This window comes from Pseudomonas sp. MT3 (assembly GCF_054720805.1).
Genome location: NZ_JBTVPY010000023.1, coordinates 1 through 57,671 on the forward strand (window position 1 = coordinate 1; position 57,671 = coordinate 57,671).

Sequence of the window (57,671 nt, forward strand, 5' to 3'; positions counted from 1 at the left end):
TGAAAATAAGGGCGAAGGTGTAAACCTTATTCAGGACGGGACACAAAAAACAAAAAAGGCCCCGGTTCAGGGGCCTTCTTCTCAAGCAACGTGAAGGATCACTCCTTCGGCGCCTCCATCTGCGCCCACAGCGACGGGCCGCCAGCGGACTTCTCGATCACCGCCAGACGCGCGACATGCGCCTCGATCTCCGCATCGGTCGCCCGGATTACACGGGTCAGGTTACGCTCGGCGGCCAGGCGGCGGATCCCCGTGGCGGCGATACGGCCGCTGCCGTCGCCCTCCGCGCCATTGCCAGCCAGCGACAGGCTGGTCTGGCCACCGGTCATCGCCAGGTAGACGTCGGCCAGGATCTCGGCGTCGAGCAGTGCGCCGTGCAAGTCACGGCCGGAGTTGTCGACGCCGTAGCGCTTGCACAGAGCATCGAGGTTGTTGCGCTGGCCCGGATGACGTTCGCGGGCCATCAGCAGGGTATCGAGGATCGAGCAGTAGTCGCTGACTTCGGCGCGCTCGGTCTGCCCGATCAGGGCGAATTCGTTGTTGATGAAGCCAACATCGAACGCCGCGTTGTGGATGATCAGCTGTGCGCCGTTGATGAACTCGAAGAAGTCGTTGGCCACCTCGCGGAAGCGCGGCATGTCCTTGACGTATTCGTTGGTGATGCCGTGGACCGCGATGGCACCTTCGTCGATCTCGCGATCAGGTTGCAGGTAGACATGGAAGTGCCGGCCGGTGAGGCGGCGGCCTTCGAGTTCGACGCAACCGATCTCGATGATCCGGTGGCCGTCGGTGACCGGCATACCGGTCGTTTCGGTGTCGAGTACGACGCTACGCATTCTGTGTGAAACCTTCTTGTGGTCGATCGGCCCGGTTCATACCGGGCTGCAGTGATTCCTGGAACCGGGCTCTCAGCGCGGCAGTTCGCTCACGCCACGGTTGGCGAGCATGTCGGCGCGCTCGTTGCCGGGATGGCCGGTGTGGCCGCGCACCCAGCGCCACTCGACATTATGCCGGTTCACCTGCTCGTCCAGCGCCTGCCACAGGTCGGCGTTCTTCACCGGCTGCTTGGCGGCAGTCTTCCAGCCACGCTTCTTCCAGTTGGTCATCCACTCGGTGATGCCCTGCATGACGTACTGCGAGTCGGTGACGATGCGCACGTCGCAATGCCGCTTGAGCGCGGCCAGGGCCATGATGGCGGCCATCAGCTCCATGCGGTTGTTGGTGGTTTCCGCCTCGCCGCCCCACAGTTCGCGCTCGGCGCCCTTGTAGAACAGCACGGCCCCCCAGCCACCCGGACCCGGATTGCCCTTGCAGGCGCCGTCGGTGTAGATCTCGACTTTCTCTTCGCTCATATCGCTCGTGTTCAGGACTCGGAATCGCGGCGGCTGACCTTGGCCACCGGTAGCGGCACCAGTTGCCCGCGAGGCTCGCGGCGAGGTTGGCGCAGGGGTCTCAAGCCGACCACCAGCTTGCGCGCCACCAATAGATAGAAGCCGGCGCCGGAGCCCTGCAGGACGGGCCCCCAGGTCTCCATACGAGCCAGGCGGCCCTGCCATTTCGCCGATGCAAGCGGCGGACGATAACACCCGAAGCGGCGTTTCTCCAGCGCGAATCCCAGCAGGTTGAGCCAGTCGCAGACCCGCGTCGGCGAGATGCAGCGGGCGCGGCGCAAGGCATCGCGGGCGAAGTAATGACGGATGCCCCAGGCGCTCCAGGGATTGACCCCGACCACCAGCAGGTGCCCGCCCGGGCGCACGCTGCGCGCGGCTTCGCGCAGCAAGCGGTGCGGCGACAGGCAGAAATCCAGGCCGTGCTGCAGCAGCACCACGTCGGCGGCATGCTCGCCCAGTGGCCAGGCTGCCTCATCGCAGGCGATCTCCACGCCCGGCAACGGCGGCCCCAGGCGCACCCCGCGCTGGATGTTGCCGGTGCTGGCCGGCAATTCGGCGTGCGGGCCGTAATGCACCAGGTAGCCGCCGAAGTAGCGTTCCAATTCGTCGATCAGCAGTTGCTGCTCTTCGGCGAGCATCATTCCACCGATCGGGCCGGCCAGCCAGTCGCGCGCCTGGGCCATCAGTTCCAGCCAGTCGGCGTCGGCCTGGGCGAAGGGTTCGGGTTCGATCATCACTACCCCCTGTGGGAGCGCGCGACACAAAAGTGCGTATCCGCACTACTATGCGCCAATGCCCATTACTTAGCGACTTTCCAGCCATGATACAGATAGATGCCCTGCCCGCCTTTTCCGATAACTACCTCTGGCTGTTGCAGGATGTGACCCGCCGCCAGTGCGCAGTGGTCGATCCGGGCGACGCCGGCCCGGTGCTGGCCTGGCTGGCCGCCCACCCCGGCTGGACGCTCACCGACATCCTGGTTACCCACCATCATGCCGACCATGTCGGCGGCGTTGCCCAGCTCAAGGCCCAGACCGGCGCACGCGTGCTCGGCCCGGCCGGCGAGAGGATCCCGGCGCGCGACGAGGCGCTGGAGGACGGTGACCGCGTCGAGGTGCTCGGCCTCGGCTTCGACGTCATCCACGTACCCGGCCACACCCTCGGGCACATCGCTTACTTCAACCAGGACCACGAGCCGCCCCTGCTGTTCTGCGGCGACACCCTGTTCGCCGCCGGCTGCGGCCGCCTGTTCGAAGGCACCCCGGCGCAGATGCACGCCTCGCTGAGCCGCCTGGCGGCGCTGCCAGACCAGACCCTGGTCTATTGCACCCACGAATACACCCTGAGCAATTTGCGCTTTGCCTGTGCAGTGGAGCCGGAGAATCCCGAGGTCCGGGCGCGCTGCGAAGAAGTCAGCCGCTGGCGCGACCTGGGGAAGATCAGTCTGCCCTCCTCCATCGCCTTGGAACGGGCGACGAATCCTTTCCTTCGCGTGTCGGAAACATCCGTTAAGAAAATCGCCGACGAGCGGGAAGGCCAGGAAATCCGCACACCGGAAGAGGTCTTTGCGACCATTCGCCGCTGGAAGGATCAGTTCTGAGGGGTGGCGAAATCTTGACCAGGGCAACCGCGATTCCTAGAATCCCCGAAATTTTTGCCCCGGACACAGTCATCAGCCAATGCCGCCAAAGACCAGCAAGACCCTCGATCTAGACGCATTGGCTCGTGCCATCCGAGTCTCCGTGCTGCTGCTCGCCGCCGGTCTGGCCGGCTGTCAGTCGACCCAGCAGGTCGATACTGACAGCCAGGCGCGCAATGCCGCCCGCGCCGTCGACGTGAAGTTCAACCCGGCCTGGTCGGACGCCCAGAACGATATCTGGGAGCGCATGCGCGTCGGTTTCCAGTTGCAGGACCAGATCGACACCAACCCGCGTATCGAACGCCAGCGCCTGTGGTTCATGAGCAATCCGTCGTTCCTGGAAAACGCCAGCGAGCGCGGCAGCCCCTACATGCACTATGTCGTCGAGCGTCTGGAAGAGCGCGACATGCCGCTGGAACTGGCCCTGCTGCCGGTCATCGAGAGCTCCTACAACCCGATGGCGGTGTCGCGCGCCCAGGCCGTGGGCCTGTGGCAGTTCATTCCCAGCACCGGCACCCATTTCAACCTGCGCCAGACCAACTTCTATGACGGCCGCCGCGACATCACCGCGTCGACCAATGCCGCGCTGACCTACCTGACCCGCCTGCACGACATGTTCAACGGCGACTGGCTGCTCGCGCTGGCCGCCTACAACGCAGGCGAAGGCACCGTCAGCCGCGCCATCGAGCGCAACCAGCGGCTCGGCCTGCCGACGGACTACTGGAACCTGCCGCTGCCGAAGGAAACCCAGGACTACGTTCCCAAGCTGCTGGCCCTGTCGCAGTTGGTGATGGCCCCGAACATTTACGGCATCAGCCTCAACCCGATCGCCAACGAGCCCTACTTCACCTCGATTCGCGTCAAGCCGGGCCTCGACCTGTCGCGCGTCGCCGCCCTCGCCGATCTCGACGAGGACGAGCTGTATCAGTTGAACCCCGCCTTCAAGCGCCGCATCACCCGGGACGGCCCGCAGCACCTGCTGGTACCGCTGGACAAGGCCGACACCCTGAAGGCCGGCATCGACACGCTCAAGCCGCAGCCACTCGTGGCCTCCGCAACGAGCAAGAGCCTGCAGCAGTACCGCGTGCGCAAGGGCGACAGCCTGCACAGCATCGCCCAGCGCTATCGCCTGAGCGTCGCCGAGCTGAAGTCCGCCAACCGCCTGAGCGCCAACCGCCTGCGCAGCGGCCAGGTCCTGGTCATTCCCGGCCAGCCGGGGCGCCCGGTCGTCGAGCCGGAGAGCCCACGGCAACTGGCGCAGGTCGAGCGCGCGAGCACTCGCGCCACGGCCCGCAGCTACACCGTGAAGAGCGGCGACACCCTCTGGCAGATCGCCAAGAAGAACGACGTCGACGTCGCCGACATCAAGCGCTGGAACGGCCTGGACAGCCACGGCGTCAAGCCGGGCCAGGTGCTCAAGCTGCAGGGCGGCTCGGCCCAGCAAGTGGCCGCGCGTGGCAAGGGCAAGCAGGACAGCGCGACCTACTACAAGGTCAAGCGGGGCGACTCGATGTACCTGATCGCCAAGCGCTTCAACGTCGAAATGCAGCACATCAAGCGCTGGAACCCGCGCAGCGGCAAGGCCCTGAAGCCCGGCCAGACCCTCACGCTCTACCTCGACACCGCCAGCCGCTGATCCTCGCCGCGTGCCGCGCCGTAAATGTCCCGGCGCGCGGCTTCTGGCGGCACGGACAAGCTGCTACTGTACGGAGCTCGCCTGCCAAGGATCGGACCCTACGCCCGATGCGTCACCTGCCTCTCCTGCTCCTCGGCCTCCTGCTCGGCCTGCCCGCCTCGGCCCAGATCACTGAACGCCACGGCTACGCACAGTTCGGCGACCTGAAATACCCCGCCAGCTTCGACCATTTCGACTGGGTCAACCCCAGGGCGCCCAAAGGCGGCACTCTGCGCCTGATGGGCCTGGGCAGCTTCGACACCCTCAACCCCTACACCCTCAAGGGCAGCCCGCCGATCAGCACCGCCGACTTCCTGCAGTACGGCGTCAGCGAGCTGAACGAGCCGCTGATGGTCGGCACCGGCCTCTATGACCCGTCGGGGGACGAGCCCGCCTCCAGCTACGGCCTGATCGCCGGCAGCGTCGAATACGCCGAAGACCGCAGTTGGGTGGTGTTCAACCTGCGGCCGCAGGCACGCTTCCACGACGGCAAACCGATCACCGCCTACGACGTGGCGTTCTCCTACCGCACCCTGCTCACGCACGGGCACCCGATGTACCGCACCGCACTGCAGGAAGTGCAGCGAGTCGACATCCTCTCGGCCCAGCGCATCCGTTTCGTCTTCAAGCGCCACGACAACCCGCTGCTGATCCTGCGCCTGGGCGAGATGCCGGTGCTGCCGCAACACTACTGGAAAGGCCGTAACTTCCAGGCCACCACCCTCGAGCCGCCGCTGGGCAGCGGCCCCTACCGGATCACCGAAGTGACGCCCGGCCGGCGCCTGGTATTCGAGCGGGTGAAAGACTGGTGGGGCGCGAACCTGCCGGTGAATCGCGGCAAGTACAACTTCGACCGGGTCGAAGTGGAGTTCTACCGCGACGCCGGCATCGCCTTCGAAGCCTTCAAGGCCGGCGAGTTCGATTTCTACATCGAGCACCAGGCGAAGAACTGGCGCAGCGGCTACCACTTCCCGGCGCTACGCCGGGGCGACGTGATCCGGGCGGAGATTCCACACCAGATCCCGACCCAGACCCAGGCGCTGTTCATGAACACCCGCCGCTCGACCTTCGCCGACCGCCGCCTGCGCGAAGCGCTGGGGATGATGTTCGACTTCGAATGGACCAACCGCGCACTGTTCAACGATGCCTACGCGCGCGCCAGCAGCTACTACCCCAACAGCAGCTTCACCGCCACCGGCGTGCCCCAGGGCAAGGAATGGCTGCTGCTCTCCCCCTACCGCAAGCAACTGCCGGACGAGCTGTTCAGCCGCCCCTTCACGGTGCCGGTCACCAAAGGCCACGGCATTCCGCGGGAAACCCTGCGCCACGCATTGGGTCTATTGGCCGACGCCGGCTGGAAACTCTCCGGCGACCGTCTGCTGGACGCCGGCGGCAAGCCGCTGCGCTTCGAAATCCTGCTGGTCAACCCCAGCCTGGAACGCATCCTCCAGCCGTATCGCGAGAATCTCGCCAGCATTGGTATCGATGCGAGCTTGCGCACCGTGGACCGCGCCCAGTACAAACAGCGTCTGGACCAGTTCGACTACGACATGATTCTGATGACCCTGCCCCAGACCCTGAGCCCCGGCCTCGAACAATGGCAGTACTTTCACTCCAGCCAGGTATCGGTGAAGGGCAGCAAGAACTATGCGGGCATCGCCAACCCCGTGGCGGACGCGATGCTCGAGAAACTCCTCGGCGCCACCGACCGCGACCAGCAGCAAGCCGCGGCCCGCGCCCTGGACCGGGTGCTGCTGTGGCAGCACTACAGCATTCCCAACTGGTACCTGAACAAGCATCGACTGGCGTACCGCAACCGCTTCGCTTTCGTCACCACGCCGCCCTACACCCTGGGCCTGCGCGCCTGGTGGCAGAAAAATCAGGAGAACACCCTATGAAGAGCCCCCGCCGCGCCGCGCTGTTCGCCGGCCTGTTGCTGGGACTGCTGGGCAGTGCGCAGGCCGCGCCGCAGCACGCCATCACTCTCTATGACGAAGCGCCGAAGTACCCGGCCGACTTCAAGCACTTCGACTTCGTCAATGCCGACGCGCCCAAGGGCGGCACCCTGCGCCTCTCCGACTTCGGCGGCTTCGACAGCCTCAACCCCTTCATCGCCAAGGGCAACTCCGCGCCGCAGATCAACCTGATCTACGACACCCTGACCTTCCACTCCCTCGACGAGCCCTTCACCGAATACGGCCTGCTCGCCGAGAAGATCGAGAAGGACCCGGAGCATCGCTTCGTGCGTTTCTACCTGCGCCCCGAGGCGAGATTCCAGGATGGCACGCCGGTCACCGCCGAGGATGTGGTGTTCACCTTCGAGACCCTGATGAAGGATGGCGACCCGATGTACCGCAACTACTACGCGGACGTCGACAAGGTGGTGGCCGAGGACAAGCTGCGCGTGCGCTTCGACTTCAAGCACGGCAACAACCGCGAACTGCCGCTGATTCTCGGTCAGCTGTCGATCCTGCCCAAGCACTGGTGGGCCAGCCGCGACTTCAACAAGACCGGCATGGAGCCGCCGCTGGGCAGCGGCCCGTACCGCATCGCCAAGGTCGACGCCGGCCGCTCGATCCGCTACGAGCGGGTGAAGGACTGGTGGGGTGAGAAGCTGGCGGTGAACCGCGGCTTCAACAATTTCGACGCCGTGGTGGTGGACTCCTACCGCGACCTCACCGTCGCCCTGGAGGCGTTCAAGGCCGGGCAGTTCGACTTCAACGACGAGCGCATCGCCAAGAACTGGGCCACCGCCTACGATTCCCCTGCGGTGCGCGACGGCCGCATCGTTCGCGAGGAGCCGGTCAACGGCAACCCCTGGGGCATGCAGGGCTACGCCTTCAACCTGCGCCGCCCGGTGTTCCAGGACGCCCGCGTGCGCGAAGCGATCACCCAGCTGTTCGACTTCGAGTGGACCAACAAGCAACTGTTCTTCGGTTCCTATCTGCGCGACGGCAGCTACTTCGAGAACTCCGAGATGGCCGCGCACCAACTGCCCGACGCCGAGGAGCTGAAGATTCTCGAACCGCTGCGCGACAAGCTGCCGCCGCAAGTCTTCACCCAGGTCTACGTACCGCCCACCAGCGACGGCAGCGGCATCATCCGCGAGCAGAAGCGCAAGGCCTACCAGTTGCTGCTGGACGCCGGCTACAAGATCGAGAACGACAAGATGGTCGGCCCCGACGGCAAGCAGCTCAGTTTCGAGTTCATGCTCGCCCAGGCCGACTTCGAGCGCGTGCTGCTGCCCTTCAAGCGTAACCTCGCCGAACTGGGCATCGACATGCAGCTGCGCCGGGTCGACGTCTCGCAGTACGTCAACCGCCTGCGCTCGCGGGACTACGACATGATCGTCAGCAGTTGGCCGCAGTCCAACTCACCGGGCAACGAGCAGCGCGAGTTCTGGCACTCCAGCAGCGCCGACAAGCCCGGCAGCCGCAACTTCATCGGCCTGCGCGATCCGGGCATCGACGCCCTGGTGGAGGGCCTGATCAACGCCGGCTCCCGCGAGAGCCTGGTGCGCCACGCCCGCGCCCTCGACCGCGCGCTACTGTGGGGACACTACGTGGTGCCCAACTGGTACCTGGGCACCTGGCGCATCGCCTACTGGAACCGTATCGCCCACCCGAAAAAACTGCCGCCCTACAGCTATGCCCTGATGACCTGGTGGCAGGCACGCGACCAGGCGGTGCCAACCAAGACGGACGCCAGGACCGCGAGCGAAACGCCGGTTGACGGTGCCCTCGCCCAAGGGGCCAACTGATGCTGGCCTACATCCTGCGGCGCCTGCTGCTGATCATCCCGACCCTGTTCGGCATCCTGCTGATCAACTTCATCATCATCCAGGCCGCCCCCGGCGGCCCGGTGGAGCAGATGATCGCCAAGCTGGAGGGCTTCGACGCCGCCAGCGGCGGCGCCACCGGGCGCATCTCCGGCGGTGGCGGTGAAGTGGCCGCGGCCGGCACGCACTACCGCGGCGCCCAGGGCCTGGACCCTGAACTGGTGAAGGAAATCGAGCGCATGTACGGCTTCGACAAGCCGGCGCCCGAGCGCTTCTGGATCATGCTCAAGAACTACGTGCACCTGGACTTCGGCCAGAGCTTCTTCCGCGACGCCAAGGTCACCGACCTGATCGTCGAGAAGCTGCCCGTCTCCATCTCCCTGGGGCTGTGGAGCACGCTGATCATGTACCTGGTGTCGATCCCGCTGGGCATCGCCAAGGCCGTGCGCCACGGCAGCCACTTCGACGTCTGGACCAGCTCGGCGATCATCATCGGCTACGCCATCCCGGCCTTCCTCTTCGCCATCCTGCTGGTGATGCTGTTCGCCGGCGGCAGCTACTGGGACTGGTTCCCCTTGCGCGGGCTGACCTCCAACAACTTCGACGAGCTGACCTGGGGCGGCAAGATCCGCGACTACTTCTGGCACCTGGCCTTACCCATCACCGCGCTGGTGATCGGCAACTTCGCCACCATCACCCTGCTGACCAAGAACAGCTTCCTCGACGAGATCGGCAAGCAGTACGTGGTCACCGCCCGCGCCAAGGGCCTCACCGAGCGCCGCGTGCTCTACGGTCACGTGTTCCGCAACGCCATGCTGCTGGTCATCGCCGGCCTGCCCTCGGCGCTGCTGGGCATCTTCTTCACCGGTGCGCTGCTGATCGAAGTGATCTTCTCCCTCGACGGCCTCGGCCTGCTCAGCTTCGAGGCGGCGCTGAACCGCGACTACCCGGTGGTGTTCGGCACGCTGTTCATTTTCACCCTGTTCGGCCTGATCATGAAGCTGATCAGCGACGTCCTCTACACGCTGGTCGATCCGCGCATCGACTTCGAGAACCGGGAGTAAACCGATGCGCCTGTCTCCCATCAATCAGCGCCGCTGGGCGCGCTTCAAGGCCAACAAACGCGGCTGGTGGTCGCTCTGGCTGTTCCTCGTGCTGTTCATCGCAAGCCTGGGCGCCGAACTGATCGCCAACGACAAGCCACTGGCCATCCGCTATGACGGCAGTTGGTACTTCCCGGTGGTCAAGCGCTACCCGGAAACCACCTTCGGCGGCGAATTCCCTATGGAGGCGAACTACAAGAGCCCCTACATGCGCGAGCAGATCGCGCAGAAGGACGGCTGGATTCTCTGGCCGCCGATCGCCTACAGCTACGACACCATCAACTACGACCTGCGCGTCCCGGCTCCCTCCCCGCCCACCGGCGAGAACTGGCTGGGCACCGACGACCAGGCGCGCGACGTGCTCGCGCGGGTGATCTACGGCTTCCGCATCTCGGTACTCTTCGCCCTCACTCTCACCGTGCTCAGCTCCATCATCGGCGTCACCGTGGGCGCCTTGCAGGGCTTCTACGGCGGCTGGACCGACCTGCTCGGCCAGCGCTTCCTGGAAATCTGGTCGGGCCTGCCGGTGCTCTACCTGCTGATCATCCTCGCCAGCTTCGTGCAGCCGGGCTTCTGGTGGCTGCTGGGGACCATGCTGCTGTTCTCCTGGATGAGCCTGGTGGATGTGGTGCGCGCCGAATTCCTCCGTGGCCGCAACCTGGAATACGTGCGCGCGGCGCGAGCGCTGGGCATGCGCAACGGAGCGATCATGTTCCGCCACATCCTGCCCAACGCGATGATCTCCACCCTGACCTTCATGCCGTTCATTCTCACCGGCGCCATCGGCACCCTGACCTCCCTGGACTTCCTCGGCTTCGGCCTGCCCGCCGGCGCACCGTCGCTGGGCGAGCTGGTGGCCCAGGGCAAATCCAACCTGCAGGCGCCCTGGCTCGGCATCAGCGCCTTCGTGGTGCTGGCGGTGATGCTCAGCCTGCTGGTGTTCATCGGCGAAGCCGCCCGTGATGCCTTCGACCCGAGGAAGTGAGATGACCCACAGCGAAAACCTCATCGAAGTCCGCGACCTCTCGGTGGACTTCCTCTGCGGCAACGAGACGGTCCATGCGGTGGAGAAGATCAGCTTCGACATCCGCAAAGGCGAGACCCTGGCACTGGTGGGCGAAAGCGGCTCCGGCAAGTCGGTGAGCGCCCACTCCATCCTGCGCCTGCTGCCCTACCCCACGGCCAGCCACCCTTCCGGCAGCATCCACTACGCCGGCAAGGATCTGCTGAAGCTGCCCGAAAGGAAGCTGCGCGGCATTCGCGGCAACCGCATCGCGATGGTGTTCCAGGAGCCGATGACCTCGCTGAACCCGCTGCACACCATCGAGAAGCAGATCGGCGAAGTCCTGGCCCTGCACAAGGGCATGAACTCCGCCCAGGCGCGGGCGCGCACCCTGGAGCTGCTGGACCTGGTCGGCATTCCCAACCCGGCCAGTCGCCTGAAGGCCTATCCCCACGAACTCTCCGGCGGCCAGCGGCAACGGGTGATGATCGCAATGGCGCTGGCCTGCGAGCCGGAACTATTGATCGCCGACGAGCCGACCACCGCGCTGGACGTCACCGTGCAGCTGAAGATCCTCGACCTGCTGCGCGACCTGCAGCAGCGCCTGGGCATGGCCATGCTGCTGATCACCCACGATCTCAACCTGGTGCGACGTATCGCCCACCGCGTGTGCGTCATGCAGCATGGCTGCATCGTCGAACAGGCACCGTGCGAGAGTCTGTTCGAGTCGCCCCAGCATCCCTACACCCGTGAACTGCTGGGCGCGGAGCCCAGCGGCAATCCGGCCGACAACCCGCCCGGCCCGGCGCTGCTGGACGTGAACGACCTGCGGGTCTGGTTCCCGATCAAGAAAGGCGTGTTCCGCCGCACAGTGGATCACGTCAAGGCGGTGGACGGCATCGACTTCAGCCTGCCCCGCGGGCAGACCCTGGGCATCGTCGGCGAAAGCGGCTCGGGCAAGTCCACCCTCGGCCTGGCCATCCTGCGCCTGATCAACAGCCAGGGCGGTATCCGCTTCGAAGGCAACAACCTGGAAGGCATGAACCAGAGCGAAGTGCGCCCCTTGCGGCGCGAAATGCAGGTGGTCTTCCAGGATCCCTTCGGCAGCCTGAGTCCGCGCATGTCGGTGGGGCAGATCGTCGGTGAAGGCCTGGAGATCCACGGAATCGGCACTCCCGAGGAACGCGAGCAGGCCATCATCGATGCGCTGAAGGAAGTCGGCCTCGACCCGGACACCCGCCACCGCTATCCCCACGAATTCTCCGGCGGGCAGCGGCAGCGCATCGCCATTGCCAGGGCCCTGGTGCTCAAGCCGGCGCTGATCCTGCTCGACGAACCGACCTCGGCGCTCGACCGCACCGTGCAGCGCCAGGTCGTGGAACTGCTGCGCCGCCTGCAGGCCAAGTACAACCTGACCTACCTGTTCATCAGCCATGACCTGGCGGTGGTCAAGGCGCTGAGCCACCAACTGATGGTGATCCGCCACGGCAAGGTAGTCGAACAGGGCTCGGCGGAGCAGGTGTTCTCCGCGCCGCAGCACGCCTATACGCAACAACTGCTGGAAGCCGCCTTCATGGTTCCGGCGCACACGCACTGAAGCAGGGAGAAGAAACACCCGTGGGATTTCTGAGCGGCAAGCGCGCGCTGATCGTCGGCGTCGCCAGCAAACTCTCCATCGCCTCCGGTATCGCCGCCGCGATGCACCGCGAAGGCGCGGAACTGGCCTTCACCTACCAGAACGCCAAGCTCAAGGAACGCGTCGAGGCGTTCGCCGCCGGCTGGGGCTCTCGTGCCGAGCTGTGCTTCCCCTGCGATGTCGCCAGCGACGCCGATATCGCGGCGGTGTTCAGCGAGCTGGGCAAACACTGGGGCAGCCTGGACATCATCGTCCATTCCGTGGGCTTCGCACCCAGCGACCAGCTCGATGGCGACTTCACGGAAGTCACCACCCGCGACGGCTTCAGGATCGCCCACGACATCAGCGCCTACAGCTTCATCGCCCTGGCCAAGGCCGGCCGCAAAATGATGAAAGGCCGCAACGGCAGCCTGCTCACCCTCTCCTATCTCGGTGCCGAACGCACCCTGCCCAACTACAACGTGATGGGCATGGCCAAGGCCAGCCTGGAAGCCGGCGTCCGCTACCTGGCTGGCAGCCTCGGCCCGGAGGGCATCCGGGTCAACGCCGTTTCCGCAGGTCCGATCCGCACCTTGGCGGCATCGGGCGTCAAGAGCTTCCGCAAGATGCTCGCCGCCAACGAACGGCAGACGCCCCTGCGCCGCAACGTGACCATCGAGGAAGTCGGCAACGCCGGCGCCTTCCTTTGCTCCGACCTGGCCAGCGGCATCAGCGGCGAGATTCTCTACGTCGACGGCGGGCTCAACACCACCATCATGGGGCCGCTGGACGACGACAACACGCAAAACGGCCTGCTGTAGGAGCGAGAATCCTTCTCGGGCACTCCGATGCAGCCCGGTTTGCGAGCAGGCTCGCTCCTGCAGTCCATAAAAAAAAGGCCGCATAGGCGGCCTTTTTTTCTTTTCCGACTCTGGGCTGCCAGAGACAGCCCGAATCGACACTTACTTGGCGGTATCGAACTTCTCGATCTTCGCCTGCTCCTGCAGTTGACGACGGAAGGCAGCGAAGTCTTCCTGGCCACTGCGCGAAGCTAGGAAGCGCTGGTACATGGCCTTCTCCTCGTCGGTCATCTTGGCTTCCGGCTCGCTGACACCGGAGAGACGCACCAGCACGAAGTCACCATTGGGCAGCGCCACGCCAGACAGGCTCGGCTTGTCGGCCGAGACCGGGTGCGCCATGCGGAACACGCCCTGCAGCACGACCGGCTCGACGCCTTCCTGGCTGCGGGAAGCGGCTTCCACTACCTTCCAGCTCTGGCCTTCCTGATCCTGGTTCAGCGGAGTCTTACCATCGCGCAGACTGGCAAGCAGCGCTTCGCCGCGAGACTTGGCATCGGCGGCCGCATGCTCCTGCTGCAGACGGGTGCGAATGGTCGCGCTCACCTGCTCCAGGGTTTCCTGCTCAGGCTTGAGGTGTTCCTTGACCCGCAGTACGACCACGGTGTCCGGGTCCAGCTCGATGGCGCCGCTGTTGGCACCGTCTTCGAGCACCTCGGGGCTGAACGCCGCCTGGATGACCTGACGGTTCGCGGTCACGCCCTCGCCGCCTTCACGGCCGAACGGCTTGCTGGTCTGCACCTTCAGCCCCATGTCCTGGGCCGGCTGGGACAGGTCGGACGCCTCGTAAGCGGCGCTTTCCAGCTGCTTGGTGGCATCGACGAAGCGCTGCTCGACCAGTTGGGTCTTCACTTCCTGCTCCAGCTTCGGCTTCAGGCTGTCGAAGGTCGGAACCTCCGGCGCCTCGACGCCCAGCAGCTTGATCAGGTGCCAGCCATAGGGGGTTTTCACCGGAGCGGAAACCTCGTCCTTCTTCAGCGCATACAGGGCGTCTTCGAAGGCCGGGTCATACACGCCACGACCGGCATAGCCCAGGTCGCCGCCATTGGCGGCCGAACCCACGTCGTTGGACAGCTCCTTGGCCAGCGTGGCGAAGTCTTCGCCCTTGTCCAGACGCGCCTTGATCTCGTCGATCTTGGCCTTGGCCTGCTGGTCGTTCTGCTTGTCATTCACCTCGATCAGGATGTGCGCGGCGTCGCGCTGCTCGGCGAGACCGGCAATTTCCTTCTGGTACAGGGCATCGAGGTCTTCCTTCTTCACCTCGACCTGATCGAAGAAGCCGGATTTCTTCAGCTCGATATAGTCGAGGGTGACCTGCTCGGGGGTCATGAACTCGGTACTGTGGGCGTCGTAGTACGCCTTGATCTCGCTGTCCTCGACCTTGCTCTTGGACGGGTCGGCCTTGAGGGTCAGGGTGGCGAAGTCGCGGGTCTGCTTTTCCAGGCGGGCAAAGGCCTTCAGCTCGTCGTCGGTGACGAAGCCGGTACCGGCGATGCCGGCGCGCAGCTGACCGATCAGCATTTCCTCGCCGAACATGCGACGGAACTGCATGCGATCGTAGCCCATCTGGCGGATGACCTGGTCGAAGCGGTCGGCGTTGAACTTGCCGTCCACCTGGAACTCGGGGGTCTGCACGATCAGTTGGTCCAGCGCCTGCTGGGAGAAGGCGAACTTGTCGTTCTGGGCGGCCTGCAGAACCAGCTTGCGCTCGATGAGCGACTTCAGCGCGGAATCCTTGAGCAGCTTGTCGTCGAGCATGGAGGCATCGAAGTCCTTGCCCAGACGCTGCATCAGTTGGCGACGCTGCATGTCCACGGCCTGCTGTACTTCAGGCAGTCCGATGTCGTCACCATTGACCTGTGCGGCGACGTTCTCGTGTTGGGTTGCGCGAATGATCTGATCGAACCCGGTCAAAGCCATGAGGACAACGATGACCCCCAGGATGGCCTTACTGATCCAGCCTTGAGAATTGTCCCTGATGTTTTGCAGCATGCGGCCCCCGAGCGCGGCCACGGCCTGCCGTCAATGGCGGCGCGGCGTGGAAAAAGGCGGATATAAGAAAGGCGCATCCGAGGATGCGCCTTCTCGTAACTGTTGGAGCGTGCGGGCATCTGCCCGTGACCCCTGACGATTCCTGCCGGCCTTGGGTCTGCAGGATCGCCGCTCCGTGATCGGCCCAGCCGAAGCCGAGCCGATCCAGGTCTAGTCCAAAAAGACGCTTAGTTTACAGCATCCTTGAGGGCTTTACCGGCCTTGAAGCCCGGGATCTTAGCGGCAGCGATCTTGATCGGCTTGCCGGTTTGCGGGTTACGACCGGTGCGAGCAGCACGCTCTTTCACGGCGAAGGTGCCAAAGCCTACCAGTACGACGGAGTCACCAGCCTTCAGGGCGCCAGTTACAGACTCGATTACCGCGTCCAGAGCGCGACCGGCAACAGCTTTCGGGATATCAGCAGATGCGGCGATAGCATCGATCAGTTCCGACTTGTTCACTCTAAGTCCCCTTATTTCTGTTGAGTATGTTTCTATGTGTTAGGTGTAAGCAAAAGCAGGTGCTGGTTTGCCAACTGACAAAGCAAGTGCCGCTTTATAACAAGGGCTCAAAAACAGTGTCAAGAAAGCCCCCCAACTAATGCGTGCTGATTCGCTCCTTGGAATCAGACTCGCGCTTCTCATCCTTTGCAACCATCTCGGGAGCCGCATCGGGCAAGGGCTCCGGCGCGTATTGCAGCGCAATTTGCAGGACCTCGTCAATCCATTTAACCGGTTTAATAACGAGATCGGCCTTAATATTATCCGGAATTTCCCTAAGATCTCGTGCATTTTCCTCAGGGATGATCACGGTCTTGATTCCGCCTCGATGCGCGGCCAGAAGTTTTTCCTTCAGACCACCAATGGCCAGTACCTGACCCCGCAGGGTGATTTCACCCGTCATGGCAACATCGGCGCGCACCGGGATCTGCGTGATGGCGGAAACCAGCGCGGTACACATGCCGATACCGGCACTCGGACCGTCCTTGGGCGTGGCGCCTTCCGGCACGTGGATATGGATGTCGTGCTTCTCGTGGAAGTCCGCCGGAATCCCCAGACTCTTCGCCCGGCTGCGCACCACGGTCAGCGCGGCGGTGATGGATTCGGCCATGACGTCGCCCAGCGAACCGGTCTTGGTCAGCGCGCCCTTGCCGGGAACGATGGCCGATTCGATGGTCAGCAACTCGCCACCCACCTGGGTCCAGGCCAGTCCAGTCACCTGGCCGATCTGGTCCTGCTGCTCAGCCAAGCCGTAACGGAACTTACGCACGCCCAGGTAGTTTTCCAGTGTTTCCGGGGTCACCTTGGCATCGATGCGCTTGGCCTTGGTGCCCTCCTTCACCGCCTTGCGGCAGACCTTGGCGATCTGGCGCTCAAGGCTGCGCACGCCGGCTTCGCGGGTGTAGTAACGAATGATGTCACGGGTCGCGGCTTCCTCGAAGGTCAACTCACCCTTCTTGAGACCATTGGCCGCAGTCTGTTTCGGTACAAGATATTTCGACGCGATGTTGACCTTCTCGTCTTCGGTGTATCCCGGCAGGCGGATCACTTCCATGCGGTCCAGCAGCGGCGCCGGAATATTCATGGAGTTCGCGGTGCAGAGGAACATCACGTCGGACAGGTCGTAGTCGACTTCAAGATAGTGATCGTTGAAGTTGTGATTCTGTTCCGGATCCAGCACTTCCAGCAGCGCCGAGGCCGGATCGCCACGCATATCGCTGCCCATCTTGTCGATCTCGTCCAGCAGGAACAGCGGGTTGCGCACACCGACCTTGGTCATTTTCTGGATCAGGCGACCCGGCATGGAGCCGATATAGGTGCGGCGGTGACCACGAATCTCGGCCTCGTCACGCACGCCACCCAGGGCCATCCGCACGAATTTGCGGTTGGTGGCACGGGCGATGGACTCCGCCAGCGAGGTCTTGCCCACGCCGGGCGGGCCAACCAGGCAGAGTACCGGGCCCTTGAGCTTCTTCACGCGCTTCTGCACGGCGAGGTACTCGAGGATGCGCTCCTTGACCTCTTCCAGGCCATAGTGGTCCGCATCGAGGATATCCTCGGCCTTGTCCAGGTCGTGGCGCACCTTGCTCTCGGCCTTCCACGGCACATTCACCAGCCAGTCGATGTAGGAACGCACGACAGTGGCTTCGGCAGACATCGGCGACATCTGCTTGAGCTTGTTCAGTTCGGCATTGGCCTTGGCCAGCGCTTCCTTGGTCAGGCCGGCGGCATCGATACGCTTCTTCAGTTCCTCGACTTCGTTGTGGCCTTCGTCGATGTCACCCAGCTCTTTCTGGATGGCCTTCATCTGCTCGTTCAGGTAGTACTCGCGCTGGCTGCGCTCCATCTGCTTCTTCACGCGGCCACGGATGCGCTTCTCGACCTGCAGCAGGTCGATCTCGGCATCCAGCATGGCGAGTACGTGCTCGACGCGGGCGGACAGCTCGGTGATCTCGAGGATTTCCTGCTTCTGCTCGATCTTCAGCGCCATGTGCGCAGCCATGGTGTCCACCAGGCGACCGGGCTCGTCGATGCTGTTGAGCGAGGACAGGACTTCCGCCGGAACCTTCTTGCCCAGTTGCACATACTGCTCGAACTGGCTAAGCAGGCTACGCGTGAAGACTTCGGATTCGCGCTCGCCGACAGAGGCCTCGTCAATGATCGAAACTTCGGCGCGGCAGTAGGCTTCCTCGTCGATGAAGCGCTCTACCTGGCCGCGCTGCTCGCCTTCGACCAGCACCTTGACGGTGCCGTCGGGCAGCTTCAGCAACTGCAGGACAGTGGCCACGGTACCCATGCGGTACAGACCGTCCGCACCCGGATCATCGTCGGCCGGGTTCTTCTGCGCCAGCAACAGGATCTGCTTGTCACTGGTCATGGCGGCCTCGAGGGCCTCGATGGATTTCTCACGCCCGACGAACAGCGGGATGACCATGTGCGGATACACCACTACGTCACGCAGGGGCAGCAGGGGCAACTCGACGAGTGTTTTCATGATATTCGGCTCTACAGCGGCACTTGGCCAAAACGATGGGATTGGACCCTTCGGCCTAAGATGGGGTTAGGGCTGGGAAAAAACAAGCGCGGTAGATGGGAAGAAAAAAGGGGCCCTAGGGCCCCTTCTGGTTTCAGGCGTCAGGCGCGGCCTTGGCCGGCTGCTCGGTGTTCTCGTAGATCAGCAGCGGCTGGGAGGAGCCATCGATGACGCTTTCATCGATCACCACCTTGCTGACGTCGTCCTGCGAGGGGATTTCGTACATGGTGTCGAGCAGGATGCCTTCGAGGATGGAGCGCAGGCCACGGGCACCGGTCTTCCGATCCAGCGCTTTACGGGCCACGGCCTTGAGGGCGTCGGGGCGGAACTCAAGGTCCACACCTTCCATTTCGAAGAGCTTGGCGTACTGCTTGGTCAGCGCGTTCTTCGGCTCGGTGAGAATCTGCATCAACGCAGCTTCGTCCAGCTCGTCGAGGGTCGCGATGATCGGCAGGCGGCCGACGAACTCGGGTATCAGGCCGAATTTGACCAGATCTTCCGGCTCGACCTCACGCAGCGCTTCGCCGACCTTCTTGCCCGCCTCCTGGCTGCGAACCTCGGCGTTGAAGCCGATGCCGCCCTTGGTGGAACGGTTCTGGATGACCTTTTCCAGGCCAGCGAACGCACCACCGCAGATGAACAGGATGTTGCGGGTATCGACCTGCAGGAACTCCTGCTGCGGGTGCTTGCGGCCACCCTGGGGCGGTACGGAAGCCACGGTGCCTTCGACCAGCTTCAGCAGGGCCTGCTGAACGCCTTCGCCGGAAACGTCGCGGGTGATCGACGGATTGTCCGATTTGCGCGAGATCTTGTCGATTTCGTCGATGTAGACGATGCCCATCTGGGCTTTCTCGACGTCATAGTCGCACTTCTGCAGCAACTTCTGGATGATGTTCTCGACATCCTCGCCCACGTAGCCCGCCTCGGTGAGGGTGGTCGCATCGGCGATGGTGAACGGAACATTGAGCAGGCGCGCGAGAGTCTCGGCCAGCAGCGTCTTGCCCGAGCCGGTCGGCCCGATCAGCAGGATGTTGCTCTTGCCCAGCTCGACGTCATCCTTGCGCTCACGCTGATTCAGGCGTTTGTAGTGGTTGTACACCGCTACTGCCAGGGTTTTCTTGGCACGTTCCTGGCCGATCACGTACTGATCGAGGATGGTGCGGATCTCTTTCGGCGCCGGAAGCTTGTGCGCACTGCTCTCGGCCTGTGCCTCCTGCACCTCCTCGCGGATGATGTCATTGCACAGGTCGACGCACTCGTCGCAGATAAAGACCGAGGGGCCGGCAATCAACTTGCGCACTTCGTGCTGGCTCTTGCCGCAGAAGGAGCAATACAGCAGCTTGCCGTTGTCCTCGCCGTTGCGGGTGTCAGTCATTCGATCGTTCCAATCGGGGATATACGTGAAGGACAAGATGAAGGCATTCGCAGGCATTTTCAAGCCCGCGAAGCGGCCGGATTACCGGCCGCGGTATTGCGGAGAAACTCAGCTGGCGGAAGGACGCTGAGTGAATACCTGATCGATCAGACCATAGCTGACGGCTTCTTCGCCGCTCATGAAGCGGTCACGATCGGTATCGCGGGCGATGACGTCCAGCGGCTGGCCGGTGTGATGCGCCAGCACCTGGTTCAGGCGTTCCTTGATGAAGAGGATTTCCTTGGCGTGGATCTCGATGTCCGAGGCCTGGCCCTGGAAGCCGCCCAGCGGCTGGTGGATCATCATGCGCGAATGCGGCAGGCAGTAGCGCTTGCCGGCGGCACCGCCGGCCAGCAGCAGGGCGCCCATGCTGCACGCCTGGCCTACGCAGATGGTGGACACGTCGGGCTTGATGAATTGCATGGTGTCGTAGATCGACATGCCGGCAGTCACCGAGCCACCCGGGGAGTTGATGTAGAGGTGGATGTCCTTGTCCGGGTTCTCGGCTTCGAGGAAGAGCAACTGGGCCACCACGAGGTTGGCCATGTAGTCCTCGACCTGGCCGACCAGGAAGATGATCCGCTCCTTCAGCAGGCGCGAATAGATGTCGTAGGAACGCTCACCGCGGGCGGACTGCTCCACCACCATCGGCACCAGACCACCCGCGGCCTGAATGTTCGGAACTTGCGGCATATAAGGATTATGCATGTCCGACGATCACTCCCTAATAAAAAGTCATGGCTCTATAGACGCACAAGCCAGCCCGAAGGCTGGCTTGTGACAATCGAACGAAGCGTTGGATCAGGCCGCTTGCGGAGCTTCTGCAGGCTTGACCGCGTCTTCGTAGGATACCTGCTTGTCGGTCACATTGGCCTTCTGCAGGACAGTATCTACAACTTGTTCTTCCAGTACAACCGAACGGACTTCGTTCAACTGCTGGTCGTTCTTGTAGTACCAGGAAACAACCTGTTCCGGCTCCTGGTAAGCGGAAGCCATCTCTTCGATCATTTCGCGAACGCGGGCTTCGTCGGCCTTCAGTTCGTGCTGCTTGACCAGCTCGGCGACGATCAGACCCAGCACCACACGGCGCTTGGCCTGCTCTTCGAACAGCTCGGCCGGCAGTTGGTCAGGCTTGATGTTGCCGCCGAACTGCTGGACAGCCTGCACGCGCAGACGGTTGACTTCGTTGCCGATCAGGGCCTTCGGAACTTCGATCGGGTTGGTCTCGACCAGACCTTCCATCACTTGGTTCTTCACCTTGGACTTGATGGCCTGGCGCAGTTCACGCTCCATGTTCTTGCGAACTTCGGTACGGAAACCTTCCAGGGTGCTTTCCTTCACGCCGAACAGAGCGAAGAACTCTTCGTTCAGCTCCGGCAGCTTCGGTTCGGCGACACTGTTGACGGTAACGGCGAACTCGGCGGCTTTGCCGGCCAGGTCCAGGTTCTGGTAGTCCTCGGGGAAGGTCACGTTCAGTACGCGCTCTTCACCGGCCTTGGCGCCGACCAGGCCTTCTTCGAAGCCCGGAATCATGCGGCCGGAGCCCAGCACCAGCAGGGTGCCCTTGGCGGAACCGCCAGCGAAGGCTTCGCCGTCGATCTTGCCGACGAAGTCGATGTTCACCTGGTCGTCGTTCTGAGCGGCGCGGTCAACGGCTTCGAACCGGGTGTTCTGCTTGCGCAGGATGTCCAGCATGTTGTCGAGATCGGCGTCGGCCACGTCGGCCTGCAGGCGCTCGACCTTGATGCCGTCGAAGCCGGCAACCTGGAACTCGGGGAAGACTTCGAAGGTAGCGACGTACTCGAGGCCCTTCTCCTTTTCGAACACTTTCGGCTCGACGGAGGGAGCACCAGCCGGGTTCAGCTTCTGCTCGACAACGGCTTCGTAGAAGGTTTCCTGGATCAGGTCACCAAGGGCTTCCTGACGAGCGGCGGCTTCGTAGCGCTGACGGATCACGCTCATCGGCACCTTGCCGGGACGGAAGCCAGGAACCTTGGCGCGACGAGCGGTCTGCTGCAGACGCTTGTTGACTTCGGTCTCGATGCGCTCGGCCGGCACGCCAACGGTCATGCGGCGCTCAAGAGCGGAGGTGCTTTCAACGGAAACTTGCATGGATATTCCTCGTGGCACAGACGTAAGCCGGTCCTTCCGGCTCCCAGAATCAAGGGCAAGCATTCTAGTAGCTAGAAATGCAGAAGTCACCCTGGCTGGAAGCTGCGGAAATTCACGGATGCGAGAGCTTATGGAAAGAAGATGGTGCGGACGGAGAGACTCGAACTCTCACAGCTTGCGCCACTGGAACCTAAATCCAGCGTGTCTACCAATTTCACCACGTCCGCAGGGTACCGCAGAAACGAAAACGCCAGGCTCTGGGCCTGGCGCTTCGGAATATGGGGTGGACGATGGGAATCGAACCCACGACACCAGGAGCCACAATCCTGTGCTCTACCAACTGAGCTACGCCCACCATATTACACTTGCTTGTACCGAACGCCACTTGGCGCACCCGGCAGGACTCGAACCTGCGACCATCCGCTTAGAAGGCGGATGCTCTATCCAGCTGAGCTACGGGCGCTTTAGTGGCGGCAACCCTTGCTTAGCAGATCAGTGGAAACCACTGAACCGGTTTGCACCGCCTTCGTCTTTCGTTTCAGGCAGTGCTCGGCAAGCGGGGCGCATGTTATCGATGAGCCCCTACCCCGTCAACAACTTTTTCAAAAAAAATTCAAAGAGATAAAGGAGTTACGGCAAATCGGGGCGCCCGACTTTGCCTTATGAAGGCAGCGTGCGAAAATGCGCGTCCTTTTTTCACCCGCCCCGATGGTTCCCTCCTGACATGACTGCAAAACTGATCGACGGCAAAGCGATCGCCGCCAGCCTCCGCCAGCAGATTGCCCAACGCGTCAATGAACGCCGCCAGCAAGGACTGCGCATCCCCGGCCTGGCAGTGATCCTGGTCGGCAGCGACCCCGCCTCTCAGGTCTATGTCGCGCACAAGCGCAAGGACTGTGAAGAGGTCGGCTTCCTCTCCCAGGCGTACGACCTCCCCGCCAGCACCACTCAGGAAGAGTTGCTGGCGCTGATCGACCGCCTGAACGCCGATCCGGCCATCGACGGCATCCTGGTCCAGCTCCCCCTCCCCGCCCACCTCGATGCCTCGCAACTGCTGGAACGCATCAGTCCGGACAAGGACGTGGACGGTTTTCATCCCTTCAACATCGGCCGCCTGGCCCAGCGCATCCCGCTGCTGCGCCCCTGCACCCCGAAAGGCATCATGACCCTGCTGCAGAGCACCGGCGTCGACCTGTACGGCATGGACGCAGTGGTAGTGGGCGCCTCGAACATCGTCGGCCGCCCCATGGCGCTGGAGTTGCTGCTGGGCGGCTGCACCGTCACCGTGACCCACCGCTTCACCCGCGACCTGGCCGAGCACGTACGCCGCGCCGACCTGGTGGTCGTGGCCGCCGGCAAGCCGGGCCTGGTCAAGGGCGAGTGGATCAAGGAGGGCGCCATCGTCATCGACGTGGGCATCAACCGCCAGGCCGACGGCAAGCTGGTGGGCGACGTGGAATACGACGTCGCCGCCGAGCGCGCCAGCTGGATCACCCCGGTTCCGGGCGGCGTCGGCCCGATGACCCGCGCGTGCCTGCTGGAAAATACCTTGTACGCCGCCGAACACCTGCACACCTGATACGTTCGCCGCGCAAATGAAGAAGGCCGCTGATCAGCGGCCTTCTTCATTTCCAGGGGACCATTACTCGGCGAGACGCCAGGTAGTGCCGCCCTTGCCGTCTTCCAGCACCACGCCCAGAGCGGTCAGCTCATCGCGGATGCGGTCGGACTCGGCCCAGTTCTTCGCCGCACGGGCATCCAGGCGCGCCTGGATCAGCGCCTCGACCTGCGCCGCATCGACCTTGCCAGCTGCGCCGGCCTGAAGGAACTCGTCGGCATCCAGTTGCAGAACACCCAGCAGAGCCCCCAGCTCACGCACGCGCGCCGCCAGTGCAGCCGCAGCCGCCGGCTCGCTATCCCGCAGACGGTTGATTTCACGCGCCATCTCGAACAGCACGGCAACCGCTTCCGGCGTACCGAAGTCATCGTCCATCGCCGCGGCGAAACGCTCGACGAAGGCCTCGCCTCCCACGGCAGCCACCTGCGGCAGGCCGCGCAGCGCGGTGTAGAAACGCTCCAGCGCGCCCTTGGCTTCCTTCAGGTTGTCTTCGGAGTAGTTGATCGGGCTGCGGTAGTGGCTGGAAACCAGCAGGAAGCGCACGACTTCCGGGTGGTATTTCTCCAGCACCTCGCGAATGGTGAAGAAGTTGCCCAGGGACTTGGACATCTTCTCGCCGTCCACACGCACCGCGCCAGCGTGCATCCAGCTGGCCGCGTAGAGCTTGCCGGTGGCCGCCTCGCTCTGGGCGATCTCGTTCTCGTGGTGCGGGAACACCAGGTCCGGGCCGCCGCCGTGGATATCGAAAGTCTCGCCCAGGCAGCAGGTGGACATCACCGAGCATTCGATGTGCCAACCCGGACGCCCGGCGCCCCAGGGCGATTCCCAGCTCGGCTCGCCGGGCTTGGCGCCCTTCCAGAGCACGAAGTCCAGCGGGTCTTCCTTGGATTCGTCGACCTCGATCCGCGCACCGATGCGCAGGTCCTCGATCTTCTTGCGCGACAGCTTGCCGTAGCCGGCGAACTTGCCGACCCGGTAGTAGACGTCGCCATTGCCCGGCGCGTAGGCGTAGCCCTTGTCGATCAGGGTCTGGATCATCTCGTGCATGCCAGCGATATGGCCGGTGGCGCGCGGCTCGATGTCCGGACGCAGGACCGACAGGCGCGCCTCGTCCTCGTGCATCGCGGCAATCATGCGAGCGGTCAGGTCTTCGAACGACTCGCCATTCTCCTGGGCGCGACGAATGATCTTGTCGTCGATGTCGGTGATGTTGCGCACATAGGTCAGGTCGTAGCCGCGATGACGCAGCCAGCGGGCGATGACGTCGAACGCCACCATCACGCGGGCATGGCCGATGTGGCAGAAGTCGTACACGGTCATCCCGCACACATACATGCGCACCTGGTTACCCACCAGCGGCTTGAAGCTGTCCTTGGTCTTGGACAGCGTGCTGTAGATCTGCAAGTCGGCCATCCGTTACTGCCCCCAGGAATCGCGCAGGGTCACGGTGCGGTTGAAGACCAGGGCGTCGGCCCTGGAGTCCTTGGCATCCGCGCAGAAGTAGCCCTCGCGCTCGAACTGGAAGCGATCCTCAGCCGTGGCGCTGGCCAGCGACGGCTCGGCGCGGCAGCCCTTGAGCACCACCAGGGAGTCCGGGTTGATGTTGTCGAGGAAGCTGCCGCCCTCTTCGGATTTCTCCGGGTTGGCGGAGCGGAACAGGCGGTCGTACAGGCGCACTTCGCACTCCACGCTCTCGGCAGCCGGCACCCAGTGGATCACGCCCTTGACCTTGCGGCCTTCGGGGTTCTTGCCCAGGGTGTTCTCGTCGTAGCTGCAGCGCAGTTCGACGATGTTGCCGGCGGCATCCTTGATGGCTTCGTCGGCGCGGATCACATAGCTGCCGCGCAGGCGCACTTCGCCACCGGGGATCAGGCGCTTGTAGCCGGCCGGCGGGACTTCCTCGAAGTCACTGGCATCGATGTAGATCTCGCGGCTGAACGGCAGCACGCGCAGGCCCATGTCCTGCTTCGGATGGCGCGGCAGCTCGAGGTTCTCGACCTGGCCTTCCGGGTAGTTGGTGATGACCACCTTCAGCGGCTTGAGCACGCACATGGCGCGGCCGGCGTTGGCGTCGAGGTCGTCACGGATGGCGAACTCCAGCATGCCGATGTCCACCACACCACCGGCGCGGTTCACGCCGATCATGTCGCAGAAGGTACGGATCGATGCCGGGGTGTAGCCGCGGCGGCGGTAGCCCGAGAGGGTCGACATGCGCGGGTCGTCCCAGCCATGCACGTGGTTTTCATCGACCAGTTGCTTGAGCTTGCGCTTGCTGGTGATGGTGTAGTTCAGGTTCAGGCGCGCGAATTCGTACTGGCGCGGCTGGGCCGGAACCGGCAGGTTGGCCAGGAACCACTCGTACAGCGGGCGGTGATCCTCGAACTCCAGGGTGCAGATGGAGTGGGTGATACCCTCGATGGCGTCCGACTGACCGTGGGTGAAGTCATAGCTGGGGTAGATGCACCACTTGTCGCCCGTCTGGTGGTGGTGGGCGTGGCGGATGCGGTAGAGGATCGGGTCGCGCAGGTTGATGTTCGGCGAGGCCATGTCGATCTTCGCGCGCAGCGAGCGGGCGCCGTCGGCGAACTCGCCGGCCTTCATGCGGGCGAACAGGTCCAGGTTCTCTTCCACCGAACGCTCGCGGAACGGGCTGTTCTTGCCCGGCTCGGTCAGGGAACCGCGGTAGGCGCGCATTTCCTCGGCGTTCAGGTCGCAGACGAAGGCCTTGCCGGCCTTGATCAGATCGACGGCCCAGGCATGCAACTGGTCGAAATAGTCGGACGCGTAGCGCACCTGGCCGGCCCACTCGAAGCCCAGCCATTTCACGTCGGCCTCGATGGCGTCGATGTATTCCTGGTCTTCCTTCGCCGGGTTGGTGTCGTCGAAGCGCAGGTGGCAGTCACCGCCGAACTCCTTGGCCAGGCCGAAGTTCAGACAGATGGACTTGGCGTGACCGATATGCAGGTAGCCGTTGGGCTCCGGCGGGAAGCGGGTGACGATCTTCTGGTGCTTGCCACTTTCCAGGTCGGCCGCAACGATCGGACGCAGGAAGTTGGCGGCAACAGTGGCTTCTTTCGTATCGGCGGTAGGCTTGCTCATGGTGTCCTTGATCATGCTGGTGTTCGGCCAGGGTAGGCCAGCCAAACCAAAGCGCTTATCATAGCCGAAGCTGTCAACCCCCTGACAGGCCTTCGATTTTTACCAAGAGCGGAATTCCCTGATGACTACCACCGTCAAACTGCAGACCAACTTCGGCGATATCACCCTTGAACTGTTCGACGACAAGGCGCCGGAAACCGTGGCCAACTTCAAGGAGTACGTGAAGGCCGGCCATTACGACAACACCGTGTTCCACCGTGTGATCAACAACTTCATGATCCAGGGCGGCGGTTTCGAGCCGGGCATGAAGCAGAAGTCCACCCGCAAGTCGATCAAGAACGAAGCCAACAACGGCGTCGGCAACAAGATCGGCACCGTTGCCATGGCCCGCACCATGGAACCGCATTCGGCCAGCGCGCAGTTCTTCATCAACGTCGCCGACAACGATTTCCTCAACCACAGCGCGCCGACCGTGCAGGGCTGGGGCTACTGCGTGTTCGGTGAAGTGAAGGACGGCATGGACGTGGTCAACAAGATCAAGGGCGTGGCCACCACCATGCGCTCCGGCCACCAGGACGTACCGGCCGACGACGTGATCATCGAGAAAGCAGAAGTCATCGGCGAGTGAGTCGATGAGCGTCCTGTTCATCTCGGACCTGCATCTCGAAGCGGAACGCCCGGACATTACCCGGGCGTTCTTGCATTTCCTCTCCACTCGCGCCCGCACGGCCGAGGCGCTGTATATCCTCGGCGATTTCTTCGAAGCCTGGATCGGCGACGATGGCATGGACGAGTTCCAGCACTCCATCGCCCGCGCCCTGCGCGAGCTGTCCGACAGCGGCACGCGCATCTTCCTGATGCACGGCAACCGCGACTTCCTGATTGGCCAGGCCTTCTGCCGCGAAGCCGGCTGCACGCTGCTGCGCGACCCGAGCCTGATCGATCTGGACGGCGAGAAGATCCTGCTGATGCACGGCGACAGCCTGTGCACCCTCGACGCGGCCTATATGAAGCTGCGCCGCTGGCTGCGCAATCCGCTGACCCTGTTCATCCTGCGTAACTTGCCGCTGGCCACCCGGCACAAGCTGGCGCGCAAGCTGCGCAAGGAAAGCCGCGCGCAGACCCGCATGAAGGCCAGCGAGATCGTCGACGTCACCCCGGCGGAAGTGGAGCGCATCATGCGCGACAAGGGCGTGCGCATCCTGATCCACGGCCACACACACCGCCCCGCCGTCCATGAACTGACTATCGACGGTCGACCGGCGCGGCGCATCGTACTGGGCGACTGGGATCGCCAGGGCTGGGCCCTGGAAGCTGACGACCAGGGCATGCAGCAGGCGCCCTTCCCGCTCTGAACCACCCCGGCCACCGCAACGGTGGCCTTATGGCGTTAACCTACTCGCACTGTCAGACCTTTCCTATTGACCGGCACCTGCCACCTTGAGCAGCATTCGCGGTTTGCTCACTCAAGGAAGAAACATGTTCAGCAAGGGAAACCTCATCAAGTTCGGCGCCCTGCCCCTGGCACTGGTCGCCGCCGCCTTCATCCTGTTCAACGGCGTCTTCTTCTATAACGAAGCCGGCTTCATGACCCATGTACGGACCATCTTCGGCGACGAGAAGATCGTCGACGACGTGGGCTATGCCACCAAGTGGTTCGGCCGCGCCACCACCTGGAAGAAAGCCATCAGCGTGCAGTCCGTGCTGATCATGGACGAGAACGACAACAACCCGGACAACGACGGCCTGGGCGCCACCATCGAAGCCTTCCCCATCGTGTTCCTCGGCAACGTCGACGCCAAGGTCGAATCCTCCGCGCGCTTCCGCCTGCCTGGCGGCGACCAGTTCCTGAAGATGGCCCAGGAATACCGCAACCCGGACAACTTCATCCGCACCGCGCTGGTCCCGGCGATCAAGGAAACCCTGCAGGCCACCGCCTCGCTGATGACCGCCGACGACTACTACGCCGGCGCCCGCAGCGAATTCGCCGCGGAGTTCGAAAACCAGCTGAACGACGGCCTGTACCTGATCAAGCGCAAGGAAGTCCGCGGCCCGCGCGGCGCCGTACCACACCAGACCGCCATCCTGCAGGCCGGCACCGAACAGGGCAGCTTCGGCGACAACAATGCCAGCCAGTTCGTCACCGAGAAAGTCACCGACGCCAAAGGCATCCCGGTGCGCAAGCAGCAGCAGTTCCGCAAGTTCGGCGTGGAAGTGGTGGAGGCACGCATCACCAATGTCGACCCGAACCCGCAGTACAAGCAGCGCATGGTCAAGGTACAGCAGGCGCTGGCCGAACTGGCCGTGGCTCGGCAGAACCGCCTGAAGGAAGAGGAAGAGAAGCTGCTGGTCACCGCTCGCGGCGAGAAGGAAGTGGAAGCCAAGCGCCAGGAGACTTTGCGTGACCAGATCGAGCGCACCACCCAGGCGGAAACCGAGAAGCAACTGGCAGTGATCAACGCCGAGCGCGAGAAACAGCGCGCCGAGATCGAGAAACAGACCGCCGAACTGCTGCGCGACAAGGCCACCGTCACCGCGCAGGCCACCAAGATCACCGCCGACGCCGATGCCTACGCCCGCGAAGCGGTGATCAAGGCGGACGGCGCACTGCAGCCCAAGCTCGACGCGCTGATCGCCATCAACAAGGTCTGGGCCGAGGCCGCCGCCCAGGCGCCGGTGCCCAGCGTGATGATGGCGGGCAGCCAGACTGGCACCAGCAGCCGGCAGGACGAGATCGGCCAACTGATGGGCGTACTGGCCACCAAGGCCGCGCGCGACCTGGCGCTGGACCTGAAGGTGAAGGACTAAGCCTGAATCTGAACCTGTAGGAGCGAGCTTGCTCGCGAACGGATTTCCGGCAGCTCTGTAGCTGGGTTGGTTCGCGAGCAAGCTCGCTCCTACGAAGAACCAAGAAAAAAGCGCCCAACTGGGCGCTTTTCATTCCGGTGTGGCGAATCAGGCCGCCTGTTGCTCCGGCACTCCGCTGTGGAAGCGGAACTCGCTGTCCGGCGCCAGGATCAGCCCGGCTTCCACTTCGCGAATCTCCGCCACGCGACGCTCGATATCGGCGTCATCGCCATAGCGGCGCGCCAGGCTCAGGTAGCCCTGGAAATGCCGCGCCTCCGACTTCAGCAACGAGCCATAGAACTTGGCGAGGTCCGCGTCCAGATGATCTACCAGCGCGGCGAAGCGCTCGCAGCTGCGGCATTCGATGAAGGCACCGACGATCAGGGTATCCACCAGCTTCTGCGGCTCGTGGTTGCGCACCACGGCGCGCAGGCCGGAGGCGTAGCGGCCGGCGGAGATCGGCCGCAGCCCAATACCGCGCTTCTTCAGGATCGCCAGCACCTGCTCGTGGTGGCGCAGTTCCTCGCGGGCCAGACGCGACATGAAGTTCACCAGCTCCTCGTGGCCGCTGTACTTGGCGATCAGGGCCAGGGCCGTGCTGGCGGCCTTGAACTCGTTGTTCTTGTGATCGATCAGCATCACCGCCTGATCCCGCAGCGCGGCCTCGACCCACGCATCCGGCGTGGCACAACCGAGAAATTCCCTGATTTCAGACAACATGCTCAACTCCGACGAAGCGTTCCACCGGCTGGCCGGTGCCATAAATGGGGGGCATTATACGAATGCCGCCGTGCGTAACCAGCGTCCGCCTTTGATATGCCTCAACGTCATGACGGCGATATCCCGACTACAGTTGTTCCACATAAACAACGCGCACGAAGGGAGACGATCATGCAAGCCATCCGTAGCATCCTCGTAGTCGTGGACCCTGACCAGCCGGACGGTCTCGCCCTGAAACGGGCACGACTGATCGCCAGCGTCACCCAGTCCCATCTGCACCTGCTGGCCTGCGAGAAACGCGGCGATTTCAGCGCTGCGCTCGAAGAGTTCGCCCAGGGGCTGCGCCAGGAAGGCTTCAGCACCTCCAGCCGGCAGGCCTGGAAGGACAGCCTGCACGCCACCATCATCGCCGAGCAACAGGCCGAAGGCTGCGGCCTGGTGATCAAGCAGCACAGCCCCGACAACCCGCTGAAGAAGGCGCTGCTGACCCCGGACGACTGGAAGCTGCTGCGCCATTGCCCTTCTCCCGTGCTGCTGGTGAAAACCAACCAGCCCTGGGCCGGACGCAACATCCTTGCAGCCGTGGACGTGGGCAACAGCGACGCCGAGCACCGCACCCTGCACTCCGGCATCGTCAGTAACGCCTACGACATTGCCGGGCTGGCCCACGGCGAGCTGCACGTGATTAGCGCCCACCCCTCGCCAATGCTGTCGTCCGCCGACCCGACCTTCCAGCTCAGCGAAACCATCGAGGCGAAATACCGCGAGGCTTGCCGGGCATTCCAGGCCGAGTACGGCATTGACAACGACCACCTGCATATCGAGGAAGGCCCGGCCGACGTGCTCATCCCGCGCGCGGCGCACCACCTGTCGGCCGCCGTCACCGTGATCGGCACCGTGGCGCGCACCGGCTTTTCCGGCGCGCTGATCGGCAATACCGCCGAGGTGGTGCTGGATGCGCTGGAAAGCGACATCCTGGTGCTCAAGCCGGACGACATCATCGCCCACCTGGAAGAGCTGGCCGCCCAACCCTGACGGGAACGGACTCGGGATAGCACTTGCAGGAGCGAGCTTGCTCGCGAACAGAACGCCTTGGCCACATCGCTGCTGGACGGTTCGCGAGCAAGCTCGCTGCTACCAGCCCCCCAAAAGCCGCCCGTCGGGCGGCTTTTTATCCAGCCATCTTCAGAGTCAGACGCGCGACTCCATACCCTCGGCCAGGAAACCCGGTGCGATGTAACGCTCGTAGTGCGCCTCGGAGAGGATGAAGAACTCCTTGTCGATGACATCGCGCAGTTCCGGCAGTGGCCAACCACGAAACTCCGGCAGCAGCGCCAGGCCATAGGCCTCCACCTGGTTGATCATCCGCGAGCCGCGGGCGATCAGTTGGTATGCCCAGCAATAGGGCGACTGCTCGGGCACGAAGCGGATCTGCCGCTGCTCCAGCTGGCTGCGCAGCAAAGGCGCATCGAACACTTCCAGCTTGGCCATCATCACCTGCGCCAGCAGGACTTCCAGACGGCTCAGGACCGCCCGTTTCTCCTCGTCGCCGTAGCGGTTCCAGCTCACCACTTCGTGGTGGAAACGCTTGCAGCCACGGCAGACCAGGTCGCCATAGACCGTCGAGCAGAGCCCGACACAGGGGGTTTTGATGCGTTGCGAAGACATGGCTGAACAAATGGCTGGCAAAGCGGGCATGTTAGCCCTTTGTCTAGGCAAGATCACCCTCGGGCACCACGCAAATCGGCTTACCAAGGCCCATTAATTCCATTAGAATGGCTGCGCCTTTTTGGCGTCATTGTCCGAAAGAAGCTGTTTTCAAAGCGTCACGAAGCACAGATTCCGGCAGCCGCGCGGTCTGGGCGCCTCCCTCAAGCGCCCATTCCCATCAGTCCCAGGCCACCCCGGCGTAAAACTTTGAAAACAGCTTCTGCCCGGAGATCGCCGGTGCCGTCGTAGGTCAGTGGATTACCGTCCACCATGCCTGACGAATGGATCGGAGGGGTCTCCTGGATACGCGTCCTCCGGGACCACTGATGAGGGAAATACTGTGCTTGAAGCCTATCGCAAACACGTAGAAGAGCGTGCCGCCCAGGGCGTCGTGCCCCAGCCGCTGAACGCCGAACAGACCGCAGGTCTGGTCGAACTCCTGAAGAACCCGCCGGCCGGCGAAGAAGAATTTCTCCTCGACCTGATCACCAACCGCGTACCGCCGGGCGTGGATGAAGCCGCCTACGTCAAGGCTGGCTTCCTGTCCGCCGTTGCCAAGGGCGAGACCACCTCCCCGCTGCTGACCAAGACCCGTGCCGTCGAGCTGCTGGGCACCATGCAGGGCGGCTACAACATCTCCACGATGGTCGAGCTGCTGGACAGCGCCGAGCTGGCCGAAGTCGCCGCCGCGCAACTGAAGCACACCCTGCTGATGTTCGACGCCTTCCACGACGTCGCCGAGCGCGCCAAGAAAGGCAACGCCGCCGCCAAGGCCGTGCTGCAGTCCTGGGCCGATGGCGAGTGGTTCAAGGCCCGTCCGGCCATCGCCGAGAAGCTGACCCTGACCGTGTTCAAGGTCCCCGGCGAAACCAACACCGACGACCTGTCCCCCGCTCCGGACGCCTGGTCGCGCCCTGACATCCCGCTGCACGCCCTGGCCATGCTGAAGATGGCCCGTGACGGCATCGAGCCGGCCCAGCCGGGTGTCGTCGGTCCGCTGAAGCAGATCGAAGCGGTCAAGGCCAAGGGCTTCCCGGTCGCCTACGTCGGTGACGTGGTCGGCACCGGTTCGTCCCGTAAATCCGCCACCAACTCGGTGCTGTGGTTCTTCGGCGACGACATCCCCTACGTTCCGAACAAGCGCGCTGGCGGCTTCTGCTTCGGCACCAAGATCGCCCCGATCTTCTACAACACCATGGAAGATGCCGGTGCCCTGCCGATCGAATTCGACTGCACCAACCTGGCCATGGGCGACGTCATCGACGTGTACCCGTACGAAGGCAAGGTCGTGCGTCATGACAGCGGCGAAGTGGTCACCACCTTCGAGCTGAAGACCCCGGTTCTGCTGGACGAAGTCCGCGCCGGCGGCCGTATCCCGCTGATCGTTGGCCGCGGCCTGACCGAGAAGGCCCGCGCCGAGCTGGGCCTGGCTCCATCCGACCTGTTCAAGAAGCCGGAAGCACCGACCGACAGCGGCAAGGGCTTCACCCTCGCGCAGAAGATGGTTGGCCGCGCCTGTGGTCTGGCCGAAGGCCAGGGCGTACGTCCGGGCACCTACTGCGAACCGAAGATGACCACCGTCGGTTCCCAGGACACCACCGGCCCGATGACCCGCGACGAGCTGAAAGACCTGGCTTGCCTGGGCTTCTCCGCCGACCTGGTGATGCAGTCCTTCTGCCACACCGCTGCTTATCCGAAGCCGATCGACGTCAAGACCCACCACACCCTGCCGGACTTCATGATGACCCGCGGCGGTGTCTCCCTGCGTCCGGGCGACGGCATCATCCACAGTTGGCTGAACCGCATGCTGCTGCCCGACACCGTCGGCACCGGCGGCGACTCGCACACCCGCTTCCCGATCGGCATCAGCTTCCCGGCCGGCTCCGGCCTGGTAGCCTTCGCCGCAGCCACTGGCGTCATGCCGCTGGACATGCCCGAATCGGTTCTGGTGCGCTTCAAGGGCAAGCTGCAACCGGGCATCACCCTGCGTGACCTGGTCCATGCGATCCCCTACTACGCCATCCAGGCTGGCCTGCTGACCGTCGAGAAGAAAGGCAAGAAGAACATCTTCTCCGGCCGCATCCTCGAGATCGAAGGTCTGAACGACCTGACCGTCGAGCAAGCCTTCGAGCTGTCCGACGCCTCCGCCGAGCGTTCGGCTGCCGGTTGCACCATCAAGCTGCCGGAAGAGGCCATCGCCGAGTACCTGAAGTCCAACATCACCCTGCTGCGCTGGATGATCGGCGAAGGCTATGGCGACGCCCGCACCCTGGAGCGCCGCGCGCAAGCGATGGAAGCCTGGCTGGCCAACCCGCAACTGCTGGCTGCCGACCAGGACGCCGAGTACGCCGCGGTCATCGAGATCGACCTGGCCGACGTCAAGGAGCCGGTACTCTGCGCTCCGAACGATCCGGACGACGCCCGTCTGCTGTCCAGCGTCGAAGGCCGCAAGATCGATGAAGTCTTCATCGGTTCCTGCATGACCAACATCGGTCACTTCCGCGCTGCCGGCAAGCTGCTGGACAAGGTCAAGGGTGGCATTCCGACCCGTCTGTGGCTGGCTCCGCCGACCAAGATGGACGCCCACCAGCTGACCGAGGAAGGCTACTACGGCATCTACGGCAAGGCTGGCGCACGCATGGAAATGCCGGGCTGCTCGCTGTGCATGGGTAACCAGGCTCGCGTACAGACCGGTTCGACCGTGGTTTCCACTTCGACCCGTAACTTCCCGAACCGCCTGGGCGATGCCACCGACGTGTTCCTGGCATCCGCCGAGCTGGCCGCTGTCGCTTCGATCATCGGCAAGCTGCCGACCGTCGAGGAGTACATGGCCTATGCGAAGGACATCGACAGCATGTCTGCCGATATCTACCGCTACCTGAGCTTCGACCAGATCGCCGAGTTCCGCGAAGCCGCAGCCAACGCGAAGATCCCGGCCGTCCAGGTCTGAGACGCCTAGCGTGATGAAAAGCCCCGCCTCGTGCGGGGCTTTTCTTTTGTGCTTGCCCGAAAGGCGCGGCCTGAACCGCTGCTCACGATGGGCCTAATACTTATTGACCGTTGCGGCGACGGCCTGTGCGTCTAAGGTGTCTGCAGGCCCTGCCGATATCCGTGCTCAGGTGCCCTTGATGGAACCCTCCAGAGGTGCGCTCCCTTCCTCTGCGCCCCGCCCTGTGGCGGGGCTTCTTTTTTCCACCGTCGCTGGCACACCCCTTGCTGTACGCCCACCAACAGGCAACCCAACGACGGGTCCTGAAAGATGACAGCATCGCCTTCCCGCCCATCGAGGGCCAGTGGAACGGTGTCTTTTGCCTTCAGAGGTGGAGATGATCGACAGCACACGCAGCCGTACGGACAGCCTGGCCTGGGTCGCCGGCTCCGATGCGCCGGAAAAGAGCGTACTCAACCTGGGCTTCATGGCCCTCACCGACGCCGCGTCCCTGGTGGTCGCCGCCACCCAAGGCTTCGCCCAGCCCTACGGCCTGACCCTCAACCTGCAACGGCAGAGTTCCTGGGCCGGCCTGCGCGACCGCCTGCTCAGCGGCGAACTGGACGCGGCGCAGGGGCTCTACGGCCTGATCTACGGCATGCAACTCGGCCTGGGTGGCACCCCCGCCATCGACATGGCAGTGCTCATGGGGCTGTGCCAGAACGGCCAATCGATCAATCTTTCCGCACCGCTGATGCGCGACGGCGTGACCTGCGCTGAAGCACTGCGCCAGCACGCGCGCCACAACGGTGCACTGCTGACCCTGGCGCACACCTTCCCCACCGGCACCCACGCCCTTTGGCTGTATTACTGGCTGGCCGCCCACGGCATCCACCCGCTGCGCGATGTGCGCTCGCTGGTGGTGCCACCGGCGCAGATGGTGGAGCACCTGAAAGCCGGGCGCATCGACGGCTTCTGCGCCGGCGGCCCCTGGGGCGCGCTGGCGGTGGACGAAGGCCTGGGCTTCACCCTGGCGACCAGCCAGCAGATCTGGCCGGACCACCCGGAAAAAGTCCTGGGCACCACCCGCGCCTTCGTCGAGCAATACCCCAATACGGCTCGCGCCCTGGTGATGAGCATTCTCGACGCCAGTCGCTTCATCGAGGCCAGCGAGGACAACCTGCGCAGCGTGGCGCGACTGATCAGCGGCCACGACTACGTCGACGCACCGCTCTCCAGCATCGAGCCACGCCTGCTCGGCCGCTACCAGGATGGCCTCGGCCACGCCTGGCAGGACGCCCATCCGCTGCGTTTCCACGACGCAGGCCGAACGAATTTCCCCTGGCTGTCCGACGGCCTGTGGTTCATGACCCAGTTCCGCCGCTGGGGGCTGCTGCGTGAAGACGTCGACTATCCAGGCATCGCCCGCCAGGTCCAGCAACTCGACCTGTACCGCGAAGCCGCCGAAGCCGTTGGCGTAACAGTGCCGGATACCGGCATGCGCCGCTCGACGCTGATCGACGGACGCACCTGGGACGGCAGCGATCCCGCCGGCTATGCCCGCGGTTTCGAACTCAATGCCCTGACGGAGCGAGGTTGAGCATGCTGCGCGTCCTGCTGATCAACGACACCCCGAAGAAGGTCGGGCGCCTCAAGGCCGCACTGCTGGAATCCGGCTTCGACGTGGTCGACGAATCCGGCCTCACCGTGGACCTGGCACAGCGCGTGGAAGCCCTGTGCCCGGACGTGATCCTCATCGACACCGAATCTCCCGGCCGCGACGTGCTGGAACAGGTAGTGCTGGTCAGCCGCGACCAGCCGCGCCCCATCGTCATGTTCACCGACGAGCACGACCCGCAGGTGATGCGCCAGGCCATTCGTTCCGGGGTCAGCGCCTATATCGTCGAAGGCATCCAGGCGCAGCGCCTGCAACCGATCCTCGACGTCGCGATGGCCCGCTTCGAGAGCGACCAGGCGCTGCGTGCGCAGTTGCAAGCCCGCGAGCAGCAACTGGCCGAACGCAAGCGCATCGAACTGGCCAAGGGGCTGCTGATGAAGATGAAGGGCTGCGCCGAGGAAGAGGCCTACACCCTGATGCGCCGGCAGGCGATGGGGCGCCAGCAGAAGCTGGTGCAGGTAGCCGAGCAGATCATCTCAATGCACGAAATGCTCGGGCACTGATCGGCCATCTGCCAGCGGCGGCATCCCGCAATCAGAACGCCAGCCGCCCTGCTGGCCCCCGCCTTCGCGGTCACTGCGTATCCTCCCCGCGTCGCGCGATACGTCGCGCGGCCATCCTCGCTTCCATTGCATGACCTTGGAAGTCCGCAGTGCGACCCGCCGGCTAGGTACCTGCCGGTCGCGCCCGAACCCTTCGAGAGCGAGACAGCATGATCGACCTTTCCACCTGGAACCTGACCATTCCCAGCGATCCCCGTCCCACCGAGATCACCACCCAGCAACTGCAGAATGGCTACCAGAGCCGCTACTTCAAGCGCGACGGCGACAGCGTCGTGTTCTGGGTACCGGTCAACGGTTCGCACACCGAAGACAGTACCTTCCCACGTACCGAGCTGCGCGAGACCAAGCGCGACGGCAGCCTCTACAACTGGTACTACAGCGGCGGCGACAACGAGCTGCGCGCCACCCTGAGCGTCGGTCGCGTACCCTCGCAGAACAAGATCATCATCGGCCAGATCCACAGCAAATCGCCCACCAGCGGCGACGGCGAGCCGCTGGTGAAGCTGCAGTACCACTACCACCCCGACACCCAGACCGGCAGCATCGAGGCGCTGGTGCGCAACCATCCGGACGACAGCGCCAGCAAGAACATCCCGCTGCTCAAGGATGTGCGCCTGAACGAGCGCATCACCTACAGCCTGCGGGTCACCTCCACCGGCCAACTGGGCCTGCGCGCCGAAAGCAGCGATGGCGAGAAGCAGTACTACCGACAGGCCCTGAGTTCGACCTGGAGCAAGCAACTGCTCTACTTCAAGGCCGGTGCCTACATCAGCGACAACAAGGGCCCCGACGACGAAGGTGGCCGCGTGACCTTCTACCACATCAACCTGGCGCACTGACGTCGCCATTCTGCCCGCCTATGGCACTGCGAATCCGGCGGCGGGCTCCGTACAATGGTGCTCTCCCCATGACCCGAGAGCGCCAATGGCCCGCCTGAAACTGGAATTTCCCGAAGAACTCTTCCTCTACACCACCAAGCTCACCGTACGCGTCACCGACATCAACGGTGCCAAACACCTGGGCAACGACTCGATGATCTCGATGATTTCCGAGGCCCGCGCGCGCTTCCTGTTCGACTACGGCATTCGTGAGACCGGCATCATCGTCACCGACCTGGCCACCACCTACCGCGCCGAGGCCCACGCCCGCGACCAGTTGCTGTTCGAGGTCGGCGTGATGGACTTCAACAAGTACGGTGGCGACATCATCTTCCGCATCACCCGTCCGGCGGACGGCACCCTGGTGGCGATGGCCAAGTCCGGCTTCGTGTTCTTCGACTACCAGGCTGGCAAGGTCGTGCCGATCCCTGAGGCGTTCCGCGATACCTTCCCCAATGTCAACTGGATCGCCTGACGCTCCAGTTGGGGGCGCGCCGTCCGCGGGCGCGCCCTACGATGGATCATCACTGAGTCCATCCCACCTCATATCGTATTGATCTTCCTGGGATTTTCCATCCTGGCCCGCGCCTTGCTCTGCACAAGGCGATGGTAATCAACGGCGGTTACCCGACTACGACAAAGGCGTCGCATCCACACCCGCACCGAGCGGTGGGTGGAGCGACGCCTTTTTCGTTTGCCCCGGCGCAGGGGCGCAGGACCACCCCGGCGGTCGCCACGTGGCACATGACCGGGCTCCTCAACCATTGCCGATGAGGTGTTCGATGAACACGAGTTTCTGGAAAGCCGGCCATGCGCCGACCCTGTTTGCCGCCTTCCTGTATTTCGACCTGAGCTTCATGGTCTGGTACGTCCTCGGCCCGCTGGCGGTGCAGATCGCCACCGACCTGCAACTGACCACCCAGCAGCGCGCGCTGATGGTGGCCACGCCGATCCTCTCCGGCGCCATCCTGCGCTTCCTCATGGGCCTGCTGGCCGATCGCTGGTCGCCCAAGGCCGCCGGCATCCTTGGCCAGGTGATCGTCATCTGCGCACTGTTCGGTGCCTGGCAACTGGGCATCCACAACCTCGAACAGGCAATGATCCTCGGCGTGCTGCTGGGCATGGCTGGCGCCTCCTTCGCCGTGGCATTGCCACTGGCCTCGCAGTGGTACCCGGCGCAGCACCAGGGCAAGGCGATGGGCATTGCCGGCGCGGGTAACTCCGGCACCGTGCTCACCGCGCTGTTCGCTCCGGCCATCGCCGCCGCCTTCGGCTGGCAGAACGTCTTCGGCTTCGCGCTGATCCCGCTGCTGGCGACCCTGGTGGTGTTCGCCCTGCTCGCCCGCAACGCCCCGGAGCGTCCTGCGCCAAAATCCGTGGGCGACTACCTGAAGGCCCTGGGCGACCGCGACAGCTGGTGGTTCATGTTCTTCTACAGCGTGACCTTCGGCGGCTTCCTCGGCCTTGCCAGCACCCTGCCCGGCTACTTCCACGACCAGTACGGCCTGGACCCGGTGAAAGCCGGCTACTACACCGCCGCCTGCGTCTTCGCCGGCAGCCTGATGCGCCCGCTGGGCGGTGCCCTGGCCGACCGCATCGGCGGCATCCGCAGCCTGCTGGTGATGTACACCGTCGCCTCGATCTGCATCGCCGCCGTGGGCTTCCACCTGCCCAGCGCGGTGGCGGCGCTGAGCCTGTTCGTTGTGGCGATGCTCAGCCTCGGTGCGGGTAACGGCGCGGTATTCCAGTTGGTGCCGCAGCGCTTCCGCCAGACCATCGGCGTGATGACCGGCCTGATCGGCATGGCCGGCGGCATCGGCGGCTTCTGCCTGACGGCGGGCCTGGGTGCGATCAAGCAGGCCACCGGCGACTATCAGATCGGCCTCTGGCTGTTCGCCAGCCTCGGCGTGCTCGCCTGGTTCGGCCTGCACGCGGTGAAAGCGCGCTGGCGCACCACCTGGGGCAGCGCAGCCGTTACCGCGGCGCGGGTGTAATCGTGAATTGTAGGAGCGAGCTTGCTCGCGAACGGATTCACCGACAGCTGCAGATTGATGCGGTTCGCGAGCAAGCTCGCTCTTACAGGTGGTGGCGATGACCTTGCAGTTATCCTTCGCCCAGGCCAGCGCCACCGGTCCGCGCGACGAGAACCAGGATGCCCTGCGAGTGGTCACCCCACCCGCAGGACTGGCGGCCAGCAAGGGGCACCTGTTCGCCATCGCCGACGGCGTCAGCCATTGCGCCGACGGCGGCCTGGCCGCGCGCCTGACCTTGCAGGCGCTGGCCGCCGACTACTACGCCACCCCCGAGACCTGGGCCGTCGCCCAGGCCCTCGACCGCCTGCTGATCTCGCAGAACCGCTGGCTGCAGGCCAACGGCGGCGGCCAGCCGTTGCTCACCACCCTCACCGCGCTGGTCCTGCGCAGCCGGCGCTTCACCCTCGCCCATGTCGGCGACTGCCGCCTGTACCGCTGGCACGCAGGCGTTCTGGACTGCCTGACCCAGGACCACGTCTGGGAACAGCCCGGCATGCAGCACGTGCTCAAGCGCGCCCTGGGCCTCGACCAGCACCTGGTGGTGGACTACTGCGACGGGGAGCTGGAAGCCGGGCAACGCTTCCTGTTGGTGAGCGACGGCGTCTGGGCCACCCTGGGCGACAGCGCCATCCAGCGCCTGCTGGAGGACGCACAGAGCCTGCAAGCCTGCGCCGATGCACTGGTCAGCGCCGCCCACCTGGCCGGCAGCCAGGACAACGCCAGCGCCCTGCTCCTGCAGGTGGACGAACTGCCGCCCGCAAGCCTCGGTGACGCCCTCGCCCAACTCGACCACTGGCCCGAGCCGCCCGCACTGCGGGACGATCAGGAATTCGAAGGCTGGCAGGTCGAGGGTAGGCTGGCCCAGTCCCGCCAGTCACTGATCTACCGCGTACGCGACCGGCAGAATCGCCCTTGGCTGCTCAAGACCCTGCCGCCGGCCCTGCGCGACTCCGCCGAAGCCGCCCAGGCATTGCTGCTGGAGGAATGGTTCCTGCGCCGCGTACAGGGCCGCTACTTCCCCGAACTGCACAGCCTGCCGCAGCGCCAGCACCTGTACTACGTGATGCGCGAGTACCCGGGGCAAACGCTGGACGAACACCTGAAGCTCAACGGCCCGCTGAACCTGCCCGACTGGCAGGATCTCGCCCAGCGCCTGCTGCGCGGCCTGGGCCAGTTGCACCGGCGCAATATCCTGCACCGCGACATCAAACCGGAGAACCTGCACTGGGCCGATGACGGCGAACTGCGCCTGCTGGACTTCGGACTGGCCTACTGCCCCGGGTTGTCACAGGAAGACCCGCACGACCTGCCCGGCACCCCGAGCTACCTCGCTCCCGAATCCTTCCAGGGTGCAACACCGGACGCCCGCCAGGACCTCTACGCCGCCGGCGTCACCTTGTATCGATTGCTCTGCGGCCACTACCCCTACGGCGAGGTCGAAGCCTTCCAGCATCCGCGCTTCGGCACGCCCGCCCCGGCCAGCCGCTATCGCCCGGATGTGCCAACCTGGCTGGACGACTGGCTGGCAAAGCTGATCGCCGCCCAACCGCAACAGCGTTTCGAAACCGCCGAGGAATGCGTGCTCGCCCTGGAACAAGGCGAACGGCAGACCCCGGCTCGTCCGCGCCCGCTACTGGAACGCGAGCCGCTGCGGGTCTGGCGCGGCGTCGCCCTGGCCTCCCTGGCGCTCAACCTGGGGCTGCTGTTCTGGCTGCTGCACGGGGGTTGAAGGCGCACCAGTTCGGATCAGAACGCATCACCGCAGTGCAACAAACCGCCCCAATATCCCGGCTGCACCGCTGCGAAGCCTGGAAATCCAGGCACTGGGCAAGTTGGCACAGCCCCTGCAATAACCTCGGCAACAATCTACAAAAGCGCGTCCCTCAACGAAGAGGCTCGCACTTCCCGAGCGATCGGGACTTGGACAAAGGCGTCCTCGCCGGGCAACCGGCGGGACGCCTTTTTTGTTTTCCGCGATTGCGTGACGGAGCCCTGACATGAAAAAGCTCAAGCTCGTACTGATCGGCAACGGCATGGCCGGTGTACGCACCCTGGAAGAACTGCTGAAGATCGCGCCCGACCTCTATGACATCACCGTGTTCGGCGCCGAGCCCCACCCCAACTACAACCGCATCCTGCTCTCCCCCGTGCTGGCCGGCGAGCAGGCCTTCGAGGACATCGTCCTCAACGACCTCAACTGGTACAGCGAGAACGGCATCCGCCTGCTGCTCAACCGCAAGGTCAGCCGCATCGACCGTCACCGCCGCAAGGTCTACGCCGAAGACGGCACCGAGGCCGAGTACGACCGCCTGCTGATCGCCACCGGCTCCAACCCCTTCATCCTGCCGGTGCCGGGCAGCCGCCTGCAGGGCGTGATCGGCTACCGCGACATCGCCGATACCCAGACCATGATCGACACCGCCGGCAGCCACAGCCACGCGGTGGTCATCGGCGGCGGCCTGCTCGGCCTGGAAGCGGCCAACGGCCTCAAGCAGCGCGGCATGGACGTCACCGTGGTGCACCTCTCCGACTGGCTGCTGGAACGCCAGTTGGACCGCACCGCTGGCAAGCTGCTGCAGGAAGCGCTGGAATCGCGTGGCATCCACTTCCGCCTGAACACCCACACCGAAGAACTGATCGATGACGGCAGCGGCCGCGTCTGCGCCATTCGCTTCAAGGACGGCGAAGTGATCGCCGCCGACCTGGTGGTGATGGCCGCCGGCATCCGCCCCAACACCGAACTGGCGGAAAAGACCGGCCTGCCCTGCAACCGCGGCATCCTGGTCAACGACACCCTGCAGACCTATGACCCGCGCATCTACGCCCTGGGCGAGTGCGCCAGCCACCGCGGCATCGCCTACGGTCTGGTGGCGCCATTGTTCGAACAGGCCAAGGTCTGCGCCAACCACCTGGCCATGCTCGGCTTCGCCCGCTACCAGGGCTCGGTGACTTCCACCAAGCTCAAGGTCACCGGCATCGACCTGTTCTCCGCCGGCGAATTCATGGGCGGAGAAGGCACCGAGACCATCACCCTCTCCGACCCCATCGGCGGCGTCTACAAGAAGCTGGTGATCAAGGACGACGTGCTGGTCGGCGCCTGCCTCTACGGCGACACCGCCGACGGCGGCTGGTACTTCCGGCAGATCCGCGAGAACCACAACGTCGGCGAAATCCGCGACCATCTGATGTTCGGCGAGAGCAGCGTTGGCGACGTCGGCCACCAGGGCCAGAACAGCGCGGCGAACATGCCCGACAGCGCCGAAGTCTGCGGCTGCAACGGCGTGTGCAAGGGCACCATCGTCAAGGCGATCCAGGAGAACGGCCTGTTCAGCGTCGACGAAGTGAAGAAGCACACCAAGGCCGCCAGCTCCTGCGGCTCCTGCGCAGGGCTCGTCGAGCAGATCCTGATCAGCACCGTGGGTGGCGCGGCGGACGTGAAGCCCAAGAGCGAGAAGGCCATCTGCGGTTGCAGCGATCTCAACCACGGCCAGGTGCGCAAGGCGATTCGCGAACATCACCTGACCTCCCTCGGCTCGGCGATGCGCTTCATGGACTGGCGCACCCCGGACGGCTGCGCCACCTGTCGCCCGGCGCTGAACTACTACCTGATCTCCACCTGGCCGGGCGAGGCGAAGGACGACCCGCAGTCGCGCCTGATCAACGAACGCGCCCACGCCAACATCCAGAAGGACGGCACCTACTCGGTGGTCCCGCGCATGTGGGGTGGCGTGACCAACGCCGCCGAACTGCGGCGCATCGCCGACGTCGCCGACAAGTACCAGGTACCGATGGTGAAAGTCACCGGCGGCCAGCGCATCGACCTGCTGGGCATCAGGAAGGACGACCTGCCGGCGATCTGGAAGGAGCTGGACATGCCCTCCGGGCACGCCTACGGCAAGTCCATCCGCACCGTGAAGACCTGCGTGGGCAGCGAGTTCTGCCGCTTCGGCACGCAGAACTCGACCCAGTTGGGCATCGACCTCGAGCACGACCTGTTCAACATGTGGTCGCCGCACAAGGTCAAGCTGGCGGTCTCCGGCTGCCCGCGCAACTGCGCCGAGGCCGGCATCAAGGATATCGGCATCATCGGTGTGGATTCGGGCTGGGAGCTCTACATCGGCGGCAATGGCGGGATCAAGACCGAGGTGGCGGAGTTCTTCGTCAAGCTCAAGACCGCCGAAGAGGTGCGCGAGTACAGCGGCGCCTTCCTCCAGCTCTACCGCGAAGAAGCCTTCTACCTTGAGCGTACCGTGCACTACCTGCAGCGCGTCGGCATGGAGCGCATCAAGAAGGCCGTGCTGGAAGACGAAGAAAACCGCAAGGCGCTCAACGCCCGCCTGCAGTTCTCACTGTCGCTGGAACAGGACCCGTGGCAGGAACGCATCGTCCAGCAGCCGCTGAAGAAGGAATTCGAACGGATTCCCCTCACGCAGCTGGAACCCGCCTGAGTACCCGCCGGGCCCCGCCGCCGGGGCCCTTTCCACCCGATTGCTGGAGACACCCCATGAACTGGTTCGACATCTGCGCCCTGGACGACATCAATCCACTCGGTTCCCGCGTCATCGCCGGCCCGCGTGGCGATATCGCGATCTTCCGCACCGCCGGGAACGAAGTCTTCGCCCTCGACGACCGCTGCCCGCACAAGGGCGGCCCGCTGTCCCAGGGCCTGATCTACGGCAAGCGCGTGGCCTGCCCGCTGCACAACTGGCAGATCGAGCTGGAAAGCGGCGAGGCCGTGGCCCCCGACCAGGGCTGCGCCCACCGTCACGACGTCAAGGTCGAGGATGGCCGCGTACTGCTGGCCCTGCGTACGCCAGTCGCCAACTGCGCCTGAGCCAGCCAACGAGGCCCGCGCCATGAACCCGAACCGTCGCACCACCGCATCCACCTGCTGCTACTGCGGCGTGGGCTGCGGCGTACTGATCGAGCACGACGACGAGCGCATCCTCGGCGTACGAGGCGACCCGCAGCATCCGGCCAACTTCGGCCGCCTGTGCAGCAAGGGCTCGACCCTGCACCTCACCGGCGACGCGGACGCCCGCGCGCAGTTCCCGGAACTGCGCCTGGGCAAAGGCCTGTCGCGCGCCCGCACCGACTGGGACACCGCGCTGGAGCATGCCGCCGGCGTCTTCGCCGAAACCCTCCGCGAGCACGGCCCGGACAGCGTAGCCTTCTACGTCTCCGGCCAGTTGCTGACCGAGGACTACTACGCCTTCAACAAGCTCGCCCGCGCCCTGGTCGGCACCAACAACATCGACAGCAACTCGCGCTTGTGCATGTCCTCGGCGGTGGTCGGCTACAAGCGCAGCCTGGGCGCCGACGCCCCGCCCTGCAGCTACCAGGACATCGAGCTGGCCGACTGCGTGATGATCGCCGGCAGCAACATGGCCTACGCCCACCCGGTGCTGTTCCGCCGCCTGGAAGAGGCCCGCGCACGACGCCCGGAGATGAAGCTGATCGTCATCGACCCGCGCATCACCGACACCGCCGAGGCGGCCGACCTGCACCTGGCGATCCTGCCCGGCACCGATGTCGCGCTGTTCCACGGCATCCTGCACATCCTGCTCTGGGAAGGCTGGATCGACCGCGCCTTCATCGACGCCCACACCGAGGGCCTGGATGAACTGAAAGCCCTGGTACGTGACTACGGCCCGCTGGCCGTGGCGGAAATCTGCGGCATCGCCGTGGATGACCTGCAGCGCGCCGCGCAGTGGATCGGTCAGGCACCGTCCTTCCTCTCGCTGTGGTGCATGGGCCTCAACCAGTCCACCGCCGGCAGCGCGAAGAATAGCGCGCTGATCAACCTGCACCTGGCCACCGGGCAGATCGGCCGCCCCGGCGCCGGCCCCTTCTCCCTCACCGGCCAGCCCAATGCAATGGGTGGCCGCGAGACCGGCAGCCTGTCCAACCTGCTGCCCGGCCACCGCGAAGCCGGCAATGCCGAGCACCGCGCGGAAGTCGCCGGCTATTGGGGCATCGAGCAGTTACCGGAAAATCCCGGCCTGAGCGCCATCGAACTCTTCGACGCAGTCCGCGACGGGCGCATCAAGGCCCTGTGGATCGCCTGCACCAACCCGGCGCAGTCCCTGCCGGACCAGACCCGCGTACGCGAAGCCCTGGCCGCCTGCCCCTTCGTCATCGTCCAGGAAGCCTTCAGCACCAGCGAGACCTGCCAGTACGCCGACCTGCTGCTGCCGGCCGCCAGCTGGGGCGAGAAGGAAGGCACGGTGACCAACTCCGAACGCCGCATCAGCCATGTGCGCCCGGCCATTCCCGCCATCGGCGAGGCACGGGCGGACTGGAGCATCGTCTGTGATTTCGCCCGACGCCTGGAGCGGCACCTGCGCCCCGGCGAAAGCAGCCTGTTCGACTTCGACTCGCCCTCCGCGCTGTTCGAGGAATACAAGCTGCTGACCCACGAGCGCGATCTCGATCTGTCCGGCATCGACTACGCCTTGCTGGACACCCGTGGTCCGCAACAATGGCCCCTCCGTTCCGGAGCAATCCAAGGCACCGAGCGCTTGTACGGCAACGGGCAATTCCCCACCGCCAATGGCCGCGCACGGCTGATCGCCGAGCCCTACCGTGCACCGAAGGAAAAGCGCGATGCGCGCTACCCGCTGATCCTCAACACCGGCCGCCTGCGCGATCAGTGGCATGGCATGACCCGTACCGGCACCGCGCCGCAACTGTTCGGCCATGTGGAAGAAGCCGTGCTCGGCCTGCACCCGGACGAGCTGCGCCGCCGGCGCATCAGCGACGGGCAACTGGTTCGCCTGCACAGCCGACGTGGCGAGCTGGTGCTGCCAGTGCAGGCCGACGACCGCCTGCGTCCCGGCCAGGCCTTCCTGCCGATGCACTGGGGCGACCGCTTCCTCAAGGGCCTGGGCATCAACGTGCTTACCCTGCCGGCGGTGGATCCGCTGTCGCGCCAGCCCGAGCTGAAACACGCCACCGTTGAGGTCAGCCGCATCGAGCTGCCCTGGCAGTTCTTCGCGCTGGTAGAAGGTGAGATGCAGAAGCGCTTCGACGCCCTGCGCCCGCTGTTCGAAGACCTGCCCTACGCCAGCTTCAGCCCCACCGGCCGCGAGCGCCCGGCACTGGTGATCCGCGCTGCCCACGCCGAGGCGCCCAGCCCGGAATGGCTGGCCGCCATCGATGCACTGCTGGATCTCAACGAGGGGCCGGTCATGGCTTACGACGACCCCCGCCTCTCGGTTGGCAAGCGCGTACGTATCGAACAGTCGCGCATCGTCTCGCTGCGCCTGGCCGGGGAAACCGCCGCGCGCGCCTGGCTGCGCGAGTTGTGGAAGGAAGGCCGCGCCGACCAGGAGCTGCGCCGCTGGCTGCTCGCCCCGCTCAGCGCCGCCCCGGGTAAAGCCGGCGCGGCAGCGGACAAGACCCTGTGCAACTGCCTGAACGTCAGCCAGAGCCGCATCCAGGCCGGGATCGACAAGGGCCTGGACCTGGAAGGCCTCAAAGGCGAACTCAAGTGCGGGACCGCCTGTGGCTCCTGCGTACCGGAAATCAAACGGCTACTGGCTCAGCGTCCGCTGGCCGCGACAGCCTGAGGAGATGGATATGAGCGGGAAAGTCTGGCTGATCGGCGCAGGTCCGGGTGATCCGGAGTTGCTGACCCTGAAAGCGGTACGCGCCCTGGCACAGGCCGAGGTGGTCATGATCGACGATCTGGTGAATCCGGCGGTGCTGGAGCATTGCCCGACGGCTCGGGTAATCCCGGTCGGCAAACGCGGCGGCTGCCGCTCTACACCGCAGGACTTCATCCACCGATTGATGCTGCGCTATGCCCGCCAGGGGCGGCGCGTCGCGCGCCTGAAGGGCGGAGATCCGTGCATCTTCGGGCGTGGCGGCGAGGAAGCCGACTGGCTCGGCGCACGGGGCATCGAGTGCGAACTGGTGAACGGCATCACTGCCGGACTGGCCGCTGCGACCCAGTGTCGCATCCCGCTGACCCTGCGCGGCGTGAGCCGGGGCGTGACGCTGGTGACCGCGCACACCCAGGACGACAGCCCCCTGAACTGGCGCAGCCTGGCCGAAGGCGGCACGACGCTGGTGGTGTACATGGGCGTGGCAAGGCTGGCGGAAATCCGCGATGGCCTGCTGGCGGGAGGAATGCGCGCCGACACACCGGTGGCAATGATCGAGAACGCCTCCCTGCCGACTCAACGCGAGTACCGCAGCCTGATGCAAGACATGCTCGAGGACGCCCAGGACTTCGCCCTGAAAAGCCCGGCAATACTGGTGATCGGTGAGGTGGCCGCCGCTGTGCAACTGGTCGCTCAGGCCCGCACAGCCTGAATCGGCAACTTTCTCACGGGCAAAGAAAAACCCGGCCTGGGCCGGGTTTTTCTCATCAGCTCAGACCAATTACTTGGCTTGGGCTTCTACTTCGGCTTCTACGCGACGGTTAACAGCGCGGCCTTCAGCAGTTGCGTTGTCAGCAACCGGACGGGTCTCACCGTAACCAACAGCGCTCACGCGGCCGCCTTCAACACCGTACTCGTTGACCAGTACGTCACGAACGGCGTTGGCACGACGCTCGGACAGCTTCTGGTTGTAGGCGTCGGTGCCGACGGAGTCGGTGTGGCCTTCAACGGTGGTGGAGGTGGACGGGTACTGCTTCATGAAGTCAGCCAGGTTCTTGATGTCAGCGTAGCTGTTCTCTTTGACCTTGGACTTGTCGAAGTCGAACTTCACGTCCAGCTGAACGCGAACGACTTCGGCAACAGCCGGGCAGCCGTTGGCGTCAACGGTGACGTTGGCCGGGGTGTTCGGGCACTTGTCGACGTTGTCGCAGACGCCATCGTTGTCGGAGTCGGAGCAGACTTCAGCAACCGGCTCCGGAGCCGGGGCGGCTTTGCCACCACCGAAGTTCATACCAACGCCCAGGCCAGCCATCCACTCGCCCTGGTGACCGTTCTCGCGCTGCTCCAGACCGTACTGGCCGTCGAGGCTGGCTTTGGCGTAGAAGTTCTCGGTGAAGTAGTACTTCAGACCGGTACCGATCATGGCCATGGTCAGGTTCTGACGACCGCCGTTCTCGGAGTTGATGTTGGTCAGGTTCTGGTGGCCGATACCTGCCGACACGTACGGACGCAGGTTGCCAGCGCCCGGAGTACCGAAGTGGTAGATGGCGTCCAGAGTGCTCAGGTTGCCATGAACCTTCTTGTTGCCGGTCTCGTAGGTGCCACGAACGTCGTGGTACTCACCGTAGGACAGAGCCAACTCGACGTCGTCGGTCAGGAAGTAGCCAACCGATGCGCCGTACAGGTCCGCGTTCTTCATGTTGCGGGTGCTGTCGGTGAAGTAGCGCTTGCCGAAGGCCTCGACCTCGACCGCGCCCTGGCCTTGAGCAAAGGCGTTTACAGCGGTGGCGGCGATTACAGAGCCGACAACGACGCCAAGGGTGTTCTTCAGTTTCATCCGTTAAATCCCCATCTTGGTGGTCAATAAGTTGTCTAACCATAGGCCGTACAACTTGGGTGGCAAGTTTATCAGAACTTCCCTGCCAAAGAGACAACATTTACTAAACTAAGATTCCGTCGCACCGGAAAACTTTTCGCGCAATCGATCGAGTGCACGCTTGTAGCGCATCTTGGTGGCGCTCAGGCCCATATGCATGATGTCCGCGATTTCCTGGAACTCCAGTTCCGCCACGAACCGCAACACCAGAATTTCCCGATCAATGGGATTGACATGAACTAGCCAACGGTCTAACCCGCCACGCTCTTCCACTTTCGGAGCCTTCTCTTCGGAGGCCTCCTCCACTGGGTCCAGACTCAGAGCATCGAGCAATCGCCGTTTGCGGCGTTCCTTCCGATATTGGGTAATGCACTCGTTGTAAGTGATGCTGTACAGCCAAGTCTTGAACTTCGATTTACCTTCGAAGTTCTTCAGACCATACAGAACCTTCAACATCACCTCTTGACACACATCATCGGCGTCCCGGTCATTGCCCAGATATCGCGCACAGACATTGAACAGTGTGCGCTGGTAACGGCGCATCAGCTCTTCATAGGCCCGGGTCACGTGGAACAGCTCCACGTGAGAACGCTCCACCAGCTCCTCGTCGGTGAGCTGGCGCGGGTCGTAGCGCAAGGACAGTGATTGCGGCGTGTTCAAGTCGGGTCGGGCCAGGTCATGTCAGCGGCCGACGCGGCTCCACGGGAGCGGCATCGGCGATCGGTCATCATCTTCTCAGCGACTGGTCACTCGCTGATCGAGCAGGATGCGATTGGCGATGGACACCAGCTCGCCCTCCTCCGTCAGCAGGATAGTCTTGATGGTACCAATTTCTTCGATGATGCCTTCGACATCTGCGACTTTCACTTGTTGCCCGACCTGATACAGCTCACGCACGTAAATACCCGCGATGATCTGCCCGGCGACTTCGCGACTGCCCAGCCCGAGGGCCAGCGCCGCCGCCAGGCCGATGGTGATCAGCACGATGGCGATGATGTAGTTCAGCAGGTCGGTCTTGACCTCGAGCTGGCCGATGGCCACCGAGATGCTGATGATGATGACCAGCCACTGGGCGACACGCCCCAGGCCATTGGAGTATTCGAGACCGACCCCCTCCGCGGCACCACGCACCAGGCTGTTGGCCAGTTGGGCGAGGAGAATGCCGACGATCAGCACCAGTGCAGCGCCGAAGACCTTCGGCAGGTACAGCGCGAGCATGTCGAGGGTGGCGGAAACACGCTGCAGCCCCAGCGACTCCGCGGCGGAGACCAGGAATACCAGGAGCACGAACCAGTAGATGATCTTGCCGATCAGGGTCGAGACCGGGACCTGGATGCCCGCGCGGGACATCAGCTTGGTCAGGCCGGTGCCGGCCATCAGGCGATCCAGGCCCAGCTTGGCCAGCAGCTTGGACAGCAGCGCGTCGAGCAGCTTGGCGACGATGAAACCCAGCAGCACGATCACCAGCGCGGCGAGCAGGTTCGGAATGAACCCGGCCAGCTTGCCCCACAGGGTATTCATGGCGGTCAGCAGGCTTTGCGTCCAGATGTCGAATTGCATGTTCAATCGGCCTTGTCAGCGGAAGGGGCGGGATTCTGCGCGCGACGCGAGACGGGCGCAAGGTGCAGGGCGCCGCGGCTGACGCCGATGGACAGCGCTTCCAGCCAGTGGCCCATCAGACTGAACAGGTCGCCCGCGCCAACCTGGCGGTTGGCGGTCTTGAGCACGCGATCCAGGCGAGAGTCATCGCCCGGCTGCTCCGGCGGCATCTTCAGCAGATCACGCAAGGATTCTTCAAATGGGTCGTGCATGCGCACCTCGCCTGTGTGAGGTGTTTGAAGCCCTCACCGATTCACAAGTCACATCCAATGCCCGCCGCGGCACGCCTCACAGCCAGCGCAAACGGCGGAAAATCCACCACTGGAACGTCGCGATGCCGCCGATGAGCAGGCAGGCCACCACGAAGCCATAGGGCGCTTCCGCCCCTGGAATACCGCCGACATTGATGCCCAGAAGCCCCGTCACGAAGCTCATGGGCAGGAAAAAGCCGGTAATGATACCAAGCAGATACATGGTGCGGTTCATTCGCTCGGTAATTCGACGATGTTCGGCCTCCTGGATCAGGCTGATGCGCTCGCGGATCAGCTCCAGTTCCTCCAGATTGCGGGTCAGGCGGTTGTAGAGCTCGTTCCAGTAGTCGGCGTCATCGGCGACCGTCCATGACAGCTTGAACTTGATCATCTGCGCGTAGATCTCGCGCTGGGGCGAGAGGTACCGCCGCAACCCGGCAGCCCGCCGGCGCAGGGTCCGAAGCTGATGCTGGTCGGGAATGCTGCGCTCGTCCTCCTCGATGGCCTCTTCCATCGCGTCGAGCTGATCGGCCAACCCGCCGATCAGCGTATCGACCCGGTCGGTGAGGTAGTGCGCCAGGTACAGCACCACTTCGGAAGCGGTTTTCGGACCACGCCCGGCCACAAGATCCGTACGCAGGTCGGCCACCGCCTTGAGCGGACGCAAGCGCAGGGAAATCACCCGCTGCGACTCGGCGTAGACCCGCAGAGACACCATGTCCTCCGGCACCGCGCCGGGGTTTAGGTTCACCCCGCGCAGGAACAGCAGCAGACGCTCGCCGCCCAGATCGACCAGCCGGGGACGGGTTGCCTCCTCCAGCAGCAGGTCACAGGCGAACTCATTGAGCCCGCTGGATTCGCGCAGCCAGCTTTGCGCCTCCGCAACGCCACGGTCCCAGTGCACCCAGAGACTTTCCTCCGGCTTGAGGTCCAGCAACGGCAACTCGTTACGGGAAATTTCCCGGGCGCCGCCACGCCCATCGAGCACGAAGCCGTCGATCAGGCCGCGCTCGGTACCACCTTCGTATGCCTGCATGCCCTCTCCCGCCTCCACGCCCGGGGCGCTCCATGAAAAATGCCGGAAGCATCCGCTTCCGGCATTGACTCGAACCGAGGTTGGAGGTTCGCCTTATTCCGGCATTTTCAGCGCCTGGGGCGAGACGATGATGCCGTTGTTGTCGGCATAGACGAACTCGCCCGGGCGGAAGGTGATGCCGCCGAAGGTCACCGCGACGTTCAGATCGCCGATGCCGCGCTTGTCGGTCTTCATCGGGTGGCTGGCCAGCGCCTGCACGCCCAGGTCGGTCTGCGCGATCACATCCACGTCACGGATGCAGCCGTACACCACGATACCTTCCCAGCCATTCTTCGCCGCCTTCTCGGCCAGCATGTCGCCCAGCAGCGCGCGACGCAGCGAGCCGCCGCCGTCCACCACCATGACCTTGCCCTTGCCGTCCTTCTCGACCTGCTCCTTGACCAGCGAGTTGTCTTCGAAGCACTTGATGGTGACGATCTCGCCACCGAAGGAGTCCCGCCCGCCGAAGTTGCTGAACATCGGCTCGACGACCTGGACCAGCTCCGGATAGGCATCGCACAGATCGGGGGTGACGTAATGCATGGAGACGCTCCTCTTGATGAAAACGGAAAGGCCATCCGGCCCTGACGTGACTGAAAGATGCACTGGCGTCACAGTCTACCCGTTGCGGCGCCGACGAGGAACGCTCAGGCCTGTGCCAGAGCGTCCTGCCCGGCCGGCAGTGCGCCATGCTCCAGCCAGTGCAGCAAGCGCGGCCAGACTTCGCGCTGGGCGCCCTTGCTGATCAACATCTCGATGTGCCCGTAGTCCTCGGCGAATCCATGCCGACGCCCCAGCCGCAGGTATTCGCGAACCTCGGAACCGAACTGTTCCAGCAGCTTGTTGCACGCCCAGGCCGGGTCCTGGTGGTCGCCATCCGACGCCACGGCCAGCACTCGCGTGCGCACGTTCGCCAATCCCGCCCACCAGTCGTTGCCCTTCTCGCCGAAACTCCCGAACAGGCTGTGCCAGTGCAGGGTTTCCAGCGCCAGGCCGAGCGGCTCGTCCTCCGGACCACGCTTCAGGCGCGCACCGGACAACCCGCCCATGCGCTTGAGCAGGAAACGACTGCTCCACGCGATCGGCGGCAATTTCAACGGCCAGTAGACGCGGCTCACCTGGCTGCCGCAGAGCGCCACGCTGGCCGCCTGCCCCTCCTCCAGATAACCGCCACCCAGGGCCGCCGCCAGGGTGATGCCGCCCAGGGAATGGCCGATCCAGTGCGGCGTCTGCGCACTCTGCTCGACGACGAAGCGCGCGATGGCCGGCAAGTCGAAACGGGCGTAGTCGGCCACACGGTTGCGGTCGTAGTCGTGATTGCGCGGGGAAAGCCCGTGCCCGCGCATCTCCGGAATCCAGACGTCGAATCCGGCGCGCGCCAGGTAGGGGCCGAGGCCCAGGCACTTGGGCGAATACCAGAAACGCCGGTTGGAGAAGCTGCCGTGCAGGAGTATCACCGGCGCGCCCCGGGAACCCTCGCGGAGACCGAGACGAGTCAGTGCCAGCTCGACGCTGGAGTCGGGACTGTTGCCCGGCTTGAGCCGGTATATGTCCTCGGTGAGATCACCACGGAACTCTGCGCTCAGGAGCGCAACGGGAAAGAGTTGACTGCTGCTTTGCATGGAATCGGCTGGCACAAAAAAGGGCGGGTGAAATCACCCGCCCCTTTTCTTGGATGGTAGAGGAACCGTCAGGACTGGCCTTCGGCGAGGAAGAACCAGGTGTCGAGGACCGAGTCGGGGTTCAGCGACACGCTCTCGATGCCCTGCTCCATAAGCCACTTGGCGAGGTCCGGGTGGTCCGACGGGCCCTGGCCGCAGATGCCGATGTACTTGCCAGCACGGTTGCACGCCTGGATGGCATTGGACAGCAGCTTCTTCACGGCCGGGTTACGCTCGTCGAACAGGTGCGCGACGATACCCGAGTCGCGGTCCAAGCCCAGGGTCAGCTGGGTCAGGTCGTTGGAACCGATGGAGAAGCCGTCGAAGAACTCGAGGAACTCATCGGCCAGCAGGGCGTTGGACGGCAGCTCGCACATCATGATGACACGCAGACCGTTCTCGCCACGCTTCAGACCGTTGGTGGCCAGCAGGTCGACGACCTGGGAGGCTTCGCCCAGGGTGCGGACGAACGGCACCATCAGCTCGACGTTGGTCAGGCCCATCTCGTTGCGGACCTTCTTCATCGCGCGGCATTCGAGCTCGAAGCAATCGCGGAAGGATTCGCTGATGTAGCGCGAGGCGCCACGGAAGCCGAGCATCGGGTTCTCTTCTTCCGGCTCGTAGAGCTTGCCGCCGATCAGGTTAGCGTATTCGTTGGACTTGAAGTCCGACAGGCGCACGATGACCTTCTTCGGCCAGAACGCAGCGGCCAGGGTGCTGACGCCCTCGACCAGCTTCTCGACGTAGAAGCCGACCGGATCGTCGTAACCGGCGATGCGCTTCTCGACGCTGTCCTTGATGTCCGCCGGCAGGCTGGCGAAGTTCAGCAGCGCCTTGGGGTGCACGCCGATCATGCGGTTGATGATGAACTCCAGGCGGGCCAGGCCCACACCTTCGTTCGGCAGTTGGGCGAAGTCGAAGGCGCGGTCCGGGTTGCCGACGTTCATCATGATCTTGAACGGTAGCTCGGGCATGGCGTCGACCGAGTTCTGGCGGATATCGAAGCCCAGTTCACCTTCGTAGATCAGGCCGGTGTCGCCTTCGGCGCAGGATACGGTCACACGCTGGCCGTCCTGCAGGACGGCAGTGGCGTTGCCGCAGCCGACTACCGCCGGGATGCCCAGTTCACGGGCAATGATCGCCGCGTGGCAGGTACGGCCGCCACGGTTGGTGACGATGGCGCTGGCGCGCTTCATGACGGGTTCCCAATCCGGGTCGGTCATGTCGGAGACCAGCACGTCGCCCGGCTGGACCTTGTCCATCTCGGAAACGTCGTGGATCACCTTCACCGGGCCGGCGCCGATGCGCTGGCCAATGGCACGGCCTTCGACCAGGACCTTGCCCTTTTCCTTGAGCAGATAGCGTTCCATCACGTTGGCGCTGGAACGGCTCTTAACGGTTTCCGGACGGGCCTGAACGATGTACAGCTTGCCGTCGTCACCGTCCTTCGCCCACTCGATGTCCATCGGACGCTCGTAGTGCTTCTCGATGATCAGGGCCTGCTTGGCCAGTTCGATCACTTCGGCGTCGGACAGCGCGAAGCGAGCGCGATCGGCCTTCTCCACGTCGACCACCTTGACCGACTTGCCGGCCTTGGCTTCGTCGCCGTAGACCATCTTGATGGCCTTGCTGCCCAGGTTGCGGCGCAGGATCGCCGGGCGGCCGGCTTCCAGGGTGGGCTTGTGCACGTAGAATTCGTCGGGGTTCACCGCGCCCTGCACCACGGTCTCGCCGAGGCCGTAGGCACCGGTGATGAACACCACGTCACGGAAACCGGATTCGGTGTCCAGGGTGAACATCACGCCGGCAGTGCCGGTTTCCGAGCGGACCATGCGCTGCACGCCGGCGGACAGGGCGACCAGCTTGTGGTCGAAGCCCTGGTGCACGCGGTAGGCGATGGCACGGTCGTTGAAGAGGGAAGCGAAGACTTCCTTGGCCGCGCGGATCACGTTGTCCACGCCGCGGATGTTCAGGAAGGTTTCCTGCTGGCCGGCGAAGGAGGCGTCCGGCAGGTCTTCAGCGGTCGCGGAGGAGCGTACGGCGACGGCCATGTTGTCATTGCCGCCAGCCATTTCGGCGAAGGCCTTGCGGATTTCGGCATCGAGCCGGGCCGGGAACTCGGCATCCATCACCCACTGACGAATCTGCGCGCCAGTCTTGGCCAGGGCATTCACGTCATCCACATCGAGAGCATCCAGGGCAGCATGGATGCGATCGTTAAGGCCGCTCTGCTCGAGGAAGTCACGGTAGGCCTGGGCGGTGGTAGCGAAACCACCCGGTACGGAAACGCCGGCGCCGGCGAGGTTGCTGATCATTTCGCCCAGGGATGCGTTCTTGCCCCCCACATGTTCGACATCATGGACGCCGAGCTTATCGAGGGAAACTACGTACTCTACCAAGGTGATCTCTCCACTAAGGTGTTGGAAAAGGTCGTACGGGCCGGTGCGGCGCCACTCTTCTGGCCCGGGCCAGAAAAATGAGTAAGAATGCCCCGGCAAAGGGCCTTGCAAACGCGCGGCCTATCATAGCCAAGAAACGTTCCTACCTTAAGGCCCGCAGCGCATATGAAACGAACTGCATTCTTCATTTCCGACGGCACCGGCATTACTGCCGAAACCCTCGGCCAGAGCCTTCTAGCGCAGTTCGAGAACATCAACTTCGTCAAACTGACGCGACCTTACATCGATACCGAAGAAAAAGCGCGCGTCATGGTACAGCAAATCAACACTGCTGCCGAGGCGGACGGTGCACGCCCGATCATCTTCGATACCATCGTAAACCGCGAGATCCGTTCGGTCCTTGCGCAATCCAACGGCTTCATGATTGACATCTTCTCGACGTTTTTGTCCCCGCTCGAGCAAGAATTATCCTCAGATTCGTCGTATTCCGTCGGAAAATCCCACAGCATCGGCCACAACTCCAACTACATGGAGCGCATCGATGCGGTCAACTTCGCACTGGACAACGACGACGGCGCCCGCACGCACTACTACGACAAGGCCGACCTAATCCTGGTGGGCGTATCGCGCTGCGGCAAGACGCCGACCTGCCTTTATATGGCACTGCAATACGGCATCCGCGCGGCAAACTACCCGCTGACCGAGGAAGACATGGAGCGCCTGCAGTTGCCCAACGCGCTCAAGCCCTACAAGCACAAGCTGTTCGGCCTGACCATCGACCCCGACCGGCTCACCGCCATCCGCAACGAGCGCAAGCCCAACAGCCGCTACGCCAGCTTCGCCCAGTGCGAGTTCGAGGTGCGCGAGGTGGAGAGTCTGTTCCGTCGCGAGAACATCGCCTACATCAACTCGACGCATTTCTCGGTGGAAGAGATTTCCGCCAAGATCCTGGTCGAGAAAGGCGTGGAACGCCGGCTCAAGTAACCGCCCCTCGCTCCAAGCGACGGCCGGCACTCCCGGCCGTTCGACTTTCGGCAGCCTCTCGCCAATACGCCTATCATTCTGTGGACCCGCGATTTGCCCGTGGCACCTTTCACGGGTCGGGCATTCCCCGGCACAGGCACAGGAGAGCGCCATGCGAGAATGTCAGCATCTGATCCTGGCCGTCCTGCTGGCGTTGACGGGCTGTGACTCGGACCAGCCGCCCGACGCCAAAACCACCACACCCAGCCCGCCTCCCGCCGCCGCAGCGCCTGCGCCGCCCGCCGCCGCGCCCGAACGCGCGGCCCCTCCGCCCACTTCAACAGCAGCGCCCCAGGCGGTATTCACCACCGAACAACTCGACCAGATGCTCGCGCCGCTGGCGCTGTACCCCGACTCGCTGCTGGCCCAGGTGCTGATGGCAACCACCTATCCAGGCAATGTGGCCGACGCGGCAGCCTGGTCGAAGGCGCATCCCGGCGCGACCGGCGACGCC

General features: G+C 64.2%; 47 protein-coding genes and 3 tRNA genes (1 of these 50 running past the window's edge). 26 read left to right on the forward strand and 24 right to left on the reverse strand.

Annotated elements, in window-relative coordinates:
- Positions 1-98: 98 nt before the first annotated feature.
- The 3 genes from dnaQ to ACYCAX_RS20940 form a co-directional block, all read right to left on the reverse strand.
- Complete coding sequence (gene dnaQ / locus ACYCAX_RS20930) at positions 99-836, reverse strand: DNA polymerase III subunit epsilon (protein ID WP_015476901.1); 738 nt, start codon at positions 834-836, stop codon at positions 99-101.
- Positions 837-908: 72 nt separating this feature from the next.
- The gene (rnhA, locus tag ACYCAX_RS20935; RefSeq protein ID WP_015476900.1) at positions 909-1,352 is read right to left on the reverse strand and encodes a ribonuclease HI; all 444 of its coding nucleotides are present in this window, start codon (positions 1,350-1,352) and stop codon (positions 909-911) included.
- A gap of 11 nt (positions 1,353-1,363) precedes the next feature.
- On the reverse strand, positions 1,364-2,125 hold the full coding sequence (locus tag ACYCAX_RS20940) for a class I SAM-dependent methyltransferase (protein ID WP_015476899.1): 762 nt from the start codon (positions 2,123-2,125) through the stop codon (positions 1,364-1,366).
- An 86-nt stretch (positions 2,126-2,211) separates the two neighbouring features.
- Between ACYCAX_RS20940 and gloB the strand changes: the two genes are divergently transcribed.
- The 8 genes from gloB (at position 2,212) to fabI (ending at position 13,025) form a co-directional block, all read left to right on the forward strand.
- Entirely contained in the window at positions 2,212-2,991 is a 780-nt protein-coding gene (gloB, locus tag ACYCAX_RS20945) for a hydroxyacylglutathione hydrolase (protein ID WP_015476898.1), read from the forward strand.
- Between the two features lie 79 nt (positions 2,992-3,070).
- Entirely contained in the window at positions 3,071-4,666 is a 1,596-nt protein-coding gene (locus ACYCAX_RS20950) for a LysM peptidoglycan-binding domain-containing protein (protein ID WP_460248762.1), read from the forward strand.
- A 107-nt stretch (positions 4,667-4,773) separates the two neighbouring features.
- A complete protein-coding gene (locus ACYCAX_RS20955; protein ID WP_015476896.1) occupies positions 4,774-6,603 on the forward strand; it encodes an extracellular solute-binding protein in 1,830 nt (609 codons plus the stop codon).
- Positions 6,600-8,465, forward strand: coding sequence for an extracellular solute-binding protein (locus tag ACYCAX_RS20960; RefSeq protein WP_015476895.1), 1,866 nt, complete (start codon positions 6,600-6,602; stop codon positions 8,463-8,465). Before ACYCAX_RS20955 ends, ACYCAX_RS20960 begins: the two co-directional genes overlap by 4 nt.
- Complete coding sequence (locus ACYCAX_RS20965; RefSeq protein ID WP_294977375.1) at positions 8,465-9,547, forward strand: microcin C ABC transporter permease YejB; 1,083 nt, start codon at positions 8,465-8,467, stop codon at positions 9,545-9,547. Before ACYCAX_RS20960 ends, ACYCAX_RS20965 begins: the two co-directional genes overlap by 1 nt.
- Positions 9,548-9,551: 4 nt before the next feature.
- The gene (locus ACYCAX_RS20970) at positions 9,552-10,571 is read left to right on the forward strand and encodes an ABC transporter permease (RefSeq protein ID WP_460248763.1); all 1,020 of its coding nucleotides are present in this window, start codon (positions 9,552-9,554) and stop codon (positions 10,569-10,571) included.
- Position 10,572: 1 nt separating this feature from the next.
- Positions 10,573-12,186, forward strand: coding sequence for an ABC transporter ATP-binding protein (locus tag ACYCAX_RS20975; RefSeq protein ID WP_294977374.1), 1,614 nt, complete (start codon positions 10,573-10,575; stop codon positions 12,184-12,186).
- Between the two features lie 20 nt (positions 12,187-12,206).
- Positions 12,207-13,025, forward strand: coding sequence for an enoyl-ACP reductase FabI (gene fabI, locus ACYCAX_RS20980; protein WP_294977373.1), 819 nt, complete (start codon positions 12,207-12,209; stop codon positions 13,023-13,025).
- 141 nt (positions 13,026-13,166) lie between these two features.
- Here fabI and ACYCAX_RS20985 read toward each other — a convergent pair whose 3' ends face one another.
- The 9 genes from ACYCAX_RS20985 to ACYCAX_RS21025 all read right to left on the reverse strand — a co-directional run bounded on the left by ACYCAX_RS20985 (position 13,167) and on the right by ACYCAX_RS21025 (position 22,114).
- Positions 13,167-15,053, reverse strand: coding sequence for a SurA N-terminal domain-containing protein (locus ACYCAX_RS20985; RefSeq protein ID WP_015476890.1), 1,887 nt, complete (start codon positions 15,051-15,053; stop codon positions 13,167-13,169).
- Positions 15,054-15,280: 227 nt separating this feature from the next.
- The gene (gene hupB, locus ACYCAX_RS20990) at positions 15,281-15,553 is read right to left on the reverse strand and encodes a nucleoid-associated protein HU-beta (RefSeq protein WP_003087931.1); all 273 of its coding nucleotides are present in this window, start codon (positions 15,551-15,553) and stop codon (positions 15,281-15,283) included.
- Between the two features lie 136 nt (positions 15,554-15,689).
- A complete protein-coding gene (gene lon, locus ACYCAX_RS20995; protein WP_015476889.1) occupies positions 15,690-18,086 on the reverse strand; it encodes an endopeptidase La in 2,397 nt (798 codons plus the stop codon).
- Between the two features lie 133 nt (positions 18,087-18,219).
- Entirely contained in the window at positions 18,220-19,500 is a 1,281-nt protein-coding gene (clpX, locus tag ACYCAX_RS21000; protein ID WP_015476888.1) for an ATP-dependent Clp protease ATP-binding subunit ClpX, read from the reverse strand.
- A gap of 108 nt (positions 19,501-19,608) precedes the next feature.
- Positions 19,609-20,247: an ATP-dependent Clp endopeptidase proteolytic subunit ClpP gene (gene clpP, locus ACYCAX_RS21005; RefSeq protein ID WP_041711910.1), complete on the reverse strand. Its 639-nt coding sequence runs from the start codon at positions 20,245-20,247 to the stop codon at positions 19,609-19,611.
- Between the two features lie 93 nt (positions 20,248-20,340).
- A complete protein-coding gene (gene tig, locus ACYCAX_RS21010; protein WP_015476886.1) occupies positions 20,341-21,651 on the reverse strand; it encodes a trigger factor in 1,311 nt (436 codons plus the stop codon).
- A 142-nt stretch (positions 21,652-21,793) separates the two neighbouring features.
- Positions 21,794-21,878: transfer RNA gene (locus tag ACYCAX_RS21015), tRNA-Leu, on the reverse strand.
- 52 nt (positions 21,879-21,930) lie between these two features.
- A tRNA-His gene (locus tag ACYCAX_RS21020) sits at positions 21,931-22,006 on the reverse strand.
- Between the two features lie 31 nt (positions 22,007-22,037).
- Positions 22,038-22,114: transfer RNA gene (locus ACYCAX_RS21025), tRNA-Arg, on the reverse strand.
- A 261-nt stretch (positions 22,115-22,375) separates the two neighbouring features.
- On the opposite strand from ACYCAX_RS21025, the gene folD reads away from it, so the two are divergent.
- A complete protein-coding gene (folD, locus tag ACYCAX_RS21030; protein ID WP_294977472.1) occupies positions 22,376-23,230 on the forward strand; it encodes a bifunctional methylenetetrahydrofolate dehydrogenase/methenyltetrahydrofolate cyclohydrolase FolD in 855 nt (284 codons plus the stop codon).
- Positions 23,231-23,293: 63 nt separating this feature from the next.
- Here folD and cysS read toward each other — a convergent pair whose 3' ends face one another.
- Positions 23,294-24,682, reverse strand: coding sequence for a cysteine--tRNA ligase (cysS, locus tag ACYCAX_RS21035; protein WP_294977473.1), 1,389 nt, complete (start codon positions 24,680-24,682; stop codon positions 23,294-23,296).
- A gap of 3 nt (positions 24,683-24,685) precedes the next feature.
- Entirely contained in the window at positions 24,686-26,368 is a 1,683-nt protein-coding gene (locus ACYCAX_RS21040) for a glutamine--tRNA ligase/YqeY domain fusion protein (RefSeq protein WP_294977482.1), read from the reverse strand.
- 121 nt (positions 26,369-26,489) lie between these two features.
- On the opposite strand from ACYCAX_RS21040, the gene ACYCAX_RS21045 reads away from it, so the two are divergent.
- From ACYCAX_RS21045 to ACYCAX_RS21055, 3 genes are all read left to right on the forward strand, one after another.
- Positions 26,490-26,996: a peptidylprolyl isomerase gene (locus ACYCAX_RS21045; protein ID WP_294977474.1), complete on the forward strand. Its 507-nt coding sequence runs from the start codon at positions 26,490-26,492 to the stop codon at positions 26,994-26,996.
- A gap of 4 nt (positions 26,997-27,000) precedes the next feature.
- Complete coding sequence (gene lpxH / locus ACYCAX_RS21050) at positions 27,001-27,723, forward strand: UDP-2,3-diacylglucosamine diphosphatase (RefSeq protein WP_015476881.1); 723 nt, start codon at positions 27,001-27,003, stop codon at positions 27,721-27,723.
- A gap of 124 nt (positions 27,724-27,847) precedes the next feature.
- A complete protein-coding gene (locus tag ACYCAX_RS21055) occupies positions 27,848-29,176 on the forward strand; it encodes an SPFH domain-containing protein (protein WP_294977475.1) in 1,329 nt (442 codons plus the stop codon).
- Positions 29,177-29,323: 147 nt separating this feature from the next.
- Here ACYCAX_RS21055 and ACYCAX_RS21060 read toward each other — a convergent pair whose 3' ends face one another.
- The gene (locus ACYCAX_RS21060) at positions 29,324-29,941 is read right to left on the reverse strand and encodes a MiaE family protein (protein ID WP_294977476.1); all 618 of its coding nucleotides are present in this window, start codon (positions 29,939-29,941) and stop codon (positions 29,324-29,326) included.
- Between the two features lie 165 nt (positions 29,942-30,106).
- On the opposite strand from ACYCAX_RS21060, the gene ACYCAX_RS21065 reads away from it, so the two are divergent.
- Positions 30,107-30,970 carry a universal stress protein gene (locus ACYCAX_RS21065; RefSeq protein WP_015476878.1) on the forward strand — a complete coding sequence of 288 codons (864 nt, stop codon included), beginning with the start codon at positions 30,107-30,109 and terminating at the stop codon, positions 30,968-30,970.
- Between the two features lie 156 nt (positions 30,971-31,126).
- Here the strand turns inward: ACYCAX_RS21065 and ACYCAX_RS21070 are convergent, their stop codons facing one another.
- A complete protein-coding gene (locus ACYCAX_RS21070; RefSeq protein WP_460248764.1) occupies positions 31,127-31,603 on the reverse strand; it encodes a DUF1289 domain-containing protein in 477 nt (158 codons plus the stop codon).
- Positions 31,604-31,985: 382 nt separating this feature from the next.
- Here ACYCAX_RS21070 and acnB point away from each other — a divergent pair, with 382 nt between their 5' ends.
- From acnB to cobA, 11 genes are all read left to right on the forward strand, one after another.
- Entirely contained in the window at positions 31,986-34,595 is a 2,610-nt protein-coding gene (acnB, locus tag ACYCAX_RS21075) for a bifunctional aconitate hydratase 2/2-methylisocitrate dehydratase (RefSeq protein WP_015476876.1), read from the forward strand.
- Between the two features lie 376 nt (positions 34,596-34,971).
- Complete coding sequence (locus ACYCAX_RS21080; RefSeq protein ID WP_460248765.1) at positions 34,972-36,174, forward strand: CmpA/NrtA family ABC transporter substrate-binding protein; 1,203 nt, start codon at positions 34,972-34,974, stop codon at positions 36,172-36,174.
- A 2-nt stretch (positions 36,175-36,176) separates the two neighbouring features.
- Positions 36,177-36,755: an ANTAR domain-containing response regulator gene (locus ACYCAX_RS21085; RefSeq protein WP_015476874.1), complete on the forward strand. Its 579-nt coding sequence runs from the start codon at positions 36,177-36,179 to the stop codon at positions 36,753-36,755.
- Positions 36,756-36,964: 209 nt separating this feature from the next.
- The gene (locus ACYCAX_RS21090; protein WP_015476873.1) at positions 36,965-37,654 is read left to right on the forward strand and encodes a polysaccharide lyase family 7 protein; all 690 of its coding nucleotides are present in this window, start codon (positions 36,965-36,967) and stop codon (positions 37,652-37,654) included.
- A gap of 85 nt (positions 37,655-37,739) precedes the next feature.
- Positions 37,740-38,168, forward strand: coding sequence for a thioesterase family protein (locus ACYCAX_RS21095; protein ID WP_015476872.1), 429 nt, complete (start codon positions 37,740-37,742; stop codon positions 38,166-38,168).
- 307 nt (positions 38,169-38,475) lie between these two features.
- A complete protein-coding gene (locus ACYCAX_RS21100; RefSeq protein WP_015476871.1) occupies positions 38,476-39,687 on the forward strand; it encodes a nitrate/nitrite transporter in 1,212 nt (403 codons plus the stop codon).
- A gap of 97 nt (positions 39,688-39,784) precedes the next feature.
- Positions 39,785-41,455, forward strand: a complete 1,671-nt coding sequence (locus ACYCAX_RS21105; protein ID WP_460248766.1) for a protein kinase domain-containing protein — start codon at positions 39,785-39,787, stop codon at positions 41,453-41,455.
- Positions 41,456-41,723: 268 nt separating this feature from the next.
- Positions 41,724-44,174 (forward strand): nitrite reductase large subunit NirB, encoded by a 2,451-nt coding sequence (nirB, locus tag ACYCAX_RS21110; RefSeq protein WP_460248767.1) that lies wholly within the window; start codon positions 41,724-41,726, stop codon positions 44,172-44,174.
- A gap of 56 nt (positions 44,175-44,230) precedes the next feature.
- Positions 44,231-44,560 carry a nitrite reductase small subunit NirD gene (gene nirD / locus ACYCAX_RS21115; protein ID WP_015476868.1) on the forward strand — a complete coding sequence of 110 codons (330 nt, stop codon included), beginning with the start codon at positions 44,231-44,233 and terminating at the stop codon, positions 44,558-44,560.
- A 22-nt stretch (positions 44,561-44,582) separates the two neighbouring features.
- Positions 44,583-47,297: a nitrate reductase gene (locus tag ACYCAX_RS21120; RefSeq protein WP_294979639.1), complete on the forward strand. Its 2,715-nt coding sequence runs from the start codon at positions 44,583-44,585 to the stop codon at positions 47,295-47,297.
- A gap of 10 nt (positions 47,298-47,307) precedes the next feature.
- Entirely contained in the window at positions 47,308-48,045 is a 738-nt protein-coding gene (cobA, locus tag ACYCAX_RS21125) for a uroporphyrinogen-III C-methyltransferase (protein ID WP_294979636.1), read from the forward strand.
- 69 nt (positions 48,046-48,114) lie between these two features.
- On the opposite strand, the gene ACYCAX_RS21130 is transcribed toward cobA, so the two are convergent.
- From ACYCAX_RS21130 to ppsA, 8 genes are all read right to left on the reverse strand, one after another.
- A complete protein-coding gene (locus ACYCAX_RS21130) occupies positions 48,115-49,170 on the reverse strand; it encodes an OmpA family protein (protein ID WP_015476865.1) in 1,056 nt (351 codons plus the stop codon).
- A gap of 108 nt (positions 49,171-49,278) precedes the next feature.
- A complete protein-coding gene (sigX, locus tag ACYCAX_RS21135; RefSeq protein ID WP_080636216.1) occupies positions 49,279-49,869 on the reverse strand; it encodes an RNA polymerase sigma factor SigX in 591 nt (196 codons plus the stop codon).
- 75 nt (positions 49,870-49,944) lie between these two features.
- The gene (locus tag ACYCAX_RS21140; RefSeq protein WP_015476863.1) at positions 49,945-50,769 is read right to left on the reverse strand and encodes a mechanosensitive ion channel family protein; all 825 of its coding nucleotides are present in this window, start codon (positions 50,767-50,769) and stop codon (positions 49,945-49,947) included.
- Positions 50,770-50,771: 2 nt separating this feature from the next.
- Positions 50,772-51,026: a CrfX protein gene (locus ACYCAX_RS21145; protein WP_294979628.1), complete on the reverse strand. Its 255-nt coding sequence runs from the start codon at positions 51,024-51,026 to the stop codon at positions 50,772-50,774.
- A gap of 70 nt (positions 51,027-51,096) precedes the next feature.
- A complete protein-coding gene (locus ACYCAX_RS21150; protein WP_015476861.1) occupies positions 51,097-52,095 on the reverse strand; it encodes a zinc transporter ZntB in 999 nt (332 codons plus the stop codon).
- Between the two features lie 93 nt (positions 52,096-52,188).
- Positions 52,189-52,677, reverse strand: coding sequence for a ribonuclease E activity regulator RraA (gene rraA / locus ACYCAX_RS21155; RefSeq protein ID WP_015476860.1), 489 nt, complete (start codon positions 52,675-52,677; stop codon positions 52,189-52,191).
- Positions 52,678-52,781: 104 nt separating this feature from the next.
- On the reverse strand, positions 52,782-53,756 hold the full coding sequence (locus ACYCAX_RS21160; RefSeq protein ID WP_294979626.1) for an alpha/beta fold hydrolase: 975 nt from the start codon (positions 53,754-53,756) through the stop codon (positions 52,782-52,784).
- Between the two features lie 68 nt (positions 53,757-53,824).
- Complete coding sequence (ppsA, locus tag ACYCAX_RS21165) at positions 53,825-56,194, reverse strand: phosphoenolpyruvate synthase (protein WP_015476858.1); 2,370 nt, start codon at positions 56,192-56,194, stop codon at positions 53,825-53,827.
- A 165-nt stretch (positions 56,195-56,359) separates the two neighbouring features.
- Here ppsA and ppsR point away from each other — a divergent pair, with 165 nt between their 5' ends.
- Both ppsR and ACYCAX_RS21175 read left to right on the forward strand, forming a co-directional pair.
- Positions 56,360-57,178 carry a posphoenolpyruvate synthetase regulatory kinase/phosphorylase PpsR gene (gene ppsR, locus ACYCAX_RS21170; RefSeq protein ID WP_015476856.1) on the forward strand — a complete coding sequence of 273 codons (819 nt, stop codon included), beginning with the start codon at positions 56,360-56,362 and terminating at the stop codon, positions 57,176-57,178.
- 151 nt (positions 57,179-57,329) lie between these two features.
- Positions 57,330-57,671, forward strand: the 5' portion of a protein-coding gene (locus ACYCAX_RS21175) for a DUF3300 domain-containing protein (RefSeq protein WP_294975556.1). Its footprint extends 1,248 nt past the window's final position; 342 of the gene's 1,590 nt are visible here — the first part of the coding sequence; the start codon lies at positions 57,330-57,332; the stop codon falls past the right edge of the window.

Bases quoted from the DNA above. Each gene is read 5' to 3' on its own strand.
- rnhA (WP_015476900.1), bottom strand. From the start codon at position 1,352: ATGAGCGAAGAGAAAGTCGAGATCTACACCGACGGCGCCTGCAAGGGC.
- cobA (WP_294979636.1), top strand. From the start codon at position 47,308: ATGAGCGGGAAAGTCTGGCTGATCGGCGCAGGTCCGGGTGATCCGGAG.
- ACYCAX_RS21080 (WP_460248765.1), top strand. From the start codon at position 34,972: ATGATCGACAGCACACGCAGCCGTACGGACAGCCTGGCCTGGGTCGCC.
- ACYCAX_RS21160 (WP_294979626.1), bottom strand. From the start codon at position 53,756: ATGCAAAGCAGCAGTCAACTCTTTCCCGTTGCGCTCCTGAGCGCAGAG.
- ACYCAX_RS20965 (WP_294977375.1), top strand. From the start codon at position 8,465: ATGCTGGCCTACATCCTGCGGCGCCTGCTGCTGATCATCCCGACCCTG.
- ACYCAX_RS21065 (WP_015476878.1), top strand. From the start codon at position 30,107: ATGCAAGCCATCCGTAGCATCCTCGTAGTCGTGGACCCTGACCAGCCG.
- ACYCAX_RS21040 (WP_294977482.1), bottom strand. From the start codon at position 26,368: ATGAGCAAGCCTACCGCCGATACGAAAGAAGCCACTGTTGCCGCCAAC.
- cysS (WP_294977473.1), bottom strand. From the start codon at position 24,682: ATGGCCGACTTGCAGATCTACAGCACGCTGTCCAAGACCAAGGACAGC.
- ACYCAX_RS20960 (WP_015476895.1), top strand. From the start codon at position 6,600: ATGAAGAGCCCCCGCCGCGCCGCGCTGTTCGCCGGCCTGTTGCTGGGA.
- lon (WP_015476889.1), bottom strand. From the start codon at position 18,086: ATGAAAACACTCGTCGAGTTGCCCCTGCTGCCCCTGCGTGACGTAGTG.
- lpxH (WP_015476881.1), top strand. From the start codon at position 27,001: ATGAGCGTCCTGTTCATCTCGGACCTGCATCTCGAAGCGGAACGCCCG.
- ACYCAX_RS20985 (WP_015476890.1), bottom strand. From the start codon at position 15,053: ATGCTGCAAAACATCAGGGACAATTCTCAAGGCTGGATCAGTAAGGCC.
- ACYCAX_RS21045 (WP_294977474.1), top strand. From the start codon at position 26,490: ATGACTACCACCGTCAAACTGCAGACCAACTTCGGCGATATCACCCTT.
- ACYCAX_RS21140 (WP_015476863.1), bottom strand. From the start codon at position 50,769: ATGCAATTCGACATCTGGACGCAAAGCCTGCTGACCGCCATGAATACC.
- ACYCAX_RS21105 (WP_460248766.1), top strand. From the start codon at position 39,785: ATGACCTTGCAGTTATCCTTCGCCCAGGCCAGCGCCACCGGTCCGCGC.
- ACYCAX_RS21100 (WP_015476871.1), top strand. From the start codon at position 38,476: ATGAACACGAGTTTCTGGAAAGCCGGCCATGCGCCGACCCTGTTTGCC.
- folD (WP_294977472.1), top strand. From the start codon at position 22,376: ATGACTGCAAAACTGATCGACGGCAAAGCGATCGCCGCCAGCCTCCGC.
- ACYCAX_RS21150 (WP_015476861.1), bottom strand. From the start codon at position 52,095: ATGCAGGCATACGAAGGTGGTACCGAGCGCGGCCTGATCGACGGCTTC.
- ACYCAX_RS21120 (WP_294979639.1), top strand. From the start codon at position 44,583: ATGAACCCGAACCGTCGCACCACCGCATCCACCTGCTGCTACTGCGGC.
- dnaQ (WP_015476901.1), bottom strand. From the start codon at position 836: ATGCGTAGCGTCGTACTCGACACCGAAACGACCGGTATGCCGGTCACC.
- ACYCAX_RS20940 (WP_015476899.1), bottom strand. From the start codon at position 2,125: ATGATCGAACCCGAACCCTTCGCCCAGGCCGACGCCGACTGGCTGGAA.
- ACYCAX_RS20955 (WP_015476896.1), top strand. From the start codon at position 4,774: ATGCGTCACCTGCCTCTCCTGCTCCTCGGCCTCCTGCTCGGCCTGCCC.
- ppsR (WP_015476856.1), top strand. From the start codon at position 56,360: ATGAAACGAACTGCATTCTTCATTTCCGACGGCACCGGCATTACTGCC.
- ACYCAX_RS20970 (WP_460248763.1), top strand. From the start codon at position 9,552: ATGCGCCTGTCTCCCATCAATCAGCGCCGCTGGGCGCGCTTCAAGGCC.
- ACYCAX_RS21085 (WP_015476874.1), top strand. From the start codon at position 36,177: ATGCTGCGCGTCCTGCTGATCAACGACACCCCGAAGAAGGTCGGGCGC.
- clpP (WP_041711910.1), bottom strand. From the start codon at position 20,247: ATGCATAATCCTTATATGCCGCAAGTTCCGAACATTCAGGCCGCGGGT.
- rraA (WP_015476860.1), bottom strand. From the start codon at position 52,677: ATGCATTACGTCACCCCCGATCTGTGCGATGCCTATCCGGAGCTGGTC.
- ACYCAX_RS20950 (WP_460248762.1), top strand. From the start codon at position 3,071: ATGCCGCCAAAGACCAGCAAGACCCTCGATCTAGACGCATTGGCTCGT.
- tig (WP_015476886.1), bottom strand. From the start codon at position 21,651: ATGCAAGTTTCCGTTGAAAGCACCTCCGCTCTTGAGCGCCGCATGACC.
- nirB (WP_460248767.1), top strand. From the start codon at position 41,724: ATGAAAAAGCTCAAGCTCGTACTGATCGGCAACGGCATGGCCGGTGTA.
- nirD (WP_015476868.1), top strand. From the start codon at position 44,231: ATGAACTGGTTCGACATCTGCGCCCTGGACGACATCAATCCACTCGGT.
- gloB (WP_015476898.1), top strand. From the start codon at position 2,212: ATGATACAGATAGATGCCCTGCCCGCCTTTTCCGATAACTACCTCTGG.
- ACYCAX_RS21070 (WP_460248764.1), bottom strand. From the start codon at position 31,603: ATGTCTTCGCAACGCATCAAAACCCCCTGTGTCGGGCTCTGCTCGACG.
- ACYCAX_RS20975 (WP_294977374.1), top strand. From the start codon at position 10,573: ATGACCCACAGCGAAAACCTCATCGAAGTCCGCGACCTCTCGGTGGAC.
- ACYCAX_RS21095 (WP_015476872.1), top strand. From the start codon at position 37,740: ATGGCCCGCCTGAAACTGGAATTTCCCGAAGAACTCTTCCTCTACACC.
- clpX (WP_015476888.1), bottom strand. From the start codon at position 19,500: ATGACTGACACCCGCAACGGCGAGGACAACGGCAAGCTGCTGTATTGC.
- ACYCAX_RS21090 (WP_015476873.1), top strand. From the start codon at position 36,965: ATGATCGACCTTTCCACCTGGAACCTGACCATTCCCAGCGATCCCCGT.
- ACYCAX_RS21130 (WP_015476865.1), bottom strand. From the start codon at position 49,170: ATGAAACTGAAGAACACCCTTGGCGTCGTTGTCGGCTCTGTAATCGCC.
- ACYCAX_RS21055 (WP_294977475.1), top strand. From the start codon at position 27,848: ATGTTCAGCAAGGGAAACCTCATCAAGTTCGGCGCCCTGCCCCTGGCA.